Here is a 56,371-nt window from a genome sequence, read left to right on the forward strand (position 1 = left end):
CAATCTGATCAACCACCGCCAATTTAAAAGACAGTGAGTAATCACGCTGTGTGCGCTTTACACCTTGCTCCATCTGACTCTCCGGAAATTCGGGATGGGAGGTGTAAACCTTATTCAGGACGGGACAAGTTGCAAAAAAAAGCCCCGCCAGGGTCGGCAGGGCTATTTTTCAGCAGGTCAGGCCTGGATGGGTTCGGCCCACATGTCGTACTCGTCGGCGTCAGTGACGCGGCAGCGTACGGTGTCGCCTGGCTTGAAGCCGTGGTTGCCGTCGATGAATACGTTACCGTCGATTTCCGGGGCGTCGAAGTAGCTGCGGCCTACCGAGCCTTCTTCCTCGACTTCATCGATCAGAACGTCGATTTCGCGGCCGATGCGCAGTTGCAGACGGGCAGTACTGATTGCCTGCTGATGGGCCATGAAACGATCCCAGCGCTCTTGCTTGACCTCGTCAGGGACGATGTCCAGGCCCAGGTCGTTTGCTGGGGCGCCTTCAACTGGCGAGTACTGGAAGCAGCCTACGCGGTCGAGTTGGGCTTCGGTCAACCAGTCGAGCAGGTACTGGAAGTCTTCCTCGGTTTCACCTGGGAAGCCGACGATGAAGGTTGAGCGGATGATCAGTTGCGGGCACTGTTCGCGCCAGCTTTTGATGCGTGCCAAGGTACGGTCTTCAAACGCTGGGCGCTTCATCGACTTGAGCACTTTCGGACTGGCGTGCTGGAACGGGATGTCCAGGTACGGCAGGATCTTGCCAGCCGCCATCAACGGAATGATGTCGTCGACATTCGGGTAGGGGTAAACGTAATGCAGGCGCACCCAGGCGCCCAGGCTGCTCAGCGCCTCGCACAGTTCAAGCATGCGCGTCTTGACCGGGCGACCGTTCCAGAAGTCGGTCTTGTACTTGACGTCGACACCATAGGCGCTGGTGTCCTGGGAGATTACCAGAATCTCCTTGACCCCGGCTTTGACCAGGCGTTCGGCTTCGCTGAGCACTTCACCAACCGGGCGGCTGACCAGCTTGCCACGCATCGACGGGATGATGCAGAAGCTGCAACTGTGGTTGCAGCCTTCGGAAATTTTCAGGTAGGCGTAGTGGCGTGGTGTCAGTTTGACGCCTTGTGGCGGAACCAGGTCGATCAACGGGTTGTGATCCTGACGCGGGGGTACCACTTCGTGCACGGCGTTGACGACCTGCTCGTACTGTTGCGGGCCAGTCACGGCCAGCACGCTTGGATGCACATCACGGATGCTGCCTTCCTCGACACCCATGCAACCGGTAACGATGACCTTGCCGTTTTCCTTGATAGCTTCGCCGATCACTTCGAGGGATTCGGCTTTGGCGCTGTCGATGAAGCCGCAGGTGTTGACCACCACTACATCGGCGTCCTGGTAGGTCGGCACGACTTCATAGCCTTCCATGCGCAGTTGGGTCAGGATGCGCTCGGAATCGACCAGGGCCTTGGGGCAACCCAGAGATACGAAGCCGACCTTAGGCGTGGTTGGCGTAGGAGTGGTGGACATGACTAACCTCGGTGTAATGGGGACAGTCGTGCCACAAGCGCGCTGTCCTGTATGGGCGCTGGCAGCGCCTCTGATCAAAAAGTGCGCAATTCTAGCGGGCGCAATGTCACTTGACCAGCAGAAAAGCGACGAACGCTAAGCTATGCTTCGCGCCAGCGTGCCTGTGTTTGCATAGGGCCTGGCCAGCGATGGCGGCAGGGTGGCAATCATTTTAGCGTTCTACCGGCTCATAAGCCTTGGTTGCGGGAGTGACGGATGGTTCAGGCAAGCGATCAGGCTGATTCCGGGCATTCGGCGGCGAAGCCGCTGAGCTTGTTGGTGGCGGCAGTAGGTGTGGTTTACGGCGACATTGGCACCAGCCCCCTCTATACCCTCAAGGAAGTGTTTTCCGGCGACTATGGGGTGCCGGTCAACCATGACGGCGTGTTGGGTATTCTGGCGCTGATCCTTTGGTCGCTGATCTGGGTGGTTTCGCTCAAGTATGTGGTGTTCATCCTGCGTGCCGACAACCAGGGCGAGGGCGGCATCATGGCCCTGACCGCGCTGGCTCGCAGGGCCTCGGCGCCTTATCCCAAGTTGCGTACGCTGATGGTCGGCTGCGGCCTTATTGGTGCCGCGCTGTTTTATGGCGACAGCATGATTACCCCGGCCATTTCGGTGTTGTCGGCAGTGGAAGGCATGCAACTGGCCTTTGAAGGTATCGACCATTGGGTGGTGCCAGTGGCGCTGGTGGTGCTGGTCGCGCTGTTTCTGATTCAGAAGCATGGCACGGCACGAATCGGCATTTTGTTCGGGCCGGTGATGGTCGTGTGGTTTGTCGTCCTGGCAGCGTTGGGCGTGCATGGTATTTCCCAAAGCCCCGAAGTGCTCAAGGCATTCAATCCGATCTGGGCGGTACGGTTCTTCATTGTGCATCCCGGCATGGGCGTTGCCATCCTGGGCGCCGTAGTGCTGGCCTTGACCGGGGCCGAGGCGCTGTACGCCGACATGGGTCATTTCGGCCGTAAACCCATAGCTCGGGCGTGGTTCATCCTGGTGTTGCCAGCGCTGGTGCTCAACTACTTTGGCCAGGGGGCGATGTTGTTGCAGAACCCTGAGGCTGCGCGTAACCCCTTTTATCTGCTGGCGCCGGGCTGGGCGTTGATACCTTTGGTCGGTCTGTCTACCCTAGCGACGGTCATCGCTTCCCAGGTGGTGATATCAGGGGCCTTCTCCCTGACGCGCCAGGCCATTCAACTGGGCTACGCGCCGCGCATGCAGATTCAGCACACCTCCAGTGACGAGCAGGGGCAGATCTACATCGGCACCGTGAACTGGGCGTTGATGGTGGGGGTAATCCTTTTGGTGATCGGGTTCGAATCATCGGATGCGCTGGCATCGGCCTACGGCGTGGCGGTCACCGGAACCATGTTGATGACCACGTTATTGGTATCCACCGTCATGCTGTTGTTGTGGAAGTGGCCCCCCGTGCTGGCGGTTCCGGTGCTTCTCGGGTTTTTGTTTGTCGATGGCCTGTTCTTCGCCGCCAACGTGCCCAAGGTTGTGCAAGGCGGTGCTTTTCCGGTACTGGCGGGGATTGCTCTATTCGTCCTGATGACCACCTGGAAGCGCGGCAAGCAGATCCTTGTCGAGCGTCTGGATGAAGGTAGCCTGCCGCTGCCACTCTTTATCAGCAGCATTCGCGTGCAGCCACCGCACCGGGTTGAAGGTACCGCAGTGTTCCTGACGGCCCGGCCGGATGCCGTGCCTCATGCGTTGCTGCACAACATGTTGCACAACCAGGTGCTGCACAACCAAGTGGTGCTGTTGACCGTCGTCAGTGAGGACACGCCGAGGGTGGCTGCGCAGCATCAGTTTGAGGTTGAAGCCTACGGGGAAGGTTTTTACCGAGTCCTGCTGCACTTTGGCTTCATGGACGAGCCGGATGTCCCCGCTGCGCTCAAGCTGTGCCACCTTGAAGGCCTCGATTTCAGCCCGATGCGCACTACCTACTTCCTCAGCCGCGAGACGGTAATTCCCTCTCGGCTGGTAGGCATGAGCCGATGGCGTGCCATGCTCTTTGCGTTTTTGTTGAAGAACGCCAACGGCAACCTGCGCTTCTTTAACCTGCCGTTGAACCGAGTGATCGAGTTGGGCACCCAGGTCGAAATCTAGGGGGAGGGCAGTAGCTGCAAGTTACAAGCTACGAGTAAAAGGGCGATGTCGCTTTGTCTCGCAGCTTGTAGCCGACAACGTGCAACTGCGCGTCCAGATGCGGGTCAATTCTGTTCAGCGACGCTGGTTTTGCCCTGGCGGTCCTCGATGTCTCCGATCAAGCGCTTGGCCAGCGCTGGGTAGTTCTCGTCAAAATGATGCCCGCCTGGGAGTTTCAGGCGTTCGCCAACGGCGGTGTGCTCGGTGCAGCCACTTTCATCGGCTTCTTCTTCACCGTAGATACACACCACCTTGGCCGCCGGCAGCTTGGCCATTTCCGGGCCGGTGGGTGCTTCCTTGCCGGCGTTGCCCAGCCAACCCTCGACTTCAATCTCGAAACTGCCACTGCGGGCGAAGGCCAGAAGGATTACCGCATCGATTCGTTTCTGGTCTTCAGCAGGAAGGCGATTGTAGATAGCAGGCAGCACATCGGCTCCGAAGGAATAGCCCGTCAGCACAAAGCGCTTGGTGCCCCATTTCTGTCGGTAGTGCTGCATAAGTTCCGACAGGTCGATGGCGCTTTGCTCGGGAGTCTTGTGCTGCCAGTAGTAGCGCAGGGTGTCGATGCCGACCACTGGATAGCCAAGCTTGGCCATCTCGCCAGCTACATCGCGATCCAGGTCGCGCCAACCACCGTCACCCGACAGGAAGAGGGTGACCGTGTCGGTAGTCTGGCCGGCCGGTACTTCAACCACCGGGATGCTCATGGCATTGCCTTCCTCGCCCACCAGGGCTTGGGTCAGTTGCGCCTTGAGCACTTGCGGCAAGTGGATGTCGTAATCGCTGATGCTGGTTTCGGCGTTGGGCTGATCGCGAACAAAGGCTGCGCTGGCGTCGTCCGGGTTGTCGTTCCAGGCCACGCTCCAATGGCCGTGGGCGGCCGACTTGGGCAGGGGGATGGCGCAGCCGGGGCGTTCGATGCTGAAATCCACCGAGATGGCCTGAGCCTTGTCATCGGTCTGCGTCGCGAGCCAGTCCCATGCTTGGCTGGCGCCTGGGCCGATACCTGCGACCAGGGTCGCAGGGCCTTGCAGTTGTTGCAGTGCTTGCTTGACGGCAACCTGTTGCACGGTGCAGTCGCCGGGCGGCAGGATGACCTGGACCAGTTGCGCTTCCCCGCTCTGGCTCAAGTTCAACAACTGTTTGTCGGTCAAGGATTGGTCCTGGGCAACAGCGACAACCACCCGGGCCTTGGGGTGAGTGCCAGGTGTTGCACGGGTCAGGCTGCTGCCATCGCCCAGCGTCAGGTGCTCCAGGCGTGGTTCAGGGGCAGGGCGGGTCCACAGCCAAAAGCCCAGGACGGCGGCGATCAAGCCCAGCAAAAGCGTTGCCGCAATATGCAGCCAATAGCGTCGAATCATCAGCGTTTCACCAAACCAGTCAGGCCGCCGGCAATCAAGGCGGCAGTGTCAGCCAGCGCTACCAGCGGATCGAGTCCGGCAGGCACGGCCATATAACGGGGTTCCCAATCAGGCTGGAATTTGTCCTTGAATCGGCGCAGCCCCTGGAAGTTGTACAACTGCTCGCCTCGTTGAAACACCATCGAGCCCAGGCGTTGGGTCAAAGGTGCGCCACGGCGAGGTTGCAAGCCGGAAAGTGGCACCATGCCCAGGCTGAAGCGGCTGTAACCCTGATGCTTATAGTGTTGGATCAGGCCGATCATCATGAATTCCATGGTCAGCTTCGGTGCCTGCGGATGAGCGCGCATCAGGTCAATGCTGGCGAGTTCGCGGCTGTGGGTTTCCAGTAAGTTGGCAAACGCTACCGGGCGGCCTTCGAAGCGGATCAGGGCAATGCGAAAATGCCGCAGGTACTCGGGTCTGAAACGACCCAGGGAGAAGCCTTTTTCGCGTACGTTCTTGCCGGTAAGCCAGGCATCGGAAATCACTTTCAGCTCTTCGAGTGGAGCTTCCCCAGGCTCGTGGATTTCCAGGGTCAGGCCATCGCGCCCGCCACGACTCCAGGTGTAGCGCAGGTCCTTCATCTCTTTGCCCTTGGCGTCCAGATCAAAGCGATTCAGATCGACGCGAGCCTCCTCCCCCAGCTTGATGGCAGTCAGGCCAATGTCCATATAGAAAGGCAGGTTCTCGGCGCGCACCTGGTAGAAGACTGGGCGGGCATGGTGCACATCACACAGGTCGCGAAACTGCCAGATCATCTCGGCACGCTTGTGCGCCGGTCCGATGGGGTCATACAGGGCTACCAGGCTACGACCACGCTGAGCATACATAAGGAACGCATCATCATCGGGATGGAACAGCAGTGCTTTGTCGCCGGTCAGCGCCAATCCCCCATCCGGCTGGTCCGACGCCTGCAATATACGGTTGGCTCGTTGCAGCTCTTCCTCATTAGGCAGATGAATCACCGGGCGTGCGGTGCGAAGCAGCCAGGTCAGCGCGAACGCCACTAACAGTACCGTGCTACCCAGCGCCGAGCGCAGGGCTCGAGGGGCGTCGGCGTCCAGGGTGAACTGCCACCACAATTGGTGGCTGTAGGGTACGTCCTGGTAGGCGAATAGCAATAACCAGATCGATGCAGCCAGCACGCAGGTGCTGGCTGCCAGGTAAACCGCAGAAAAAGGCAGCTCCAACAAGCGGCTGGGCCGGTAGAAGGCGCGGCGAAACAGCGCCAGCAGACAGGCGGTGAAGGTCAGGATACTGGCCTCTTCCCAGTCAAAACCTTTTAGCAACGAGAGCAGGGCGCCGACCAGCAACAGGATGGTGGTCAGCATCCAGGCCGCGGAGAGGCGGCGGCGCAAGCCTTGAGCCAACAGCAGGCACAGCACGCCAATCAGGCTGGCGCCAAAATGCGAAGCGTCGATCAGGCGATGGGGAATGAGAAAGCCCAGATGCTGGAGGCGTTCGTCTATTTCCGGCGTCGCACCGGAAAACAGCAGCACTACACCGGAAAGAAAGACCAGTACAGCGAGCACTGGGGCGGCAAGTCCGGATGCCACCTTGATTGCCTGGCTGGCGACTTTGTATCGACGCGCCTCACTGAACAGCAGCACTGCGCAGGCAAGCAGCAACGGTAATACCACATAGATCAGGCGATATAGCAGCAGTGCAGCAGCCAGAGGCGCGGCACCCAGTTGATCGGCGAACGCTGCCAGCAGAATTGCCTCGAATACGCCGACACCACCTGGTACATGACTCAGCACCCCGGCGGCCAGGGCCAGTAGGTACACCAACAGGAAAGCGCCGAAGGGCGGCGCCTCGGGCAGTAGCAAGTACAGCACGGTCGCTGCTGCGGCGACATCCAGTGCAGTAATCAGCATTTGTAAAAGTGTCAGGCGGGCACCCGGCAAGCGCAGGGTGCGACGACGCACCCTGACCAGCAAAGTGTCAGCATGAGGCTGTTCTGCCAGGCGTCGACGGTACAGCCCGTAGACCAACAGCATGGCCAGGCCCAGTACTGCCAATGCAATACCGGCTAGCAGTGTTGATGGGAGGCGCAGGGCGCAAGCGGCCGCAGGCAGATTGCTCAGTGTTGCCAGGGCAGCCAGCGGTGGCAACGCACATCCCAGCGACAAGCTGGCGAACAGGGTCATGCGCGCGACTTCGGTCGCGCTGACACCCTGGCGTACATAAAGTCGATAGCGCACTGATCCACCGGAAAGCAGCGACAGTCCTATGGCATTGCCAATGGCAAAGGCACTGAAGCCCCCCATGATCAGCGTCCGTGGCGGTAACTTCACACCGGCATAGCGACTGGCAGACCATTCGTAACCCAGCAGGATGATGAAGCCGACAGCAGTCGCCAGCAGGGCTCCGGCAAGCGAGGAGGGAGGAACGCTCAGTAACGAATCATGCAGTGCATAGATATCCAGCTCGCTCAGCAGGTGGCGACAGGCGATCAAGGCAATGGTGAACAGTAGTAGCGTCAACGCCAGGCCGATGGCTTGGCGATAACGGCTAAAGCGGTCAAGCCAACGCAACTGGCGTTTGGCGTTGGGCAGGGTTGCGGTAACAGGCGCTTGTGTCTCGGATGTCTGGCTGCGCATCAAATACCTCGTGGGTGGTGCACGCCAGGACGAAAGTATTCAGCCAAGGTACCAATCCCTATGGAAAGTAGTGACGGCTATGATCGGGCCGCTGCCTTCCTTGAGGATAGTTAAACAAAATTTATATTGCCGCGTGGGCTACAGTGAGGATGTGCAAATCGCAGATGCAAAAAAGGCCACTTTTTTCAAAGTGGCCTTTTCTGTTGTTTGGTTGCGGGAGCCGGATTTGAACCGACGACCTTCGGGTTATGAGCCCGACGAGCTACCAGACTGCTCCATCCCGCGTCTGATGTGGCGAATTCTACAGCCTTTGAGAAAGCTGTCAACGCTTAATTATTGATTTTCAATAAATTTATGCGCGAGCACTTTATTTTAGGCAAAGAAAAAGGCCACTCCGAAGAGTGGCCTTTTCTTAATCTGGTTGCGGGAGCCGGATTTGAACCGACGACCTTCGGGTTATGAGCCCGACGAGCTACCAGGCTGCTCCATCCCGCGCCTGTGAGATGAATTCTACAGTTATGCGCCGGAGTGTCAAGCACTCATTTTGAGAAAACCTTTTTTCTTCAAGTGCTTAGCGGATGAATGAGGGGTGGCAGGGCAGTGGGTGCGGGGCTTTAGGTCAAGTATGTGTATATTCATCCAGTACAGATGGTCGTGGCTACATTGGAGTGAGATACTGCCTACACCTTTATATCCCCGTGGTTTCGGTTGCTGATGCCCCAGCGCAAGATCATCCATATAGATTGCGATTGCTTCTATGCCGCTATTGAAATGCGTGACGACCCACGTCTGTCTGGGCGACCTCTGGCTGTGGGGGGCTCTGCCGAGCGTCGTGGTGTAATCGCTACCTGCAACTATGAGGCGCGAGCGTATGGCGTGCGGTCGGCGATGTCTTCTCGTCATGCGCTCAACCTGTGTCCCGACCTTTTGATCGTAAAGCCGCGAATGGATGCCTATAAAGAAGCCTCCAGGGAAATTCATACCATCTTTCGTGATTACACCGATCAGATCGAGCCGCTGTCGCTGGATGAAGCCTACCTGGATGTTTCGGACAGCTCCTGGTTTGCCGGCAGTGCGACGCGCATTGCCGCTGATATTCGTCGCCGGGTTGCCCAACAGTTGCATATCACGGTGTCAGCCGGCGTTGCGCCCAACAAGTTTCTGGCCAAGATAGCCAGTGACTGGCGCAAACCCAATGGCTTGTTTGTGATTACCCCAGATCAAGTCGAAGCGTTCGTGGCGGTACTGCCCGTCAGCAAATTGCACGGTGTAGGCAAAGTGACCGCCGATAAGCTTGGTCGCCTGGGTATCAGTACCTGCCTGGAACTGCGCGACTGGAGCCGCCTGGCCCTGGCTCGCGAATTTGGAAGTTTTGGTGAACGGTTGTGGGGGCTGGCGCGCGGCATTGATGATCGTGCAGTACATAATGACAGTCGCCGCCAGTCAGTCAGTGTTGAAAACACCTATGACGTCGACTTGCCTGATCTGGCCAGTTGTTTAAGCAAATTGCCGGATCTGATGGAAACCCTCGCCGGGCGTATTCAGCGTATCGACGATAGCTATCGGCCGGGCAAGCCCTTCGTCAAAGTGAAGTTTCACGATTTTACCCAAACGACCTTGGAGCAGGCTGGCGCAGGGCGAGACTTGAGTAGTTATCAGCAGTTGCTCAGTCAAGCCTTTGCCCGTGGTGGCAAGCCGGTGAGGCTGCTGGGAATCGGCGTGCGCTTGCAGGATTTGCGCGCTGGACACGAGCAGTTGGAGCTTTTCAGTCGCGACTAAGAAAAAACGCCAGCAAGCTGGCGTTTTTTCAAGGCTCACGCAATCAATGTACGCCAGGGTCGGCAACCAGGCGGCCGGCATCCTTGGTCAAAGACTGGAGAAACTCCTGCTGCAACTCGGGATCGTTGCGGGTCAGCTCGATCAGGCTTTGTTCCAGCTCGCTGGCTTCTTCCTCCAGGCCCAACTCGGACAGGCGCTTGACCCGGTGTACCCACTGGCTGACTTCATCGTCCTCAAGGTCGTCGAAAATCAGGTCGTGGGCTTCCACCAGCTTGCTGCGCAACGTGCCGCTGATCAGCAGGCTGGCATCACCACGTACATCGTTGTCTTCATCGGCGACTTGCAGATGCAGGGTGCCGATGTGGGTCAGGTTCTGCTCCGAGAACGGGCTATCGAGCAAATTCAGCAGCAGCACGCCGTTACGGTCGGTGGTCAGTGTGTGGGTGACCTTGCCAGCCTTGACCTCAACCGGACGATCGCTCCACGGCAGGTTCGCATACTCTTTGCGCTTGTCTTTCTGTACCTCGGTGATCCCGGCAAGGTTCTGCTGGGCGCGGCCATTGGACTGGGCGTTCATGAACGGGTTGAGACCATCGATGCCGTAGCTGAACCAGTCGCGCGTGACGCTGTCGGGCAGATTGCCCAGCGCAAAGATGTTAACCACGTTGGCGCCGACTCCGGCAACCACAGCGACCGCGCCGAGGGGAATCTCGTAGACTTCCCGCCAGGGTTGGTAAGGCGTGTAGCGATCATAACGACGGGTCACTTCAAATTCGGTTACTTCGAAGTTTTTCTGTTCGTGAATACGCACACGCCGCTGGGGCAGCTCGAGTACCTTGGGGTCCCCGACATCTATCTGCAGGCTGTGTTCGAGCAGCTTGCGCTCGATGCGTTCCTCGTGCTCGCTGCGCTGGGACATCTGGTTGGCGCAGCCGCTGAGCAACAGGGCGCCGCACAGTGCGGCGCCCCCCAGGGAATAGGTACTTCGCTTGAACATGATTACTCTTGCGTTGACTTAGCGGCGGATGCGGGCTTGCAGGAACGACAGCACCTCAGCCACTGGCAGTGGTTGCGCGTCACGTTCGGTGCGGTGCTTGTATTCCAGGTTGCCTTCGGCCAGGCCGCGGTCGCTGACGACGATGCGGTGTGGAATGCCGATCAGTTCCATGTCTGCGAACTTGATGCCTGGGCTGGTTTTCTTGTCACGGTCGTCCAGTAGCACTTCGAAACCAGCCGCGGTCAGCTCGGCATAGAGCTTGTCGGTGGCTTCGCGAACCTGCTCGGTTTCGTAGCGCAGCGGTACCAGGGCAATCTGGAATGGGGCCAGGGCATCGCTCCAGATAATGCCGTTATCATCGTAGTTCTGCTCGATGGCCGCAGCTACCACGCGCGATACACCAATACCGTAGCAACCCATGCTCAGGGTTACGGGTTTGCCGTTATCGCCCAGTACCTGGCACTTGAGCGCCTCGCTGTACTTGGTGCCCAGTTGGAAGATGTGCCCAACTTCGATGCCGCGCTTGATCACCAGGGTGCCTTGGCCATCAGGGCTTGGGTCACCGGCAACAACGTTGCGCAGGTCGGCTACCTGTGGAACGGGCAGGTCGCGCTCCCAGTTGACGCCGAAATAGTGCTTGTCGTCGATGTTGGCGCCGATGCCGAAATCGCTCATCAAGGCGACCGAACGGTCGATGATGCAAGGCAGGGGCAGGTTCAGCGGACCGAGGGAGCCTGCGCCCGCGCCGATGGCGTCACGCAGTTCTTCGTCGCTGGCCATGACCAGAGGGCTGGCAATTTCTGGCAGGTTGGCGGCCTTGATCTCGTTCAGCTCGTGGTCACCACGAACGACCAGGGCAATCAACTTGCCTTCTTCAGCAGCATGAACGATCAGGGTCTTGACGGTCTTCTCGATCGCCAGATTGTAGTTCTCTACCAGTTGCGCAATGGTCTTGGCGTCGGGGGTGTCGACCAGGCGCAGCTCTTCGGTAGGCGCGGGGCGCACGGTTTCCCGTGGGATGGCCTCGGCCTTCTCGATGTTGGCGGCGTAATCGGAACTGTCGCTGAAGATCACATCGTCTTCACCGGACTCGGCCAATACATGGAATTCGTGAGAGTAGCTGCCGCCGATCGAACCGGTGTCGGCTTGCACTGGACGGAAGTCCAGGCCGAGGCGGGTAAAGATGTTGCTGTACGCCAGGTGCATGCGGTCGTAGGTTTCCTGTAGGGAAGCCTGGTCGGCATGGAAGGAGTAAGCGTCCTTCATGATGAATTCGCGGCCGCGCATCAGACCGAAGCGTGGACGGATTTCGTCACGGAATTTGGTTTGGATCTGGTACATGTTCAACGGCAGCTGTTTATAGCTGTTGAGCTCGTTGCGGGCGAGGTCGGTGATGACCTCTTCGTGGGTTGGTCCCACGCAGAACTCGCGGCCGTGACGGTCTTTCAGGCGCAGCAGTTCGGGGCCGTACTGCTCCCAGCGACCGGACTCCTGCCACAGCTCAGCCGGCTGAATGCTTGGCATCAGCACTTCCAGGGCGCCGGCGGCGTTCATTTCCTCGCGGACCACGGTCTCAACCTTGCGCATTACCCGAAGGCCCATCGGCAGCCAGGTATAAAGGCCGGATGCGAGCTTGCGGATCATGCCGGCACGCAGCATGAGCTGGTGGCTGATGACGACCGCGTCGGACGGGGTTTCTTTCTGGGTAGCGAGCAAATATTGACTGGTGCGCATGGTAGGCCGTTGTCGGTTGCTTAAGACTTAAAATGACCCCGCATTGTACGGGGGCGATTCGGTGGCGTACAGGATGCCGGAGCACGAAGGCGTTGTCAGCCCGGTTGAGGACAAGAAAAAGCCCGGCAGTGCCGGGCTTCTTCGTACTGGGAATACTGAAAGCCCGGGGCTTACAGGATGCTCAGCGGGTACTCGACGATCAGACGCAGTTCGTCGATCGATGGCGAACCGTAGTAAACACCATCGCCGGAACGGTAGGTCGCTTGACGGACGCGGAAGCTCAGGTCCTTGGCAGCGCCTTCTTGCAGTACATATTTGGCTTCGATGTCACGTTCCCATTCTTTGCCATTGGTGGTGCCTTCGACGTTCGCGTCGGAACCACGGACATAGCGGGTCATGAAGCTCAGGCCTGGCACGCCGTAGCTGGCCATGTTCAGGTCGTAGCGAGCCTGCCAGGATTTCTCGTCTTCAGCGTTGAAGTCGGAACGGGCAATGGAGTTGGCCAGGAAGATACTGCCGCCGCCGTCGACGCCGTAGGCGTAGTCGCCGTCACCAGAAACGCGCTGGTGAGCGAGAGTGAAGGTGTGGGCACCGATGTTGTAGGCAGCCGAGAGGCTGAATGCACGGTTGTCCAGTTTGTCACCGTCGAAGGCACGAGCTCGGTCGCCGTCGCTCTTGGTGTCATAGATGTTGAAGTCGAATACCAGGCCCTGGTCGTCGTTGATAGGCAGTGCCCAGTTGACGTTGGCGTAGTATTTGCGCCAGTAGTCTTCAACTTTCGAGTAGTAGAGGCTGGTGCTCAGGGTATCGGTGAAAGAGTAGGTACCACCAAAGACATCTGCCTTGGTCAGACCAGGGTTCTTGACGCGATCATCGTTCAGGCCACCGATACTGTCGTGGTAGGACTGCGATTGGGCGTTCAGCGCTGTGAAGTGACCGGCGTTGAGCTCAAGGCCTTTGATTTCATTGCTCGTTACCAGGAAGCCTTCAACGGTTTCTGGCAGCAGGCGGCTGTCATCGGTCGCCAGGACAGGCATGGCAGTAAATTGCGTGCCGTATTTCAGTACGGTGTCAGAAACGCGCAGTTTGATTGCGCCGCCGCCTTCCGAGAACGAGTCTTCGGAGCGACCGTCAGAGCCGGTAGGGAACTGACCGGTACCGGCGCGACCTTTGCCGCTGTCCAGTTTCAGGCCGAGCATGCCGATGGCGTCCACGCCGAAGCCTACGGTGCCTTGAGTGAAGCCCGATTCGTAGGTGCCAAGAAAGCCCAGGCCGGTTTCTTCAACACGGCTTTGGTCGCCACTTGGAACGTTGCGGAAGTCGCGGCTGAAATACAGCATCCGAGTTTTGACGCTCAGTTGGCTGTCTTCGATAAAGCCCTTGGATTCACTCTGGGAAGACGCAATTGCCATCTGCGAGGTGCCTGCTGCAACAGCCAGGGCGATCATGCTCCACTTCATCACGCGCATCGTGATTTGCTCCTTTGGTTTTTAGGAAGAGTACTGCCGTCGCCGATTGGTTTTTTTATGCGGCGCGGCTCTTTCTTTTTGTGTCGGCGGAAATGTATATCACGCTGACTGTAGTTGGCGATATGGGGAGAAAGAACCTTTCGGTAACTTTACGGTCATGTCGCTAACGGTTAAGTCCCTGTCGCAAATCACGCCCCGATTTTCGCGGGTCGTGCAACTCCAGTGCTGTTCCGGGCGGCTTAAGGATAGGTAAAAACAATCTAGCCTCCACATCCCCGAAACTCCCTGGTTCACCCATGCAACTGTTGTTATTTGTCGCGCTTCACCGGCATCCAGTGCAGGTGTCGTGCCGACCATGGCGAAAGGGAATGCAACAAGCGTGCTCAAAATTCCGAACAGTTCACAAATTTTTCACAACGGCTCCGGTCAGGGGGCAAAAACCCCGTAAATGCGGGGGCTAAGATCGGTTGGTTTGCAGCGCTGTGTCGTTCTGGAATAAGCGCAAAAGCTGTCTGTTAAGTCAAAGCGTTACCGCTAACGCACTGCGCTGAGTAGTTTGCGGATACTTTGGGTGCTGGCCTCTGCACGGGAGCCTCATTTTGGTGCGAAAAGTAGCGTTTACCAGGGTGTCAGGTTGTTACCTGATCCGTCGCAGGGAGCCAACTGGCAAAAAACGGTCAAAGCGGTGCGCTTCATGCGGGTCCTGCGGTTGTGTGGCGGTGCTCCAGCATCCAAACGGGGGTATCCTGCAGCAGTAGGTCTGCTTCGCAGGGTTTGGCTGTGAGTGGGCAAAGTATTAAACAGTTGTAGGAGATTCTCCCTTGTTTGAATTGGACCCACGCTTGCAGCAAGACACCTATGTGCTCGGGGACTTCCCCCTTTCACGCCTGCTGTTGAGTAAGGATGCCAACTACCCGTGGTTTATTCTGGTGCCGCGTCGTGCCGATATCAGTGAGTTGTTTCAACTTGATGACAGCGAACAACTGCAATTGTGGAAAGAAACCACTGTGCTGGCTGAACTACTTAAAGACTGTTTTGCTGCCGACAAAATGAATGTTGCCACGCTTGGCAATGTCGTCAGTCAACTTCATATGCACGTTATAGTGCGTCGCCGCAATGATCCGGCCTGGCCTGCTCCAGTCTGGGGTAGCCAACCGGCGAGCGTTTATACCACTGAGCAAGTTGCAGGCATTCGTCAGCGACTGGCGACTGTTCTCGATGACAATTTCACATTCGCCGAGGTTTAAGGCATGACACTTGAAGCGCGGGTAACAGAGCTGGAGAGCCGTTTGGCCTTTCAGGACGACACGGTGCAGGCCTTGAATGATGTGCTGGTCGAACAGCAGCGGATTGTCGAGCGTTTGCAGTTGCAGATGGCAGCGCTGCTCAAACGTTACGAAGAGATGGTCGGCCAATACCAGAGCAGCGAGGATGAGGCGCCACCTCCACATTATTGATCGGCGCGTAGCCCAGGCATAAAAAAACCGCGCAAGCTTTGGCTCCGCGGTTTTTTTGCAGCTCGATCAGCGCCGTGGGGCGGCGATTACATCTTCTGCCTGCAGGCCTTTGTCGCGATTCATGACCGAGAACTCTACACGTTGGCCCTCGACCAATACGCGGTGACCTTCGCCACGAATAGCGCGAAAGTGCACAAAGATGTCATCGCCAGAATCACGCGAGATGAAACCGAAGCCTTTAGAGGTGTTGAACCACTTGACCGTCCCGGTATCACGGTTGGTCATGTCGTATTGAGCAGCCTGGCTACGCGCGCTGCCGGTTTTGAGGAAGCCGGCAATCAAATGCGCCACTACCGCCAGCAGGGCGCAGCTCAGGGCTGGCAGGTTACCCAGCTCCGGGCGGGCCAGCAGGGTAAGCGTTTGTAACACCACTGCCAGCACCAGCAAGACGCTAGCCAGGCGTTGCAGGTAGAGGCGGGCACCTTTGTAGTAATGGGGTACTACGGGAGCGAGGAGCAGGTTAAGCAAGCCGAAAAGTGCCAGGTAAACGGCTTCCGGTTGTTGCAGCAGCGGTTGTGCATCGGTTCTGAGGCTGGGTATGAAGGACAGCAGCAAAGCTGCAGCGCCCGTCAAAAGGTGGACGATTTTGAACATGTTGGTTGGCTCACATTTATAAAGCACATCACAGGAAGAGCTGACATCACGGCGCGCATTGGGTTGAGAAGCGCAAAAACGTGAGAAAAGGTCAGCCTATGCGCCCCCGCATTAACAATCGTCAGAGACGGCACGCCGCCTATTTAACAGCAAAGCCGGGGGCTTCTCAAATCATCGGCCCGCCGTGTGTCGCTTGCCTTGGATCAAGGTCTCGCTGCCTGCCGCCACTGGTCGCAAGTCTGTGGCTGCAGGCGGTGACGAGTCTTGATACAGTGGGGCGTACCTGCTTGATCATCAAACATCATGGAAAGGGGAATCGCATGGCTATTGATATCGGTATTAGCGAAGAAGATCGCAAGTCTATCGTCGATGGATTGTCGCGACTCTTGTCGGATACTTATGTACTTTACCTGAAGACTCATAACTTTCACTGGAACGTGACCGGTCCGGCTTTTCGGACATTGCACTTGATGTTCGAAGAGCAATATAACGAACTGGCGTTGGCGGTTGATTCCATTGCAGAACGAATTCGCGCTTTGGGTTTCCCGGCGCCGGGTGCTTATTCCATTTATGCACGCCTGTCTTCGATCAAGGAAGAGGAAGGCGTGCCGGCAGCCGATGAAATGATCAAACAACTGGTGGAAGGGCAGGAGGCCGTGACACGTACAGCTCGGGGCATTTTCCCGCTGCTGGACAAGGTCAGTGACGAGCCCACTGCAGACCTTTTGACCCAGCGCATGCAGGTGCACGAGAAAACGGCCTGGATGCTGCGCTCGTTGCTTGAAGGCAAGTAGTCTCACGCACGTTAAACATAGTGTACTTAACGCCCGAACCGCTCGACGTTCGGGCGTTTTATTTGGCGGGGAAGTAGTTCTGTTATTACATGATTCTTCGCAGGTTATCGAGTAATCCTACAGTCAGAGTTAGTCGGTCTGCTGGATTCAATGCACCGGCGCAGTGCTTATTAGGGTTCGTCCTCGGGTAATAGCGATTGCCCGGGTTTGTTTCCCCGATAGTTTAAAGTGCGTGGTGCTTGTATGTCTTCATGGATGAATCGCGTAGGGCGCGTGGCGGGCGATACCGGTGCAGAGAGCGTCGATCCGTTCGAAGTGGACTTTAATATGGGGCTGGCACAGCCGTTGGCACGCTCGGTAAGGCTGAACGGATTTGCCACCTGTCTGCGTCTGGAGGAAATCTACTGGCGAGTGCTTGAACGCATTGCCCAGGCAAACCGTTGCTCAGTCAACACCGTGCTGTCCTATGTGGATCGCGAGGTGCATTTGCGACATGGCGGGGTAAAAAATTTCAGTGGCCTGATTCGGGTGGTGTGCGTGGTCTATCTGCTGGGGACCCAGGTGACACGCTAGTCGGTTGCCGGGCTGCACAGCACTCCTTAACCATATATAATCCCGCTCTTTACTGCCTGAACCAGCCCGCGCTGTGGTTAACGAGACACACTTATGCCCCTGTACGACTATCAATGTGCTTCCTGCAATCACCAGATGGAAGTCCTCCAGAAGATCAGCGCAGAGCCGCTGAGCGATTGCCCGGCATGTAAAAAGCCGGAGCTGAAGAAGCTGATCTGCGCACCGGGGTTCCGTCTGGGCGGTACAGGCTGGTACGAAACCGACTTCAAGACCGGTGCAAAAAAGAATCTTGCTGGCGGCGACAAAGCTGACTGAGTTGAATGCACCGGCCGGGTCTTGCACTATTAGCCCTTTGTGGCGCCAAGACCTCCACTGAACACACGAATGACGAGAAGCGAAACCACCATCATGATGCGCAGCCATTATTGCGGCCAACTGAACGAGAGCCTGGAAGGTCAGGAAATTACCCTTTGCGGATGGGTCCATCGTCGCCGCGACCACGGCGGGGTAATTTTCCTCGATATCCGTGACCGCGAAGGCATGGCCCAGGTCGTATTCGACCCGGATCGCGCAGACAGCTTTGCTGCCGCCGATCGCGTGCGCAGTGAGTACGTGGTGCAGATCACCGGTAAGGTGCGCCCGCGTCCAGCGGGCGCTGTGAATGCCAATATGGCTTCCGGTGCCATCGAAGTCCTGGGTTACGAGTTGACCGTGCTGAACGAAGCGGAAACCCCGCCGTTCCCGCTCAACGAGTACTCCGACGTCGGCGAAGAGACTCGCCTGCGCTATCGCTTCATCGACCTGCGTCGCCCGGAAATGGCCGAGAAGCTGCGTCTGCGCTCGCGGATCACCACCAGCATCCGTCGCTTCCTCGATGAAAACGGCTTCCTCGATGTGGAAACACCAATCCTCACCCGTGCCACGCCTGAAGGCGCGCGTGACTACCTGGTGCCGAGCCGTACCCACGCTGGCAGCTTCTTTGCACTGCCGCAATCGCCGCAGCTGTTCAAGCAACTGCTGATGGTCGCGGGCTTTGACCGCTACTACCAGATCGCCAAGTGCTTCCGCGACGAAGACCTGCGTGCAGACCGTCAGCCAGAATTCACCCAGATCGACATCGAGACCAGCTTCCTCGATGAATCCGAGATCATGGGCCTGACTGAGAGCATGATCCGCAAGCTGTTCAAGGAAGTCCTGGACCTGGAGTTCGGCGAATTCCCGCACATGACCTTCGAAGAGGCCATGCGCCGCTACGGCTCCGACAAACCAGACCTGCGTAACCCGCTGGAACTGGTTGACGTTGCCGATCAGCTCAAGGACGTAGAGTTCAAGGTCTTCAGTGGCCCGGCCAACGATCCAAAGTGCCGTGTTGCCGCCCTGCGCGTTCCTGGCGCTGCCAGCATGCCGCGCAGCCGCATCGACGAGTACACCAAGTTCGTCGGCATCTATGGTGCCAAGGGCCTGGCGTACATCAAGGTCAACGAGCGCGCCAAAGGCGTTGAAGGCCTGCAGTCGCCAATCGTCAAGAACATCCCTGAGGCCAACCTCAATGTGATCCTTGATCGCGTAGGCGCGGTCGACGGCGACATCGTGTTCTTCGGCGCCGACAAAGCCAAGATTGTCAGCGAAGCATTGGGTGCACTGCGGATCAAGGTCGGCAACGACTTCAACCTGCACACCTGCGAGTGGGCACCGATGTGGGTTGTCGACTTCCCAATGTTCGAAGAAAACGACGACGGTAGCTTCACTGCCCTGCACCACCCGTTCACTGCACCCAAGTGCACGCCGGAAGAGCTGGCCGCCAACCCTGCCACCGCGCTGTCGCGCGCCTACGACATGGTCCTCAACGGTACCGAGTTGGGTGGCGGTTCGATCCGTATTCACCGCAAGGAAATGCAACAGGCGGTCTTCCGTCTGCTGGGTATCGAGGCGGCAGAACAGGAAGAGAAGTTCGGCTTCCTGCTCGACGCTCTGAAGTTCGGTGCACCGCCACACGGTGGCCTGGCCTTTGGTCTGGACCGTCTGGTCATGCTGATGACTGGCGCCCAGTCGATTCGTGAAGTGATCGCCTTCCCGAAAACCCAGAGCGCCGCTTGTGTCATGACTCAGGCGCCTGGCCTGGTCGATGCGAAGGCCCTGCGCGAGTTGCACATCCGTCTGCGCGAACAGCCCAAGGCTGAGTAAGTAGACCCCGGGCGCATCCAAATGGATGCGCCTTTGCGTTAAGCAGTACGGAATTTATTGTTCCTGGCCGATTATTTGTCGGGCAGGGGCGTGGCATTGTTTCAAAGGATTCGGAGTCGTTATGGCTGGTCATTCCAAATGGGCAAACATCAAGCACCGCAAAGAGCGTCAGGACGCCAAGCGGGGCAAGATCTTCACCAAGTGGATTCGTGAGCTGACCGTTGCTGCCAAGCAGGGCGGCGGTGATCCGGGCACCAACCCGCGTCTGCGTCTGGCGCTGGACAAGGCATTGGGCGCCAACATGAGCCGCGACATCATCGACCGGGCCATTGCCCGCGGTGCTGGTGCGACCGAGGCCGATAACGTTGAAGAGCTCAGCTACGAAGGCTATGGCCCTGGTGGCGTGGCGATCATGGTCGAGGCCATGACCGATAACCGCAACCGTACTGCAGCTGCGGTACGCCATGCCTTCAGCAAATGTGGCGGTAACCTGGGTACCGACGGTTCCGTGGCCTATTTGTTCGAGCGCAAGGGGCAGATCAGTTTTGCCGCTGGGGTCGACGAAGATGCGCTGATGGAAGCGGCAATGGAAGCCGATGCTGACGACGTGGTCAGCAACGAAGATGGCTCTTTTGATGTCTTCACCTCGTTTGCCAGCTTCTATGCCGTGCGCAATGCCCTGGAAGAAGCAGGATTCAAGGCGGCGGACGCCGAAATCGTCATGCAGCCGACCACCAGTGCCGAACTGGACCTGGAGGGTGCGCAAAAGGTGCTCAAGCTGATCGATATGCTGGAAGACCTGGACGACGTGCAGAACGTCTACTCCAATGCCGAGATCCCCGATGAGGTCATGGAGCAACTGGGCTAACCCGTCTCCAGCCGATTTTATCCAAGCCGGATCTGCTTACAGGTGTACTGTACCTGCAAGCAGGTCCGGCTTCTGTCTTTACAACGACGATAAACGCGTCATCGAGTATGCAGGTGTTATGACTCTGATTCTTGGCATCGACCCGGGCTCGCGCATTACAGGCTACGGTGTGGTGCGCCAGGGGCCTCGGGGCTGCGAATATGTGGCATCCGGGTGCATTCGTACCGGTAGTGGCGAGTTGCCCGAGCGCTTGCAGATAGTCTTTCGCGGGGTGCGCGAGATCATCAGTCTGTACGGGCCGGTAACCATGGGTATCGAGCGCGTGTTCATGGCCCGCAACGCCGACTCGGCGCTAAAGTTGGGGCAGGCCCGCGGCGCCGCTATCGTGGCGGCCATCGAGGAAGGGCTGGAGATTGCCGAGTACAGTGCGACCCAGGTCAAGCAAGCGGTTGCCGGTACCGGTGGCGCTAACAAGGAGCAGGTGCAGATGATGGTAATGCACTTACTCAAGTTGACCAAAAAACCGCAGATCGATGCTTCCGATGCCCTGGCCATCGCCCTGTGCCATGCCCATACTCGCTCCAGCCTGTTACCCCATGGGCTTTCCACCGCACGAAGCCGTAGCGGACGTCTGCGCCTCTGATAGCATCATGCGCTGAAACAAATTTTGACCGGGCAATGCCATCGGCCATTGCATTTGCTGTTAGGGTTGATCGGTTGTTTGCCGGCGCCCATGAGGAAGGATTGCAACGTGATTGGACGTTTGCGCGGCACATTGGCTGAAAAACAGCCGCCGCACCTGATTGTTGATGTCAATGGCCTTGGCTATGAGCTCGAAGTGCCAATGACAACCTTGTATCGCTTGCCCAAGATTGGCGAAGCGGTAACGTTGCACACCCACCTGGTGGTGCGTGAGGATGCTCACCTGCTCTATGGCTTTCATGAGAAGCGCGAGCGCGAACTGTTCCGTGAGCTGATCCGCCTCAACGGTGTAGGCCCCAAGCTGGCACTGGCGTTGATGTCGGGCCTTGAGGTCGACGAACTGGTGCGTTGTGTTCAAGCGCAGGATGCCTCGGCGCTGGTCAAGGTGCCGGGTGTCGGCAAGAAGACTGCCGAACGCCTGCTGGTCGAACTTAAAGACCGTTTCAAAGCCTGGGAAACCTCTCCTGCCATGTTCGCCCTGGTGCCGAATGGACCAGCGCCGGTGACCAGTGTATCCAGCGCCGAGGCCGATGCCGTCAGCGCACTGATTTCCCTGGGCTACAAACCCCAGGAAGCCAGCAAGGCGGTGGCTGCTGTCGATGCCAAGGGCTTGAGCAGCGAAGAACTGATCCGCCGCAGCCTGAAGGGAATGATTTAAGTGATTGAAGCTGATCGACTGATAGCCGCCACCGGGCGTGACCGTGAAGAGGTCCAGGATCGGGCGATTCGCCCGCTGCGTCTGGCCGAATACATCGGTCAGCCGGTGGTGCGCGAGCAGATGGCCCTGTTCATTCAGGCGGCGCGAGGACGCAGCGAGTCGCTGGATCACACGCTGATCTTCGGCCCGCCGGGGCTGGGCAAGACCACCCTGGCCAATATCATCGCGCAAGAAATGGGCGTATCGATCAAGAGCACCTCTGGGCCGATCCTGGAGCGACCGGGCGACTTGGCAGCGCTGCTGACCAACCTTGAGCCTCACGATGTGTTGTTCATCGACGAGATTCATCGTCTGTCGCCGATTGTCGAAGAAGTGCTGTATCCGGCCATGGAAGACTTCCAGCTGGACATCATGATTGGTGAAGGACCGGCAGCCCGTTCCATCAAGCTCGACCTGCCGCCTTTTACCCTGGTCGGCGCCACCACGCGCGCCGGTATGCTGACCAACCCGTTGCGTGACCGTTTCGGTATCGTCCAGCGCCTGGAGTTCTACAACACTGAAGACCTGGCCACTATCGTCAGTCGCTCCGGCGGCATTCTCGGTTTGCCGATCGAAGATGAAGGCGCTTTCGAGATCGCTCGTCGGGCACGAGGCACGCCACGAATTGCCAACCGCCTGCTGCGTCGGGTTCGAGACTATGCCGAGGTGCGGGGCAAGGGGCATATCACCAAGCCGATAGCCGACATGGCGCTGAACCTGCTTGATGTCGACGAACGTGGCTTCGATCACCAGGACCGTCGCCTGTTGCTGACCATGATTGAAAAATTCGACGGGGGGCCCGTTGGGGTCGACAGCCTCGCTGCAGCTATCAGCGAAGAGCGCCACACCATCGAGGACGTTCTGGAGCCCTACCTGATTCAGCAGGGCTACATCATGCGTACCCCGCGGGGTAGGGTGGTAACCCGGCATGCTTATCTGCATTTTGGCCTGAACATCCCGAACAGGCTGGGTGAGTCGGTCTCTACTGAAGGTTTTTCCGCCCAGCCCGATGAATGACAGATTTATCTGGTCTTTTCGTGGTCCTATCGGCTGTCATGGAAGGACCACGCTGGCAATACGACATAATCAATGAAAAACAGTTGCTGGGGCGGATTGGCAAGCTGAGGAGTAAGCACTAGAGTATGCGCGCGCAAAATGGGCTTGAGTCGTTCGCACTCCGTTGTCGGGTCTATTACGAAGACACTGATGCGGGCGGCGTGGTGTATTACGTCAATTACCTGAAATTCATGGAGCGTGCCCGCACCGAGCGGTTGCGCGCCCTGGGCTTTGCCCAGTCGGCATTGGCGCAGGACAACCTGCTGTTCGTTGTCCACTCCAGCGAAGCGCGCTATCACGCGCCTGCGCGGTTGGATGACGAGTTGCGGGTTACCGCGCAAGTGCTTGAGTTGAACCGTGCCAGCCTGCGATTCGTGCAGCAGGTATGGCGCGAAAAAGATGCAACGCTGCTCTGCGAAGGGCAGTTCCTGGTGGCCTGTGTGCGCGCCGATACTTTCAAACCCCGGGCCATCCCCCCAGCGCTGCGAACGGCATTTGCCGAGGCGGGCGATCCGGGTACTCATTCAAATGCAGGAGATTAAGCGTGGAAGCTAACGTCGTCGACCATACCTCCATGTGGAGCCTGGTCAGCAATGCCAGCATCGTGGTGCAGCTGGTTATGCTGGTTCTGGTTGCCGCATCGGTAACGTCATGGATCATGATTTTTCAGCGCAGCACCATGCTGCGTGCCGGTCGTCGAGCGCTGGAAAGCTTCGAAGAACGTTTCTGGTCGGGCATCGACCTGTCAAAGCTGTACCGTCAGGCGGGCAGCAACCCGGATCCGGACTCGGGTGTCGAGCAGGTATTTCGTGCCGGCTTCAAGGAATTCTCCCGTCTGCGCCAGCAGCCAGGTGTTGACCCGGATGCGGTGATGGAAGGTGTCGGTCGTGCTATGCGCGTCGCCATTTCCCGCGAGGAAGAGAAGCTTGAGCAGAGCCTGCCGTTCCTGGCCACTGTCGGCTCCACCAGCCCGTACATCGGTCTGTTCGGTACCGTATGGGGCATCATGAACTCCTTCCGCGGGCTGGCCAGCGCCCAGCAGGCGACCCTGGCCACTGTGGCTCCGGGTATTGCCGAAGCACTGATCGCAACCGCAATCGGTCTGTTCGCCGCAATTCCAGCGGTTATCGCCTACAACCGTTTCGCGGCCCGCAGCGAAGTCTTGATCGGCCGTTACTACACGTTCGCCGACGAGTTCCAGGCCATCCTGCACCGTAAAGTGCACACCAGCGAAGAGTGATCAGGTAAAAGCCCATGGCCCGAGTTCGCCACAAACGCAAGCCGGTCGCCGAGATGAACGTGGTGCCTTACATCGACGTGATGTTGGTACTACTGGTCATTTTCATGGTGACCGCACCGATGCTCAACCAGGGCGTGAAGGTTGATCTGCCCAAGGTTTCCAGTGAAGCCTTGCCGCAGGACAACAACGTCCAGGTCCTGACTATTTCGATCAAGGCTGACAAGACCTACTACTGGAACCTTGGCAGTGAAGTCGACACCGACAAGCAAATGGACAAGGCCATGACCTTGCCGCAGATGACCGACGCGGTGACCAAGATCATCTCTGCCGGCCGTGACCAGGGCAAACAGACCCAGGTCTTCATTCGTGGCGACAAGACTGTCGACTACGGCGCGGTCATGGGTGCCATGGGCGGGTTGCAAAAGGCAGGTGTCGGTAACGTTGGCCTGATTACCGAGGCGCCCTGATGCAACAGCGAGAGCCATCCGCCTCGGAAAGCTATTTCTGGCCCAGTGTCTGGGCCATTGCGCTGCACGTTCTGGTGTTCGGCATGCTGTTCGTCAGTTTTGCCATGACGCCGGAGCTGCCGCCGGCCAAGCCTATTGTTCAGGCAACCCTGTACCAGCTGAAATCGAAAAGTCAGGCCACCACCCAGACCAATCAGAAGATTGCGGGTGAAGCGAAGAAAACCGCTTCGCGCCAGACCGAAGTCGAGCAGATGGAACAGAAGAAGGTCGAGCAGCAAGCAGTAAAAGCTGCGGAACAAAAGAAAGAAGAAGCTGCTCAAAAGGCGGAAGAAGCACGCGCCGAAGCCGAAGCAAAAAAGGCCGAGCAAGCCAAGCAGGCAGACGAAGCGAAGAAAACCGCCGAGGCCAAGAAAGCCGAAGAGGCCAAGAAGGCCACCGAGAAGCAACAGGCTGACATCGCCAAGAAGAAGGCCGAAGAGGAAGCCAAGAAAAAGGCTGACGAAGAGGCCAAGAAGCAGGCAGCTGAAGAGGCCAAGAAAAAAGCAGCCGAGGACGCCAAAAAGAAGGCAGCCGAGGATGCCAAGAAAAAAGCAGTAGCCGAGGAAGCGAAGAAAAAGGCTGCTGAAGACGCCAAGAAGAAAGCTGCAGCTGATGCGGCCAAGAAGAAGGCGCAGGATGCGGCCCGCAAGGCAGCGGAAGATAAGAAAGCCCAGGCCCTGGCCGAGCTTCTGTCCGACACTACCGAGCGGCAACAAGCATTGGCTGACGAGCAGGGTGACCAGGTGGCCGGCGATTTCGACGACCTGATCCGTGCACGTGCGGCCGAGGGCTGGGCGCGTCCACCTTCTGCGCGCAAGAACATGACGGTGGTTCTGCAGATCGGCATGCTGCCCGATGGCACCATTACTTCGGTGAGCGTAGCCCGCTCCAGTGGCGATGGTCCGTTTGACAGTTCGGCAGTTGCCGCGGTCAAGAACATTGGTCGGTTAACTGAAATGCAGGGCTTGAAACCGAGCGAATTCAATCCCTATCGTTCATTCAAGATGACATTCACACCTGAGGATCTAGCCTTGTGATTAAACTTCTTCGAGGACTGCTGGTTGTTCTCTGCTGCGTAGCAGGAATGGCCGTGGCAGAAGAAAAGAACATCCTGGTCACCAGCGGCAGTGATCGCGCCACCCCTATTGCGGTCGTACCTTTCGGTCTGCAGGGCGGTAGCGTGCTGCCTGAAGACATGGCCGACATTATCGGTAATGACCTGCGCAACTCTGGTTATTACTCGCCGATTCCGCGCCAGAACATGATCAGCCAGCCTAGCCAGGCCAGCGAAGTCATTTTCCGCGACTGGAAAGCCCTGGGTGCCCAGTACGTCATGGTTGGCAGCATTGTTCCGGCTGGCGGTCGCCTGCAGGTGCAGTACGCACTGTTCAACGTCGCCACCGAGCAGCAAGTGCTGACCGGCAGCGTCTCGGGCAGCGTCGATCAATTGCGCGACATGTCGCACTACATTGCCGACCAGTCGTTCGAGAAACTCACCGGTATCAAGGGTGCGTTCTCTACCCGCATGTTGTACGTAACGGCCGAGCGTTTCTCCACCAACAATACGCGTTACACCCTGCAGCGTTCGGATTACGACGGTGCACGTGCTGTTACCCTGCTGCAATCGCGTGAGCCGATTCTGTCGCCGCGTTTTGCGCCTGATGGCAAGCGTATTGCCTATGTCTCGTTCGAGCAGAAGCGTCCGCGCATCTTCGTTCAGCACATCGATACTGGCCGTCGTGAGCAGATCACCAACTTCGAAGGCCTGAACGGTGCACCGGCGTGGTCGCCTGACGGTTCGCGCCTGGCGTTCGTGCTGTCCAAGGACGGTAACCCTGACATTTATGTAATGAACATGGGTTCGCGCCAACTGTCTCGTGTTACTGCAGGTCCTGGTATCAATACCGAACCGTTCTGGGGTAAAGATGGTTCGACCATCTACTTTACTTCCGACCGTGGTGGTAAACCGCAGATCTATAAAACCAATGTTTCGGGCGGTGGCGCCGAGCGGGTAACTTTTGTAGGAAACTACAACGCCAACCCTAAACTTTCTGCGGATGAAAAGACCTTGGTGATGATTCATCGCCAACAAGGTTTCACCAACTTCAAGGTGGCTGCACAAGATTTGCAGCGCGGTAGTGTAAAGATTCTCTCTGAAACAAGTCTTGATGAGTCTCCTACTGTTGCGCCCAACGGCACCATGCTAATCTACGCCACCCGCCAGCAGGGCCGGGGAGTCTTGATGCTCGTCTCTCTCAACGGACGCGTGAGGCTCCCGCTTCCTACCGCTCAAGGCGAAGTCAGAGAACCGTCCTGGTCCCCTTACCTGAACTGACGCGGCGCTTTACGTTGTACTTAACACATTGGGGTTCATTAGGAGTTTCACGATGGAAATGCTGAAGTTTGGTAAGTTTGCTGCGCTGGCTCTGGCCATGGCCGTAGCTGTAGGTTGCTCTTCCAAAGGCGGCGACGACGCTGGTCAAGGCGCTGTTGATCCTAACGCTGGCTACGGTGCCAACACTGGCGCAGTTGACGGCAGCCTGAGCGAAGAAGCTGCTCTGCGCGCAATCACCACCTTCTACTTCGAATACGACAGCTCGGACCTGAAGCCAGAAGCCATGCGCGCTCTGGACGTTCATGCCAAGGACCTGAAAGGCAACGGCGCTCGCGTCGTGCTGGAAGGTAACACCGACGAGCGTGGTACTCGCGAATACAACATGGCTCTGGGCGAGCGTCGTGCGAAAGCCGTTCAACGCTACCTGGTTCTGCAAGGCGTCTCTCCTGCTCAGCTGGAACTGGTTTCCTACGGCGAAGAGCGTCCAGTTGCTACCGGCAACGACGAGCAGTCCTGGGCTCAAAACCGTCGCGTCGAACTGCGTAAGTAATTCGATATGCGAACGTGCCGTCGTGCTCTAACCGTCCTGGCGCTCAGCCTGCCACTCGTGGCGTTGGCTGAGGTTCCTGTTGTTGATGACAACGCTGGCTATAGCGGCGCAAGCAGCTATCCGCCATCGGGTTATGGTACGAACGGCGCCTACGCCGGGGGAGGGGTTACCGCCCCTGCCTCGGCGCAGGGTCAGCTGTTCATGCAACTGCAGCAAATGCAGGATCAGCTGTCGCGTCAACAAGGCATCATCGAAGAGTTGCAAAACGATGTTGCGCGCATGAAACAGGAAAGCCTGGAGCGATACCAGGACCTGGATCGGCGTATTGGAACCGGCGCACCTGCCGAGGCTCCACAGAATTCTTCCGCGGGTGGCGAAGCCGCCGGCGCCGCTGCCGGGGCTGCCGCTGCGCAGCAACCAGCAGCCAGCAGCGAACCTGGTGATCCGGCCAAAGAAAAGCTCTACTACGATGCTGCTTTCGACCTGATCAAAGCCAAGGATTTCGACAAGGCCAGCCAGGCGTTCAACGCCTTCCTGCGCAAGTACCCAAATAGTCAGTACGCCGGCAATGCCCAGTACTGGTTGGGTGAAGTGAACCTGGCCAAGGGTGACCTGCAAGCTGCAGGGCAAGCCTTTGCCAAGGTCAGCCAGCTGTATCCCAAGCACAACAAGGTGCCGGACTCACTGTACAAGCTGGCCGATGTAGAACGCCGCCTGGGTCACACCGACCGGGTCAAGGGCATTTTGCAACAGGTCATCACCCAGTACCCGGGTACTTCTGCTGCACAGCTGGCCCAGCGCGACCTGCAAAAGCTCTAAACCAGCTGTTTCAAAAGAAACCCGCGCTTGCCGCGGGTTTTTTCGTTAGAATCTCTGCCCTTTTATTGAACTACGCTGCTGGAAACTACGCGATGTCGGGTTTTCAGCAGTGCCTGACGGAGGCGGACAGCCTGTTTAGCTGTTACGCCCGTGGCGACTATGCAAGACACATTACGCATTACCGAAGTCTTTTACTCTTTGCAGGGTGAAACGCGCACCGCTGGCTTGCCCACGGTTTTTGTCCGTCTTACCGGCTGCCCGCTGCGCTGCCAGTATTGCGACAGTGAATACGCCTTCAGCGGTGGCACACTACGCACCCTCGACTCCATCCTTGAGCAGGTAGCAGGCTTCAAGCCGCGCTATGTCTGTGTCACTGGTGGTGAACCGCTGGCTCAGCCCAATGCCATTCCTTTGCTCAAGCAGCTTTGCGACGCCGGTTATGACGTGTCGCTTGAAACCAGTGGTGCATTGGATATCTCCAAGGTTGATGCGCGCGTCAGTCGAGTCGTCGATCTCAAGACGCCAGGCTCCGAGGAGGCGCACCGCAACCGGTACGAGAACATCGAGCTGCTGGGCGCAAATGATCAGGTCAAGTTCGTAATCTGTTCGCGTGAAGACTACGACTGGGCGGTGTCAAAGCTCATTCAGTACGGTCTGGAAAAACGTGCAGGTGAAGTGCTGTTTTCGCCGAGCCATCATCAGGTAAGCGCTACAGACCTCGCTGATTGGATTGTGGCCGACAATTTGCCGGTTCGTTTTCAGATGCAGTTGCACAAGCTACTGTGGAATGACGAGCCCGGACGCTGACAGGAGTGAATGCAATGACTGAGAAACGTGCGGTAATCCTGCTTTCCGGTGGCCTTGATTCGGCAACCGTGGTGGCCATGGCCAAGGCCGATGGCTACAAGTGCTACACCATGAGCTTCGACTATGGCCAGCGTCACCGTGCCGAGCTGAACGCTGCTGCGCGCGTGGCCCGTGACCTCGGGGTGGTCGAGCATAAAGTGATTGGCTTGAACCTGAACGGGATTGGCGGCTCAGCCTTGACCGACAGCAGCATCGATGTGCCCGAGGCGCCTTCTGAGGGCATTCCGATAACCTATGTACCGGCACGCAATACAGTGTTCCTGTCGCTGGCGCTAGGCTGGGCAGAGGTGCTGGAGGCGCGGGATATCTTCATTGGCGTCAATGCCGTGGACTACTCGGGTTATCCGGATTGCCGCCCAGAATTCGTCGAGGCATTCGAGCGCATGGCCAACCTGGCCACCAAAGCCGGTGTAGAAGGGCAGGGCTTCCGTATTCAGGCGCCGCTGCAGAACTTGAGCAAGGCGCAAATTGTTCAGGCTGGTCTTGCCCAGGGCGTTGATTACAGCCTTACCGTTTCCTGCTATCAGGCCGACGACGAAGGCCGTGCGTGCGGTAAATGTGACAGCTGCCGCCTGCGCGCCGATGGCTTTAAAGCAGCGGGTGTAGCCGACCCAACACGATATTTTTAAATTATTTTGCGATGGGGTGTTGATTTCCTGTTAGAAATCAGTATTATACGCGCCATCCAACGGGTCGTTAGCTCAGTTGGTAGAGCAGTTGGCTTTTAACCAATTGGTCGTAGGTTCGAATCCTACACGACCCACCATACGCTGTAAGTCAAAGCCCGCGTCCTGAAAAGGTCGCGGGCTTTTTCGTTTTTATCGTTTTTTTGAATTGTCTGGAGCGCCGCATGTCTCAGCGTGGGGTTCATGACAAAACACTCGAGTTCCCGCATCATGGTTCTCCACTTGAATCTACTGAAAATCAGGAACAGGCCCGCTCTGCGGGTCACGCATGAGGCATGAAGTAGCTATGACTGAAGGTCGTATCACCGCAGGTTCCGAGGCCGCGAGCAGCCAGCCACTGGTATCGATCATTGCCCCTTGCTATAACGCCGAAAAATACCTCGAGGCGGCCTTACAGAGCATCTTCGCCCAGGACTATGGCAACTTCGAAGTGATCATTGTCGACGATGGCTCGACCGACAATAGCCTTGCCATGTTGCGCGCCTTGCAGCAAACCTACGATTTTCAGCTCTACACTCAGCCCAACCAGGGGGTCAGTGCCACATTGAACAATGGCCTGGCCCACGCCAACGGCGTTTATGTTTCGACGCCGGACCTGGATGACATCATGCTGCCTCATTCGATCAGCACCAGAGCCCGCTATCTCGATGAGCATCCCAAGGTCGGCTGCGTTGGGGCGTTGATTGCCTACATGGACAGTGATGGCGTCGAGATAAAAACCCAGCACCGCACCCAAGTGAAGAAGTTCAGTTTCGACGAGATCGTCAGGGACGCTGTGGTCATGGGGGCGCCCGGTGCGCTGTACCGGATGGAGGCGATGAAGGCTGCGGGCTTCTACGATCCGGCTATCAAGGTTCAGGATTTCCAGATGACCTTGCGTATTGCCAGCAAGGGCTACGAGATTCATGAGTTGCCGGTAGTGGTTACGCGCTATCGTCGGCATCCCAATAATCTGTCCAGGCGTTTCAAGGTATTGCTTGATGCCGACCTGCAGGCCATGGCGCCTTTTCAAGATCACCCGGGCTATGAGAAGGGCCGCTCGGTACTGATTCACAAGGCCTTGAAATACGCCGTGGTGTCAGACAAAAAGTACGCATGGGGCCTGCTGCGCTCCATTCCGTTGCGTCATTTCAATCGTACGACGTTCAAACGGCTTAAGCGTCTCGTACTGCACCGTTGATGTTCATCCGCTTACAAAAACGATAACAACTGCACGCAAGGATCAACCTGTGAAGCTTTTCGAGATGCTGAAGGATCGCCGAGAGTACAAGCGGCTGCGCGCGATGGACAGGCTTGAGCGCAAGGCCGAGAAGATTCGCCTGAGATACCCTCGATACACCATCGGTACCGGAACCTACGGAATTCCCGAGGTGATTGAGTTCGGCGATGACACTGTACTCAAGGTAGGTTCCTACACCTCAATCGCAGAAGGTGTGCAAATTCTCCTTGGCGGTGAACACCGCACCGACTGGCTGACGACTTACCCTTTCCCAGCGATGGTTGATGAAGTTCGGGACATCAAGGATTACGCCCCGAGTAAAGGTGATGTGGTCATCGGCAGTGACTGCTGGATCTGTACCAATGCCGTCATTCTCTCCGGTGTAACCATCGGTCACGGCGCCATTGTGGCAGCCGGTGCTGTCGTTACACGTGACGTGCCCCCTTTCGCCGTGGTGGGTGGTAACCCCTGCAAGCAGATCAGGTGGCGCTTCGAGGAGGACGTTCGTGCCCTGCTGCTTGAGGCTGCGTGGTGGGACTGGCCGATGGAGGAGGTCAAGGCGGTGGCGAGAATGCTGTGCAGCGCCGACCAGGAGACATTCCTCGCCTATATCAGGACGCGCAAGGCCCAGTAATCATTTATGATCGCCCGCTTGGCCAGTAGCCCCTGCGGGAAAAGGATGTTGTGTGTTTTTCAGGTCTGTTCTGATCGCCCTCATGTTGGCGGTATCTGCTTGTAGCTCTCACTCCCCTGGTACCGGGGTTTCTGCCAACAAGGTTGTAGCCGGTACCTACAAGGTCAAGCGTGGCGACACGCTGTACTCGATTGCTACGCGCCACGGATGGAGCTTCAAAGAGCTGGCGCGCTACAACGGGATCAGCCCGCCTTATGCGGTGAATGTCGGTCAGACTATTCGGTTCGGCGGATCGAAAGCTACGTCACGAAACAGAACCACTACCGCCAGCAAGCGCAAACCGGTTGCCCCGGCCACTAAGGTGACGCTGCGCGGTTGGGCCTGGCCGGTACAGGGTGCGGTGATCGGTCGCTACTCTGCGGCGGATAAACTCAGCAAGGGGATTCGTATTGCCGCTACCCAGGGCCAGCCGGTGTTCGCCAGCCTCGGCGGCAAGGTGGCGTTCGCAACCAATATCCGCGGCTACGGCAACCTGATCATCCTCCAGCATGGCCCCTCCCATGCCAGTGTCTATGGCCACAACAGCAAACTGCTGGTCAAGGAAGGGCAAACTGTCAGCAAGGGCCAGAAAATTGCCGAGGCAGGCGACCTGGATGCCGATCGCGTGCAGCTGTACTTCGAGATTCGCCAGAACGGAAAACCGCTCGACCCGCTGAGTGTTCTGCCGGCAGCCAGTTGAATTACTGGTACTTGATCACGATGCCCTTGAGCTTGCGCCCTTCGACAGAGTGTATGTCACGGTCCCACAGGGGGCCGCTGACATAGGCCGACATTGGCTGGATACGGTCGTAGACCACAACGACGGCATCACCACCGATCTTGGCGGCTTCGCTGCGTAGTTTCTGTTCTACGTCGCTGATAGGCGGCGCCGGCTCCACACTGGCATCGACCAGAATTTCGCCCAGGCGCGTATGCGCACGCAAGGGCTCGCGGCGCAGTACTTCGACATGGGCGGCATCGGTGGGGGCGGCGTGTTCAACGCCGACATATTCGGTCGTGCGGGCATCGATGCTGCTGCAGCCAGCCAGTGCCAGCAGCAGCGCACCTGACAAGCAGAGTTTACTGATTGTCTTCATGGCGTCTCCCCTTCGGTAGCCGTTGCCCAACGCAACGTGACTCAACTGACAGTAGCTGCAATTGGGTCACTGGCAAGGGGCCGAAGGAGGGGGCTCAGCCGAGTACTTCTCGCAGGCGATACCACATCATTCCCAGGGCCAGCAGCGGTGAGCGCAGGGCCTTGCCGCCGGGGAAGGTCATGTGTGGAACTGCGCTGAACACATCCACGCCGTAACTGTGACCGGCGTGAATTGCCTCGGCCAGCAGGCGAGCCGTCCAGTGCGTAACGTTCAGGCCGTGGCCGGAATAACCTTGGGCATAAAAAACGTTAGGGTGCTGCGACAGGCGCCCCACCTGCGGAAAGCGGTTGGCAGTAATGCCAATCTTGCCACCCCATTGGAACTCGACTCGGGTGTCAGCCAACTGCGGGAACACTTTGAGCATCTTCGGACGCATGTAAGCGGCGATGTCCAGCGGATCACGACCGGAGTAGTGACAAGCACCGCCGAACAGCAGGCGCCGATCTGCCGTGAGGCGGTAGTAATCCAGGCCGACTTTCTGGTCGCACAACGCCAGGTTCTGCGGGATCAGTGCTTCGGCCTGCGCAGCGGACAACTGCTCGGTGGCGATGATGTAGCTGCCAGCAGGAAGTACCTTGCCGCTCAGGCGTGGCTCCAGTTCTTCCAGGTGGGCATTGCAGGCCAATACCAGGCTGCCGGCCCGCACGCTACCCTGGGCGCAGCGCACGTGGACGGTGGCGCCGTGGTTGATCTCGATAACCGGGCTGTGCTCGAAAATCTGCACGCCTAACGACGCTGCTACTTGCGCTTCGCCCAGTACCAGGTTGAGTGGGTGCAGGTGGCCTGAACCACGATCGATCAAACCGCCCGCATACAGCTTGGAATTGACCACTTCACCCATTCGCTCGGGCCCTATCAACTGGGTCTCGTGGCGGTAGTCCAAGGTTGCCAGGTGCTCCTGCTCGGCGCGAAACGCGGCGAACTGGGCCGGGGTATTGGCCAGTTCGCAAAAGCCCCAGCGCAGGTCGCAGTCGATGCCATGTTCCTTGATGCGATTGGCGACAACCTCAACCGATTCAATCCCGGCACGCTGCAGATACTTCACGCCGTCCTGGCCAACGTAGCGGGCAAACCCTTCGACGTCGTGACCGATGCCGCGAATCAGTTGACCGCCGTTGCGGCCGCTGGCGCCCCAGCCGATCCGGCGCGCTTCCAGCAAGATCACCGACAGGCCGCGCTGTGCCAGTTCGATAGCGGTATTGACACCGGTAAAGCCCCCACCGATCACACAGACATCGGCGCTTAGGTCTGAGCTCAGTTGTGGGTGTTCAGGCATCGGACCCACCGATGCCCGGTAATACGAGCTGGCATGTTGCGCAGCAGGATTGATCATGGCGTGCTGGTTCATTTGTTCGACTTCACTTTGCTCCACGAGCGGGTCATCAGGCGCATGATTTGTGGGGTCGGGGTGTTGGAGACGTAGAGTTTGTCCAGCACCTCTTGCGGCGGATACACCTCTGGATTGTTCACCAGCTCGGCATCCATGTACTGCTTGGCGGCCGGGTTGGCGTTGGCGTAACCGACTGTGGCGCTGACCTGGGCGATCACTTTCGGCTCAAGCAGATAGTTGACGAAGGCATAGGCCTCTTTGGGGTTGCTGGCGTCGGAAGGAATGGCCAGCAGGTCAAACCACAGATTGGCGCCTTCCTTGGGAATGGCGTAGGCAATGTTCACGCCGTTGTTGGCTTCCTTGGCGCGGTTGGCTGCCTGGAACACGTCACCGGAGTAACCGAAGGCCATGCAGATATCACCGTTGGCCAGGTCCGACACGTACTTGGATGAGTGGAAGTAGGTGATGTACGGACGCAAGGTCAGCAGCTTCGCTTCGGCCTTCTTGTAATCTTCAGGATTATTGCTGCGTGGGTCCATGCCCATGTAGTTGAGCATGGCCGGGAACAGTTCATCGGCCGAGTCCATGAACGACACGCCGCACTTGCTGAGTTTTTTCAAATTCTCTGGTTCGAACATCACGGCCCAGGAGTCGATGTGATCGACGCCGAGCACTTGCTTGACCTTGTCGACGTTGTAGCCGATGCCATTGGTGCCCCACAGGTAAGGAACTGAATGCTGGTTGCCGGCATCGTTGCTCTGCAGTGCCTTGAGCAGCACAGGGTCGAGGTTCTTCCAGTTGGGCAGTTGCTCGCGGTCGAGCTTCAGGAACGCGCCAGCTTGGACCTGGCGCGCCAGAAAGTGGTTGGAAGGCACGACCACGTCGTAGCCAGTGCGGCCGGCCAACAACTTTCCTTCCAAGGTTTCGTTTGAGTCGAATACGTCATAGATGACCTTGATGCCAGTGCTGCCCTGAAAGTCTGCCAGGGTGGTGGTACCGATATAGTCGGTCCAGTTGTAGACGCTGACGCTTGGCTGGGCTTGGACTGTAGCGCTGACCAGCAGCGCCAGGGTTGCACTTGCAACTGTTTTCAATGAACGCATATCGACCTCTTCGAATTGTTTTTATCGATGCTTGTTACGCAGCAGGGTTTAAACGCTGAGCAGCAAGAACTCTCGCTCCCACGAGCTGATCACACGCTTGAAGTTTTCGTGTTCGGCACGTTTGACTGCCACGTAGCCGCGCACGAACTTGCTGCCCAGGTGTTGCTCAATGCTCGGGCAGTCTTCCATGTTGGCCAAGGCGTCTTCGATGGTAATCGGCAAGCGCAGATTGCGCCGCTCATAGGCGCGACCCTGCACCGGGGCGCTTGGATTGATTTTCTCGACCATGCCCAGGTAGCCGCACAGCAGGCTCGCGGCGATGGCCAGGTACGGGTTGGCGTCGGCACCCGGCAGGCGGTTCTCCACGCGCATTGCATCCGGGCTGGAGGTGGGTACACGCAGGCCTACGGTGCGGTTTTCCTCACCCCACTCGACGTTCACTGGCGCCGAGGTATCGGGCAGGAAGCGGCGGAACGAGTTGACGTTGGGGGCAAACATCGGCAACACCTTGGGGATGTACTTCTGCAGGCCGCCAATGTGTTGCAGGAACAGCTCGCTCATCTGGCCGTCTTCATTGACGAAGATCGGCTTGCCGGTGGCGATGTCTACCACGCTCTGGTGCAGGTGCATGGCGCTGCCTGGCTCGTCGCCAACCGGTTTGGCCATGAACGTAGCGGTCACGTTGTGCTTGAGTGCAGCCTCACGCATGGTGCGTTTGAACACGGTGATCTGGTCAGCCAGATCCAGGGCGTCGCCATGGCGGAAGTTGATTTCCATCTGTGCCGGGCCGTCTTCGTGAATCAGCGTATCGAGGTCCAGGCCCTGGGCTTCGCACCAGTCGTAGACATCTTCGAACAACGGATCGAATTCGTTGGCAGCATCGATTGAGAACGACTGCCGACCGCTTTCGGCGCGGCCCGAGCGACCCAGTGGAGCCTGCAACGGCAAGTCTGGGTCTTCGCAACGCTGGGTCAGGTAGAATTCCATCTCCGGCGCGACGATTGGTTGCCAGCCCTTGTCGGCATACAGCTTGAGTACTTTCTTCAGGACGTTGCGCGGCGACAGCTCAATCGGGTTGCCCTGCTTATCGAAGGTATCGTGGATCACGATGGCAGTCGGCTCGATGGCCCATGGCACCACGTATACGGCGGCCGAGTCTGGGCGGCAAACCATGTCGATATCGGCAGGGTCAAGCAGGTCGTAGTAGATGTCGTCGTCGACAAAATCCCCGGTTACCGTTTGCAACAGCACACTTTCCGGCAGGCGCATGCCTCGCTCATGCAGGAACTTGTTGGTGGGTGCAATTTTGCCGCGGGCGATACCGGTCAGGTCACTGACCACGCACTCGACTTCGGTAATCTTGTGTTCTTTCAGCCAAGCAGACAGCTGATCGAAAGGGGCATTCATAAAGACCTCGTTATTGGTTTTATTCCGCGCCAGGACCTGCGATCAAGGCTGGCATGCCGTCTGGACGACTTCCCCTGCAGCGCGTTGAGGGCTATCTTGGTCGAGGTGTGCAGATCCATCTATCCACTTTTTCCAGAATTAAATGCACCAAAAGAGTGCATGACGAGCCGTTTATGACAGCGCCAAATCCGTTTCAGGTTCAGGCTTTCAGTACCGCTACAGTGATCGAGCAAGAGCGCGCCTCGCCCAATTGGAGCGTGCAGTACCAGCAGATGTCGCCGGGGCATTTTGAGGGGCGTATACGCTGCCTGGAGCTTGAAGGCGTAGAGATCTACGAAGAGTCCATGAACACGCGGGTAGAGCAGAGTTTTCACGCTCCCAGCGGGGCCTTGACCTTCTGTTTTGACCGCACGGACAACAGCCTTTACTTGCTCAACGGTGAAAGCCGCAACATCTGGATTACGCCAGAGAACTACCAGGAAGTGGCGGTGGTGTTCGGCCCCGAGTTTGTCCAGCGCCACGGTGTGGATATCGCCAGGCTCGAAGGGCTGTTCATGGCGCCGCTCAACTCGAGGCAGACCGCATTGTTCGGCGGTTGGTTAAGCAGCACCTTGACCCGCCTGGGGCAGGAAATTGATCCGCCCAGCCGCGAAGCCCTGACCGAGCAGTTGCTCCAGGATTGCCTGTACATACTCGACAGCGCCAGTGTTTGCCTGGACCGCAGCGCATTGGGGCGGCGCACCGAAGAACGCACGATCATGCGCCGTATCAGCCAATGGGCTGCCGACTGCCCGGAAGAGACGCTCAACCTGCTGGAGTTGGCGCAGGTTGCCGAGGTGCCATTGCGTCAGTTGCAGCAGGCCTTCAAGACCTACACCGGGATGACGCCGGCAAACTGGTTGCGTTTGCGTCGCCTGAACAGCGCGCGCCGTGAGTTGTTGAGCGCTCGACCCGGTGCCAGCACCGTCGCGGAAGTCGCCATGCATTGGTCATTCTGGCACTTGGGGCGCTTCTCTAATAGCTATCAGCAATTGTTCAAAGAGCTGCCTAGTGAAACGCTGAAACGAACGCAGCAGCGCAACTGAGCCGACAACTGCATGGCATCTGACCCTGTCGGCCATAGGCCCTGCAGTGGTATGTTCTGTCCGATAAATGAAGTCGATAGATTGGAAAGACCATGCCAAGAGCCTCACACCAAGACCTGCGTCGCGCGTTTCGTAAACTCCTTGCTTCTCCCGCCTGTTACCACACGGCTTCCGTGTTTGACCCGATGTCGGCGCGTATCGCCGCTGATCTGGGGTTCGAGGTGGGCATTCTCGGTGGTTCGGTCGCATCCCTGCAGGTGCTTGCTGCACCTGATTTTGCCCTGATCACCCTTAGCGAATTTGCCGAACAGGCGACGCGCATTGGCCGTGTGGCCCAATTGCCGGTGATTGCCGACGCCGACCATGGCTATGGCAACGCCTTGAACGTAATGCGCACGGTCACTGAACTTGAGCGTGCCGGAATCGCGGCGCTGACCATCGAGGACACGCTGCTGCCCGCTCAATTCGGGCGCAAGTCCACCGACCTGATCAGCATTGCCGAAGGTGTCGGCAAGATCCGTGCGGCGCTGGAGGCGCGTGTCGATCCCGAGCTTGCGATCATTGCGCGCACCAACGCTGCGTTGATTCCGGTTGAGGAAGTCATTGCCCGCACCGTGGCGTATCAGAATGCCGGTGCCGATGGCCTGTGCATGGTCGGCATTCGTGATTTTGACCACCTTGAACAGATCGCCAAGCACCTGAGCGTGCCGTTGATGCTGGTGACCTACGGCAATCCGCAATTGCACGATGATGCGCGCCTGGCGCAGTTGGGAGTGCGCATTGCCGTGGACGGTCATGGCGCTTATTTTGCGGCGATCAAGGCGACCTATGATTGCCTGCGCGAACAGCGCCGCATCACCAGCAGTGCCTCGGACCTGAGTGCCACCGAACTTACCCATACTTACACGGTGCCTGGCGACTATATCGTCTGGGCTCGTGAGTTCATGGACGTCAACGAATAGGCCCATGGCCTTGCTGCAACAACTCTCAAAAATGGACAAGCGGAACAATTCATGAAGAAGACAGTAGGTGTACTTTCCGGGCTCGTAGTCGCCGTGGCAGCAGTTTGCACGGCGGGTGCCTGGTACACCGGTAAGCAACTCCCGGCGGTGCTCGAGCAGGCTATGGTGCAGGCCAATATCCAGCTCAAACAGTCCGCTGGCAATATGACCGTGGAGCTGGCATCGCTGGATTCGCACCTGTTCTCGAGCACCGCGCACTACCGGGTGAAGGTCAAGGACATGGTGGTTGGCGATCAGCTCAAGAGCTTTGAGTTCGGCATCGTCGATCGCATCGAGCACGGCCCCTTGCCCTGGACCCGGGTCAAGGCGTTGAAGCTCATGCCAGTGATGGCGGCGAGTAACTATGCACTGGAAAAAGATGCTGTCACCGCTGAGTGGTTTGCCGCCAGTGGCGATGTGGCGCCGGTATACGGGCAGAACAGCCTGGGTTACGACGGTTCTACCGATGGCACCCTGGTCATGCCGCCCATGGAGTTGAAAGAGGCAGGTGTCACGCGCATCAAGTTCTCCGGATTGCAGGTGCAGGCAACGGGTACCAAGGATGCCGAACAGGCCAGGTTCACCGGCGATTCGGCTAGTTTGGTCCTGAACCTGGAGGACGCAGACGACGTGCCCATGAAGGTGGAACTCAAGGACTTGCGTCTGTTTGGCAACCTGACCAAGACACCCCATGGTTTCTATGTTGGCACTATGAACATGGGCATGGGAGAGGTCAGCGCGTTGCTGGGTGAGCAGCAGAAAGTGCTGTTGATGAAGCGTCTTGAGCAAAACAACGAATACCAGGCTGACGGCGACAAGCTGTCCGGCACCATGGCCTACAAGGTTGGCGATATCAACTTTGATGGCAAGCCGGTAGGTTCCGGGGCAATGCACTGGAGCATCAAAAATCTTGATGTGCCAGCCATGCAGGCACTGGCTGCCTGGTACCAGACCCGATTGCCCGAGTTCCAAGCAGCTGCTGCACAGGGTGATGCGCTGCCATCACTGCCAATGACCGAAGCAGAAAAAGCCCAGGTCAGCGCCCACGTTCAGCAAATGCTGGCCGCCAAGCCGCAAATTGCCCTGGACGATTTTTCGTTCAAGACGGCCAACGGTGAAAGCCATTTCAGCTTGAGTGTTCAGTTGGGCAAGCCGGCTTCGCTGGAATTGCCGACGGCTGAGCTGTATCAGCAAATGATTACCCAGGTGCAGAGCAAACTGCAGGTGTCCAAACCCATGATCGGTGACCTGGCCACATTGCAGGCACGCCTGGAAGGCCAAAGCGATGCGCAGATGCTCTCCCAGCAGGCAGCGCAGGCTGGCGAAATGGTTGGCATGATGGCGCTGCAGAGCCGCATGGCTACGGTGCAGGGTAACGATATCCTTGCCAATCTGCACTACGCCGAAGGCATGGTTGACTTCAACGGCCAGAAAATGACCGTCGAGCAGTTCGCCAGCCTGATCATGGCCCACCTCGGCGCGATGCAGCCGACGGAAGGCTAAAGGCAAGCCTTGGGGCGGCCTGGTCGTCGCCCCTAGGCCTGTTTCACTAAAAAAACCTTTTGAATTCATCCGATTAACTGTAGCCTTCGGCATCCCATAAAAACCCGAGGCCGCAGAAGGTCTTTGGTTCCGCCTGCCATGTCATTGTGTACGTTGCTTGCGGAGCCTGTAGCCGATTTGCCAGGGCTCGGTGATACACTCGGCTTACGCGCACAAGCGCCTGCAGGTCCAGCGATCATGACCCAGATTTCCGAACGCCTTTTGGTGCAAGCCCACCTCGATGCCAAGCAGCCCAAGCCGCTGACGCCCGAGCAAGAGGCCGACTACCGCGCCGCCATCGCCGCCGAACTCAAGGCGCAGAATGCGGTGCTGGTTGCCCATTACTACTGTGATCCTGTGATTCAGGCACTGGCCGAGGAAACCGGCGGCTGCGTGTCTGACTCTCTGGAAATGGCTCGCTTCGGCAACAAGCACGAAGCCAGTACCGTGATTGTCGCCGGCGTGCGCTTCATGGGCGAGACGGCAAAAATCCTCAATCCCGAAAAGCGTGTGCTGATGCCCACCCTGGAAGCGACGTGCTCGCTAGACCTGGGCTGCCCGGTAGAGGAATTCTCGGCTTTTTGCGACAAGCACCCGGAGCGAACCGTGGTGGTCTATGCCAACACTTCGGCGGCGGTCAAGGCCCGGGCCGATTGGGTGGTGACCTCAAGCTGTGCGCTGGAAATCGTCGAGAGCCTGATGGACAACGGCGAAACCATTATCTGGGGCCCGGACCAACACCTGGGGCGCTACATCCAGAAGCAGACCGGCGCCGATATGCTGCTTTGGGACGGTGCCTGTATCGTTCACGAAGAGTTCAAGTCACGCCAGCTGGAAGACATGAAGGCGCTGTATCCGGATGCCGCGATCCTGGTGCACCCTGAATCGCCGGAGTCGGTGATCGATCTGGCGGATGCGGTTGGCTCTACCAGCCAGTTGATCGCCGCAGCGCAAACCATGCCGAACAAAACCTTCATTGTCGCCACCGACCGCGGCATCTTCTACAAGATGCAGCAGCTGTGCCCGGACAAGGTGTTCATTGAAGCGCCTACGGCCGGCAACGGTGCTGCTTGCCGCAGTTGTGCCCATTGCCCGTGGATGGCCATGAATACGCTGGAACGCACGCTGCAGTGCCTGCGCGAAGGCAGCAACGAGATCTTCGTGGAGCCTGCACTGATTCCCCAGGCGATCAAGCCGCTCAAGCGCATGCTCGATTTCACCCAGGCTGCGCGGATGAAACTGTCCGGCAACGCCTGAGGGCTTCTTCGCTCACTGTCTGTTGTCGAAACCGGTGTAGCCGTCGATGGGACTGCCCTGCAGTCCCTCGCGGATAGATCCGCTCGCTCACAGACGGTTGTTCTCAGCGCATCATGTCCTTGACCATTCGCTGCTGCTCCAGCAGCTCGCGTTGACGCGCATCGATTTTCGAGGCCAACACAAAGTTGCTGCCGGCACGTTGCTTGGCATAGTCGAGTTGCTGCAGCGCCTGGTCGAAATCGCCCACCAGGGCGAAATATTCGGCGCGCGCCTGATGCAGGCCGATGGTGTTGCCGGAAAGCCCGCGCACTTCGGCAACGTCGTACCAGACATCCGGGTCATCCGGGCGACTCTTGAGCAGGGCGTCCAGGGCCTTTTCTGCTTCAGGCGCGCGGTTCTGTTTGAGCAGCAGGTCAATTCGCGCCTGCTGCAGCGGGTAGTTCCCTGGATACAGTGCGCGCATGCGCTCGATCCGTTGCTGGGCATCGGCCAGGCGATTGTTGGTAACGTCGAGGTCGATTTGGGCCAGGTTGTAGGTGACGTCGTTGGGCGCTTTGGCCAGCAGGGGCTTGAGGGCATCTCGCGCTTCGTTGAGACGGCCACCTTTGATCAACGCCAGCGCCAGGCCGTAGCGGGCCGAGTCCAGGTTCGGGTTTTCATCCAGCTGCGCCCGGAAGCGTTTGGCTGCAAGCCCCGGGGTGCCCTCGTAGATCAGCGCAACGCGAGCCCGAATCAACTGGTAGCGCTGGCTGTCCTCAGTACCACCCTTGGGCGCTTGTTCGGCGCGGTTGCGGGTGTCGGCGATACGCGACTCGGTTACCGGGTGTGTGAGGAGGAATTCCGGTGGCTTGGCGTCATAGCGGTACTGGCGCATCAGGCGTTCGAACATGCTCGGCATGTTGCGTGGGTCGTATCCGGCTTTCTCCAGGTTGAGAATGCCGATGCGGTCGGCCTCTTGTTCGTTCTGGCGCGAGAAGCGCCGTTGTTCCTGGATAGCGGCTGCCTGGGTGCCGGCAATCGCGGCGATACCGGCATCACCGGCACCGGCTGCGGCAGCCACGATGCCTGCCAGCAACGCCGCCATCATCGGCAGTTGCATCCGCTGCTGGGCTTCGACGCCTCGAGCAAAGTGGCGCTGCGACAAGTGCGCCAGTTCGTGGGCCAGTACCGAGGCATATTCGCCTTCGGTCTGCGCATTGAGGAACAAGCCGCCGTTGACCCCAACAATCCCACCCGGGGCGGCAAAGGCGTTGAGCTCGCGGCTGTCGATCAGGACAAATTCCAGGCGGCGGTCCTGCAACTGACTGGTTTCAGCCAGGCGATAGACGCTGGTTTCGACATAGTCCTTGAGTTGCGGGTCATTGAGCTGGTTGATGTTGCCCCGTAGCAGACTGAGCCAGGCACGACCTAACTGGTGTTCCTGTTGCGGAGAGACAATGGCAGAACTGGCGTCGCCAAGTGACGGCAGGTCGTCGGCATGACTGGGGAGCGCCATCAAACAGGCCAGCGTCAGCAGGGTAGGGCGCAGTAAATTCATGCACAAAGCTCTGGTCGACAAAGAACCTTACTGTAGCTGGCTCACACGTTGGCGACCAGTGGCGGTATTCTACGAAGCTTGTTCGAATGTGCCTGCCTGGAGTCCCTGATGAGCGATACCCTGACGTTTGACGCTGAACTCGACGCCTGTGGCCTGAACTGCCCGCTGCCGTTGCTCAAGGCGAAGATGGAGCTCAATCGCCTGGCCAGCGGTGCGGTGCTCAAGGTGCTGGCCACCGATGCCGGGTCGCAGCGCGATTTTCGCACTTTTGCCAAATTGGCCGGTCATACGCTGCTGCTCGAAACAGCAGAAGAAGGTGTGTACACCTATTGGCTGCGCAAAGCCTGAGTTTTTTACCTAAGGATCGTTAATGTTCAAGGTGCTTCGCGACTGGATGCAGCGCTACTTCTCCGATGAAGAGGCCGTGGTGCTGGTGGTCTTGTTGGTTCTGGCTTTTACCGCTGTCCTGACGCTGGGCGGCATGCTGGCGCCAGTGCTCGCCGGCATGGTCCTGGCGTTCCTCATGCAAGGTCTGGTCAATGCCCTGGAGCGTCTGCATGTGCCGACACGTTATGCCGTAGGCATGGTCTTTACCCTGTTCATGGGCGCCTTGGCGGTGTTTCTGCTGGTGTTGGTGCCGTTGCTCTGGCATCAGTTGATCACCCTGTTCAACGAGCTGCCGGGCATGCTTGGCAAGTGGCAGTCGTTGCTCCTACTGCTGCCTGAGCGTTATCCGCACCTGGTGTCTGACGAACAAGTGCTGCAGGCCATCGAGGTGATGCGTGGCGAAATTGGCAAGTTTGGCCAGTGGGCACTGACCTTCTCGCTGTCCAGCTTGCCGCTGCTGGTCAACATCATGATTTACCTGGTGCTGGTGCCGATCCTGGTGTTCTTCTTCCTCAAGGATCGCGAACTGATTGCCCGTTGGGTCAGTGGCTACCTGCCGCGTGAGCGGACGTTGCTGAATCGGGTGTCCGAGGAAATGAACCGGCAGATCGCCAACTACATTCGCGGCAAGGGTATCGAGATCCTGATCTGCGGCGTGGCGACCTACATCGCCTTCATCGCCCTGGGACTCAACTACGCGGCGCTGCTGGCGTTGTTGGTGGGGTTCTCGGTCGTGGTGCCTTATGTTGGCGCCGTCGTGGTGACTGTGCCGGTTACCCTGATTGCGCTGTTCCAGTGGGGCTGGGGCGATCAGTTCATCTACCTGATGGCGGTGTACGCGATCATCCAGGCATTGGATGGCAACGTGCTGGTGCCACTGCTGTTCTCCGAAGCGGTCAGCCTGCACCCGGTGGCGATCATTTGCGCGGTGTTGTTGTTTGGCGGGTTGTGGGGCTTCTGGGGGATATTCTTTGCAATCCCGCTGGCAACCTTGTTCAAGGCTGTGCTGGATGCCTGGCCAAAGCATGAGCCGGCGGTCGCGCCGTTGTTGTGAAAGCATCGCGGGGCCAGTCGAGTCAGCGCTGCGTGACTCGACTGGCCCCGCGATTGGCGACTCAGGCCTGGTTCAGTGCCTGCGCTTGAGCCAACACTGCATCCACATGCCCAGGCACCTTCACCCCGCGCCACGCCTTGCGCAGCACGCCATTCTTGTCGATCAGGAAAGTGCTGCGATCAACGCCCATGTATTCCTTGCCGTAAAGCTTCTTCAGCTTGATCACATCGAACAGTTGGCACAGGGCCTCGTCCTTGTCGCTGATCAGCTCGAACGGGAAGGCCTGCTTGGCCTTGAAGTTCTCATGAGACTTGATGCCGTCGCGGGAAACACCGAACACCACGGTGTTGGCTGCTTCGAAGGCTGCATGCTGATCACGGAAGCCTTGGCCCTCCGTTGTGCATCCCGGCGTGCTGTCCTTGGGGTAGAAGTACAGCACCACTTGCTTGCCTTTGAGATCAGCCAGGCTGACGGTCTGGCCGCTGGTGGCCAGCGCCTGGAAATCGGCGACGGGTTGGTCGAGTTCAACGGCCATGGAAAGCTTCCTTACAGTGGGTTCTGTGGGCGCCAAGGTTCGATCAGCGCATCCAGGTTCAGGGCGTCGGAGAAATCCAGGAACTGGTCACGCAGCCAACTGATTTGAGTACCGGCCGGCAGGGTCACGGTAAAGGTGGCATTGAGCATGGTGCCGCCGGTCTGTGGCGCCTGGTAGGTATCGCACGTGAGGTTTTCCAGTTCGACGTGGTGGTCGATAAAGAACTGGCACAGCTCGTTGATGATGTCCGGACGATAGGCTGCACTGACATAGGCCACATAGGGCAGCGCCAGCGGGCGCACTTCAAGCTCGGCACTGCGCACCACATTTACCGTGAAGGTGTGTTTCTTGGCCAGGCCAGGCAGGGCTGCTTCGAAGCGAGCCAGGGCATCCCAACTGCCGGAGACCTGCAAGACCAGGGCGCTGCATTCGCCGTGACGGGTCAGGCGCGAGGTGACGACCGAGCAGCGATTGTCGTTACTGGCCCGGCACAGGATGTTGGTCAGTTCCATGGGATTGGCACCCAGGGCACTGATGACAAGGAATTGTTCGCGAACGGTGGGGGTGGACATGCAGCATTCCTAAAGCGATGAGCGGTCGGTACCTGACGACTCAGAACGGCGGGAAGGCGTGGTCCCGGGGCTCAGGATCGAGGCTTTGGGCACTGCCTGCGCAGGTTGTCGGCAGCCCGGCGGGCCACTGTGTACCGATCAAAGAGAGAAGGGTAGCGAAAATGGTCGCCGAGGGGAATGCTCCAGCCTCCAGCTTTGCTTGTGCAAGGCCGATGGCGCCAGTACCATTACCGCTCTCTTTTTCCGGCAGGAGCAGTTTCATGATTGCGGGCAGTATGGTGGCATTGGTCACACCCATGGATGCACAAGGGCGTCTTGATTGGGACAGCCTCGGCAAACTCGTGGACTTCCATCTGGAGAAGGGCACTCATGCCATTGTCGCCGTCGGTACCACCGGCGAGTCCGCAACCCTGGATGTCGAAGAACATATCCAGGTCATCGAGTTCGTGGTCAAGCGTGTCGCTGGACGCATTCCGGTCATTGCCGGTACCGGTGCCAACTCTACCAGCGAAGCCGTGCACCTGACCCGCAACGCCAAGAAGGCTGGCGCCGATGCCTGTTTGCTGGTCGTGCCGTACTACAACAAGCCGACCCAGGAAGGCCTGTACCTGCACTTCAAGCATATTGCCGAAGCTGTCGACATCCCGCAGATCCTCTACAACGTTCCCGGCCGCACCTCCTGCGACATGCAGGCCGAGACTGTGATCCGTCTGTCCAGCGTGCCAAACATCATCGGTATCAAGGAAGCCACCGGCGACCTGAAACGTGCCAAAGCCATCATCGACGGCGTGAGCAAGGATTTTATCGTGTTGTCCGGCGATGATCCGACCGCTGTCGAACTGATCCTGCTTGGTGGCAAAGGCAACATCTCTGTTACTGCCAACGTCGCCCCGCGCGAAATGGCCGATTTGTGCGAGGCCGCCCTTGAGGGCAATGCCGAGAAGGCTCGCGCAATCAACGAAAAACTTATGCCACTGCATAAAGACCTGTTCTGCGAGGCCAACCCGATTCCGGTGAAGTGGGCACTTGTTGAAATGGGCCTGATGCAGAAGGGCATCCGCCTGCCGCTGACCTGGCTGAGCGAATCCTGTCACGAAACGGTACGCAAGGCGATGCGCCAGTGCGGCCTGCAGTTTTAATTGAGGACGTACACCGCATGAAGCGATTGGCTGGTCTTTCCGCCCTTGCCTTGATCATTTCCAGCACCAGTGGTTGTGGCTGGCTCTGGGGCGAAGAGGGTTACTTCCGTGACCGTGGCAGCGATTATCTGGAGGCCACTCAGAAGGCGCCGATGCAACTGCCACCAGACGTCAGCAACGCCAAGCGTCTTGATCCGCTGCTGCCGATCCCGCGTAACGTTGCCGATGACAACGTCAAGGGCGAGTTTGAGGTTCCGCGTCCGCAACCCCTGAGCGCCGGTGCCGACATCAGCGATTTCAGCCTGCAGAAGAGCGGTACTTCCCGTTGGGTCCTGGCCCAGCGTGCGCCTGCTGAAGTCTGGCCGGTAGCCCGGCAGTTCTTTGAAGACAACGGCTTCCGTATCGACGAAGAGCGTCCTCAGACCGGTGAATTCAACACCACCTGGCAACGTTTCGACGAGCTTTCCGGTTCCATGGCCGGTCGTCTGGCGAGCGCTTCGAGCAGCCGCGACAACGAAGTGCGCACCCGTGTGCGTATCGAGCCGGGCGTGCAGCGCAACACCAGTGAAGTCTACATCGTGACCGTCGAGCGTCCGGCAGGCAGCACAGCCCAGCCTGATTTCCCGAGCAACTCGCAGAACACCGGTGTCGACGCCATGCTGGTCGATGAAATGCTCGCCAGCATGACCCGTAGCGCCGAGAAGGGCGGTTCGGTGTCGTTGCTTGCCGCACGTGATTTCGATACGCCAAGCCGCGTCAGCCTCAGCGAAGATGGCAGTGGCAACCCGGTACTGAACCTGGGCGCCGACCTCGATCGCGCATGGTCCAGTGTTGGCCGCGCCTTGGAACAAGGCGAATGGCGTGTTGAAGACATCAACCGCAGCCTGGGCTTGTACTACATCAACCTGGCCGAAAAAGCCGACGCCAAAGACCAGGAGCCTGGCTTCTTCAGCAAGCTGTTCGGTAGCGCGCCGAGCAAGGAAGAGCGCGAAGCTCGTGCCGAACGTTATCAGGTCCGCCTGAGCAAGGTTGGCGATAGCGTCCAGGTCACCGTCGAGAAGAACATCAACACCGTGGCCCCGGCAGATGTCGCCCGCCGCGTGCTGAGTGTGATTCAGGATAACCTGGGTTAAGTGCGCTTCGCGGTTCTAGGAAGTGGAAGCCAGGGAAATGGCACGCTGATCGCCAGTGACAAAACGCTTGTCCTGGTCGATTGCGGCTTTTCCCTGCGTGAAACCGAGCGGCGCCTGGCGCTGCTCGGCGTTTCTGCCCATCAATTGAGTGCGGTGCTGGTTACCCACGAACATGCCGACCATGTGCATGGCGTCGGTTTGCTGTCGCGGCGCTACAATGTACCGGTCTACCTCAGTCGCGGCACGTTGCGCGGTATGCGCAAGCCGGTCGAGGCCGCTGGGTTCCTGGCAGCAAACGAAACATTGCAGATAGGTGGCTTGAGTATCCGTGCGGTGGGCGTGACCCATGATGCACTGGAGCCCCTCCAGTATGTTTTTGACGACGGTGGACGGCGTTTCGGCGTACTCACCGACCTGGGTTCCTACGACACAACCTTGTTGCAGAGTTACCAGGGCCTGGATGCATTGTTGATCGAGGCCAATCACTGCCGAGACATGCTTGGACGCGGGCCTTACCCGATGTTTCTCAAACAACGAGTGGGCGGCGACTACGGACATTTGAACAACCACCAGGCCGCGCGCCTGGTGTCGGAGCTGGACTGGCAGAACCTGCAGCATCTGGTGCTGGCCCATCTCAGTAGCAAGAACAACCAGCCACAGCTGGCCCGGCAATGTTTCGTCGACACCCTTGGGTGCGACCCGGACTGGCTGCAAGTGGCCAACCAGGATTGCGGGCTCGACTGGCGCGAAATCGCCTAGCCCATCTTATTAGTTAGCAAGCGGAGCCCATCATGGAAAAACGTGAAGAACTCTACCGCGGCAAAGCCAAGTCGGTTTACAAGACCGATGACGCTGACCGCTTGATCCTGCTGTTTCGCAACGACACCTCGGCGTTCGATGGCAAGCGTATCGAACAGCTTGATCGCAAGGGCACGGTGAACAACAAGTTCAACGCCTTCATCATGCAAAAGCTGGAAGAAGCCGGTATTCCTACCCAGTTCGACAAGCTGCTGGGCGACAACGAGTGCCTGGTCAAGAAGCTCGACATGATCCCGGTTGAATGCGTCGTGCGTAACTACGCAGCCGGCAGCCTGGTCAAGCGCCTGGGTGTCGAGGAAGGCATCAAGCTGGAGCCTTCGACCTTCGAACTGTTCCTCAAGAACGACGAGAAGGGTGATCCGTTCATCAACGAATCCCACGTTGTTGCCTTCGGTTGGGGCACCGCCGAGCAACTGGTGAAAATGAAAGCCTTGTCGCTCAAGGTCAACGAAGTGCTGAACAAGCTCTTTGACGACGCCGGGCTGCTGCTGGTCGACTTCAAGCTGGAGTTCGGCGTATTCCACGGCGAAATCGTCCTGGGCGACGAGTTCAGCCCTGACGGCTGCCGCCTGTGGGACAAAGAAACCCGCAAGAAGATGGACAAGGACCGCTTCCGCCAGGGTCTGGGCGACGTGATCGAAGCCTACGAAGAAGTTGCCAAGCGCCTGGGCGTGCCGCTGTAAGCGGCAAGTTCACGCAAGCGCCTGATACCACGCGGATTTTTTTCGTAAACGGGCTTTGCCTTTGAGCGAACTGCTGGTATCATGCGCGCCACTGGAGAGATGCCGGAGTGGCCGAACGGGACGGATTCGAAATCCGTTGTACTGGCGACAGTACCTAGGGTTCAAATCCCTATCTCTCCGCCATACATCGAAAAGCCCCTGAAACCCAAGGTTTCAGGGGCTTTTTGTTTTCCGCATTTCAAGTAACTTTCCCAGAATTGCCGCCTATACAGCGCTGGGCATATTTTTGCTCCCCAGTCTTCAGTGACGCGGTATCAACCGTCTTGTCCCATTGCTTTACTCGCCTTGCAAGACAGCGGTCGATCCACACGCTATCGATTTTCCTCGCCAATTAAGCCAGGCCTTGTCCCAGCCGGTTTCATGCGTGGTACCGGGTATCACGATCGTTTGCAGGCATGCAGCTGGCCCCAGTTGACGCCGGTAAAACGTTTCGATCATCGTCGGCACTACCCGATCCTCTGCACCTACCAAGTGCCGCTGAGGGATCTGGGCCAGGCGCTGGCGATACTCCAAAGGGTCGAGTGAGCCGCGCAATGGCGCAAGCTGGTGTATCCGAACCCATTCTGCTGGGCTCAAGTTGCCGGCCAGTGTCTGAACCTGAGTGACGTCATCACGCCGAGAAGCCAATAGCAGTGCCAATGCGGCGCCACCGGAATAGCCAACAAGTTCGAATTCCCGATTGTGAAAGCGCACTTTCAGTAAATCCAATGCCTGATCGAGGCTTGCGACGACTTGTTCAGAGAATCGCCGGTTGGTCCACATTTCGGTCGTACAACGAGGCACGCTGACGAACTGGCAGGGGCGAGCGAGATAAATCGAGGGTGTTGGATCATTCAGCGCCAACCGCGTCACCAGCAGTTGACGGGGGCTGGGGTCGAGGCTGGGCTGCGTTGGTGTTGCCCAGGCGTGGCCATCACCTTCCAGATAGATGCGCAGTCGGGTAGGGGCATCGTGCTTGAGCGTCGCCACCATCGCCAGGGGAAAAGGATGGGTTGCCAATATTTCCGGATGCTGGCCATGGGCGGATGCCAGCGCTTGAAGTGCTTGCTGAGGTGACTGGCAACCGCTTAGCACGGCACTGAACAACAGTGCCGTGCCTTGCAGGCAAATCCCAACCCAGCGCCGCGGGCTGAGCTTTGCAGCGGTCATCAGAAGTCGTAACGCACTTTGGCGGTGACAGTGTTGGCATCAAAGTCCGACTTGCCCACATAGTCGTAGTTCAAGCCAACCGTGACGGCGCCCACGTGATAGTCAGCGCCTACACCCGCTTCATAGCTGTTGCGTACGGCACTGGCACCGCTGGTGACGAAGGGGGTGTTGCCCGAGATGAAGGTCGAGGTGCTGCTGACTTCGTCGCCGATAAAGTCGTGATAGGCCATGACTTGGGCTTGCGGTTCAAAGGTGCCATTGCCCAGCGGGAAACTTCCGGCAACACGCAGGCCTGCACCCAGTTCCGCCACTTCAAAGCGCTGATCTTCGACTTTCAGTGCAGCAGAGCTGCCTTTTTCACGATAGCCGTCGATGTTCACCAGGCTGTATCGAGCGGCAATGCGTGGTTCAACCAGTACCGATGGCGAGACATGATAGGTGTAGCCACCCACCAGGTTCACACCAAACAGGTTGCTGTCGTAATCACCTTTGGCGGTCGTGCTGGCGATGCTGCGTTTGCTTTCGTTGTCGTTGATGCCGTATGTCAGGCTGCCATCGACAAAGTAGTTGCCTTGCTCGAATCCACCGTACAAGGTGAAGGCATGGCCGTCGACTTTGGTTTTGTCGCCGCTCTTGCCGTTCACATCGGTGTTCAAGTAGCTATACGCAACACCCAGGGTCACCTGATCATTCAGTTTGCCGTCGGCACCCACCGCGATACCGCGGCTGTAGGCGTTGTAGCCTGCGACGTTGTCGCGCAGGTCTTGGCTGGCATCGCTGTACAAGGTTTGCACCCAGACACCCGCCTCCTTGAAGCCTTCACCCGAAGACATGCCGCGCGCGCCGGAGGTACGGGCGCTGGTAACGTTGCTGATGAGCGTCTGGCCAGTGGTTGCAGCCTGAGTCGCACCGCCGTTGACCTCAGGGGTCAGTTGTTCAGCCAGGGTACGCAGTGCTTGCGCGTCCTGCGATGCGTTGACGTAGGCCTGGAACACCTCATCCTGCGGGTTCAGCGTGGCCAACTGAGTGGCAACACTGCTGAATGCCGAAGCGGCGCGCTGGGCGTTGCCCGAACCGCCGATGTCCTTGATCACCTCACCCACTTGCGAGGACGATTTGCCGGTGACGGTGGCAATCACCTGATTACCTTCGACGGTATAGGTATCGACATTCAACAGCGAAGAACGGCTGCTGACCAGCTTGCCTGTCTCGGTCTGATTGTCCAGCAAATCAGCCTTGACCAGTGTGTAGGTGCTGCCGTTGGCGGTGAAATCTTTACCCTGGGCGGCCAGCGTAATGTGTGAGCCTTTTTCGAAGGTCGCCTTGCCGTCGACGCTCAGGACCGCCTTGTTGGCATTCGTCGCGTTGCTCAGGTTCAGATCCAGCGACGAACCATTGCCCACCACCAGATCACCCTTGAGCGAAGTGTGCGCATTAGCCAACTGCAGATGCCCAGCGCTGCCCTCGGTGCCGACAATCACCGGACCATTGTCGAACATGCGGATGTTGTAGCCATCGACATCGGCGTTGCTGCCTTTGAACACTGCATCGCCGGTGACATAAATGCGATCCAGATCGATCAGGTTGCCGGTAATAGAGCCGGCCTGCCAATCCAGTACCACTGCGCCCGATGCGTCGGAGGCGTCAATGGCTTCATCTTCAGAGGTGATGGTACCTCGGTTGACCAGCGTCAGCGCGCCGCCTTGGCCGTCGCCATCGATGTCAAAGCCACCAATCTCAATGGCAGCATCGGTAGCCTGAATCAGACCATTGTTGACCAATTGAGCAGATGAAGTGGAGAAGCTGACGCCATCGAGCTCCACGCCAATGGCGTCGGCGCCCGTAGCGATAATGCGGCCATTGTTCTCAATGCCACCAATGTCCACACGGTCGCTGTAAGTCGTGCCCGCCCATGAGTACTCGTTGGAAGTCACGTCCAGCGCAGTGGCATCCTCGCCACTGACTTGAATCAGGCCGTTGTTGATGAGCTTGCCGTCAATCTCGCCGCCTTCAAGCAGGATGCCTGTGGCGTTCTTGCCGTCTGCCAAAATCTTGCCAGTGTTGGCGTTGATCAAGTCGCCGTGCAGTTCCGACTCGCCCGAGAATTCCAGGGCACGGATACCGTCACCTTCAAACTCGTCGCCCTTGACGCTCAAGGTGCCTTCGTTGATCAGGTTGCCGTGGATAATGGCCGGGTCAACCAGCATCGCCGACACACCACCGCCACTCACCTCAATGCTGCCCTTGTTGACCAGATTGCCGAAGATTTCGGTTGCCGGACCGAATGACGAAGGGTCTTCGTCCTCACCCGCCATCGACAGATCCAGGCCATCAGCGTTATTGCCATTGGCATTTACGCTGGCATTGATCACCAGATCCTTGTTAAACGTCACACTGTTGAACTCAATAGCGTCCACATCGCTGTTGGAGGTCGTGAACGAGCCTTTGACTTCAACCTGCTCCGCATAGCTGCTTCGTTCGATCTGCAGGCCGGAGTTGGTCAGCGTCAGCGTCTGTGCATAGGCAGGTTGCGCTGCGGCGGCGATGGCAAGAGCAATGAGTGTTTTATGGAGTTTGACGACAGCCACTTTTTATTCCTTTGACAACCAATGTGAAATAGCTTCCTTGCATGGCTTCGCTTTGCCTTGATGGCCAATTGCCACGCTGGAGGTCGCGGAGTATAAATCCTGTGGCATATCAGCGATATACATTTTTGACGCCATGGGAATGACTCGAGTGGCTTGACCTCGGGCTTGAGGCGCTCGCTCGATGCCCCATGTGAAAAGCCCCCGCCAATCATCAATTGGCGAGGGCTTTTGGTGTGCGGGTTTTAAGCGTTGCAGGGCAGACAGGCAGGGAAACGGTGGCGATTAATGTTAACCCTCCTCAGACCATCCACATATGGACACTGAGCAGTCCCCCTCCCATCAGCATGATGAAAAGACTGAAGGCCAGGGCGAAGGGTTTCAGGCCCAGCGCCTTGAGCTTTTCCAGCCGGGTTTCGTAACCCAGTGCCGCCATCGCCATGGTCAGTGCGATTTGCCCCGCCAGAACCAGCCCGCTGTGCAGTGCGGCAGGTAGCGTTACGTAGCTGTTGAAGACCACCATTGCCAGGAAACCGAACGCGAACCAGGGAATGGTGATTTTCTGTTTTTCGCTACCGGCCGCGCGGGGCTGGCGGGCGAACCACCATTGGCCGACGATCAGCAGAAATGGCACCAGCAACATCACTCTGACCAACTTCACAATGACCGCGTTGGCCAAGGCGTCAGGCCCGACGGCAACACCTGCCGCGACCACTTGCGCCACTTCATGGATGGTCGCGCCGATGTACACCCCAAACACATTTTCGCCAAGGCCGGCCAAGGGGTAGAGCAGCGGATAAACGACCATCGCCAAGGTGCCAAACAGCACCACGGTTGCTACCGCCATGGCGGTAGCTGCGGGCCGTGCACGAATCGCCGCTTCTGTGGCGAGCACGGCAGCGGCGCCGCAGATCGCGCTGCCGGCACAGGTCAGCAGGGTGACGTCGCGGTCTAGTTTGAGCAGCCGCGTACCAATGAAGTAGCCAGCGACCATGACAACGGTGATCACCCCGGCGTCCAGAGCAATGATTGCCGGCCCCAGCTTGAAAATTTGCTGAAGCGTTACCGACAGTCCGAATAGCACGATCCCGCCGCGCAGCAGCCACCGCGTACACACCTGTAGGCCCCGTTGTGTTGAGGTCAAGCCGCCGATCAACGGCAGGTTACCGACAACGATACCCAGCAGCAGTGCGAACACCAGTGGACTGAAGCCGCTCTGTTGAAGCAGTGGAATACGGCTGAGCCCATATCCACCCAAGGTCAAAAGTGCGCTCAGTAAAAGGCCCCGAAACATGAAGTTGTCTCCTCTGTGACGACCTCAAAAATAGCTCTGTTTCGCTCAGATGAAAAAATGGTTATAACGATATAACCATTCGGAGAAACTGAAATGAACATCGGGGTTAGCTTCCGGCAACTGCAGGTCTACGTCACCGTGGCCAAGCTCGGCACCATCGGCGCAGCCGCTCAGCGTCTGAACCTGTCACAGTCAGCTACCAGTCAGTCGCTGTCCGAGCTGGAGCGCCACTTGAATGTGCCGTTGTTCGAAAGAACCGGCCGCCGGCTGGTGCTCACCGAGGTTGGCTTGCGGCAATTAAGCCATGCCGAAGCGTTGCTGGACGGCTTGCAACGTTTCGTCGAGGGGGCCCAGGAGCCTGATGGAATTATCCAGGGCAACCTGCTGATTTCTGCCAGCTCGACCATTGGTACCTACCGGGTACCCTTTCTGATCGACCGTTTTTCCGATCTTTACCCAGGTGTTTCGCTGCAGGCTCGCCTGCGAAATACCGAAGAGGTGCTTGCTGAGGTCTCGCGCCTGGAGGCGGATATCGGTTTGATCGAAGGACCGTGCACCGACGAGCGGCTGATGACGGAGTATTGGTGCGATGACGAGTTGGTGATTGTCTGTGGTGCAGAGCATCCACTGGCTCGCGTCGGCAGGATCGATGATGCAGGCATCGCCACCCAGCCGTGGATAATCCGTGAAGCGGGATCCGGCACGCGGTCAGTGCTGGAGTCTGCTATTTCCGGGCATGCGCAAAAGTTGAACATTCGCATGGAGCTCGGCCAGAGCGAAGCCATCAGAGAAGCGGTCAGGGCGGGATATGGCTTGGCGTGCTTGTCAAAGCTCAGTGTTATCGAAGACCTGCGCCGCGGTTCGCTGGTGGAATTGAAGAGCAGCCTGAATCTCAAGCGGGCGTTCCATATCGTCTGGCATCCACAACGTTACCAAAGCCCTGCGTGGCAAGCGCTCAAGGTGTTTTTGCGCGAGCGCGCAGCGGAATACATGATGGCGGAAAGCGTTGCCGGCAGTTAGTTCTGTACGGATTCGATTGTACGTTTATATATCGATCTGCTTGCAGTTTCACAAGTTCGCGGGGTACTCAACTATCGCGGGTAATGATGTGGCGAAATTCTTTCAATGCAGGTCATGATTTTTTTTAATTTCACTGCCCCGATCCTGTTTGGCAGCCTTGCCATGAAAGTTGAAGCTGACCCATCTATTACGAAAAGTAAAAGTGCACGTGGCGATATAACCTGAAGGCCAACGCTGCTACGGTGATGGCGGGTTTGTTATACCCAGGTGCGCGCTTTCCAAGGATATGTTGATGACCTTACGCGAACTCCGCTATCTCGTTGCATTGGCGGAGCACCGTCATTTCGGTCGTGCTGCCGATGCCTGCCATGTTACTCAATCCACGCTGTCCACCCAATTGCGCAAGCTGGAAAACTACCTCGGCCAAGTGTTGGTGGACCGTCACGCCAAGCAATTCTCCCTTACTCCCAGTGGCGAGCAGATCGTCGAGCGCGCGCGGCACATGCTTGCCGAAGCCGACACCATTCTCGCCCTGACCCGTGCGCGTCGCGATCCGCTTGAAGGGATTCTTACCCTAGGCATCATCCCGACCTTGGCGCCGTATTACTTGCCGCACCTTTTGCAGGCAGTAGAAGCCGCTCATCCCAAGTTGCAGTTGGTGATACAGGAAAGCTTTACCGCTGATTTGTGCGAACGGCTGAACGAGCAGTCCATCGACTGCGCATTGCTGGCGCTCCCGCGGCCGCTGTATCAGACCATGTTGCGCTCTGTGGAGTGTCTGCGATGCGAGGCGGCGGTGCAGGGCGGGCCGCGCCTGCTCGATCCTGAAGCCTATGATGAGCGAGTGCTCTTCGATGAGCCTTTTTGGGCGGCGCTGCCGTTGGGGCATGAGCTTGGGGTCGGCAGCGATGTGGCGGTCGAGGCACTGAGCGATCTCAAGCTCTTG

Annotated in this window: 54 protein-coding genes and 4 tRNA genes (1 of these 58 cut by a window edge); 38 read left to right on the plus strand and 20 right to left on the minus strand. The window is 58.2% G+C overall.

Going from position 1 to position 56,371, the window contains the following annotated elements; all coding sequences use genetic code 11:
• Positions 1-177 precede the first annotated feature (177 nt).
• Complete coding sequence (rimO, locus tag H8F21_RS19755; RefSeq protein WP_203585169.1) at positions 178-1,521, minus strand: 30S ribosomal protein S12 methylthiotransferase RimO; 1,344 nt, start codon at positions 1,519-1,521, stop codon at positions 178-180.
• A 255-nt stretch (positions 1,522-1,776) separates the two neighbouring features.
• Between rimO and H8F21_RS19760 the strand changes: the two genes are divergently transcribed.
• Positions 1,777-3,675 carry a potassium transporter Kup gene (locus H8F21_RS19760; RefSeq protein ID WP_203585170.1) on the plus strand — a complete coding sequence of 633 codons (1,899 nt, stop codon included), beginning with the start codon at positions 1,777-1,779 and terminating at the stop codon, positions 3,673-3,675.
• Between the two features lie 104 nt (positions 3,676-3,779).
• On the opposite strand, the gene H8F21_RS19765 is transcribed toward H8F21_RS19760, so the two are convergent.
• The 4 genes from H8F21_RS19765 to H8F21_RS19780 form a co-directional block, all read right to left on the minus strand.
• Positions 3,780-5,075, minus strand: coding sequence for a virulence factor family protein (locus tag H8F21_RS19765; RefSeq protein ID WP_203585171.1), 1,296 nt, complete (start codon positions 5,073-5,075; stop codon positions 3,780-3,782).
• A complete protein-coding gene (mprF, locus tag H8F21_RS19770; RefSeq protein WP_203585172.1) occupies positions 5,075-7,717 on the minus strand; it encodes a bifunctional lysylphosphatidylglycerol flippase/synthetase MprF in 2,643 nt (880 codons plus the stop codon). Before mprF ends, H8F21_RS19765 begins: the two co-directional genes overlap by 1 nt.
• A 208-nt stretch (positions 7,718-7,925) precedes the next feature.
• Positions 7,926-8,002: transfer RNA gene (locus H8F21_RS19775), tRNA-Met, on the minus strand.
• A gap of 133 nt (positions 8,003-8,135) precedes the next feature.
• Positions 8,136-8,212, minus strand: a tRNA-Met gene (locus tag H8F21_RS19780).
• A gap of 219 nt (positions 8,213-8,431) precedes the next feature.
• Between H8F21_RS19780 and dinB the strand changes: the two genes are divergently transcribed.
• The gene (gene dinB / locus H8F21_RS19785; protein ID WP_203542007.1) at positions 8,432-9,496 is read left to right on the plus strand and encodes a DNA polymerase IV; all 1,065 of its coding nucleotides are present in this window, start codon (positions 8,432-8,434) and stop codon (positions 9,494-9,496) included.
• 43 nt (positions 9,497-9,539) lie between these two features.
• Here dinB and H8F21_RS19790 read toward each other — a convergent pair whose 3' ends face one another.
• The 3 genes from H8F21_RS19790 to H8F21_RS19800 all read right to left on the minus strand — a co-directional run bounded on the left by H8F21_RS19790 (position 9,540) and on the right by H8F21_RS19800 (position 13,696).
• Positions 9,540-10,493 carry a hypothetical protein gene (locus H8F21_RS19790; RefSeq protein ID WP_203475978.1) on the minus strand — a complete coding sequence of 318 codons (954 nt, stop codon included), beginning with the start codon at positions 10,491-10,493 and terminating at the stop codon, positions 9,540-9,542.
• An 18-nt stretch (positions 10,494-10,511) separates the two neighbouring features.
• Positions 10,512-12,227, minus strand: coding sequence for a proline--tRNA ligase (locus H8F21_RS19795; protein WP_203475977.1), 1,716 nt, complete (start codon positions 12,225-12,227; stop codon positions 10,512-10,514).
• Positions 12,228-12,397: 170 nt separating this feature from the next.
• Positions 12,398-13,696 carry an OprD family porin gene (locus tag H8F21_RS19800; RefSeq protein WP_203475975.1) on the minus strand — a complete coding sequence of 433 codons (1,299 nt, stop codon included), beginning with the start codon at positions 13,694-13,696 and terminating at the stop codon, positions 12,398-12,400.
• A gap of 821 nt (positions 13,697-14,517) precedes the next feature.
• On the opposite strand from H8F21_RS19800, the gene H8F21_RS19805 reads away from it, so the two are divergent.
• Complete coding sequence (locus tag H8F21_RS19805) at positions 14,518-14,943, plus strand: HIT family protein (RefSeq protein ID WP_203475973.1); 426 nt, start codon at positions 14,518-14,520, stop codon at positions 14,941-14,943.
• A 3-nt stretch (positions 14,944-14,946) separates the two neighbouring features.
• A complete protein-coding gene (locus H8F21_RS19810) occupies positions 14,947-15,153 on the plus strand; it encodes a SlyX family protein (RefSeq protein WP_203475972.1) in 207 nt (68 codons plus the stop codon).
• Between the two features lie 66 nt (positions 15,154-15,219).
• Here H8F21_RS19810 and H8F21_RS29855 read toward each other — a convergent pair whose 3' ends face one another.
• Complete coding sequence (locus tag H8F21_RS29855) at positions 15,220-15,807, minus strand: cold-shock protein (RefSeq protein WP_203475970.1); 588 nt, start codon at positions 15,805-15,807, stop codon at positions 15,220-15,222.
• A 320-nt stretch (positions 15,808-16,127) separates the two neighbouring features.
• Here H8F21_RS29855 and H8F21_RS19820 point away from each other — a divergent pair, with 320 nt between their 5' ends.
• The 21 genes from H8F21_RS19820 to H8F21_RS19920 all read left to right on the plus strand — a co-directional run bounded on the left by H8F21_RS19820 (position 16,128) and on the right by H8F21_RS19920 (position 32,276).
• Positions 16,128-16,601, plus strand: coding sequence for a Dps family protein (locus H8F21_RS19820; RefSeq protein ID WP_136479013.1), 474 nt, complete (start codon positions 16,128-16,130; stop codon positions 16,599-16,601).
• Positions 16,602-16,844: 243 nt separating this feature from the next.
• Positions 16,845-17,174, plus strand: coding sequence for a ribbon-helix-helix domain-containing protein (locus H8F21_RS19825; protein ID WP_236043129.1), 330 nt, complete (start codon positions 16,845-16,847; stop codon positions 17,172-17,174).
• A 93-nt stretch (positions 17,175-17,267) separates the two neighbouring features.
• Positions 17,268-17,489, plus strand: a complete 222-nt coding sequence (locus H8F21_RS19830; RefSeq protein ID WP_203585173.1) for an FmdB family zinc ribbon protein — start codon at positions 17,268-17,270, stop codon at positions 17,487-17,489.
• Positions 17,490-17,582: 93 nt separating this feature from the next.
• On the plus strand, positions 17,583-19,358 hold the full coding sequence (gene aspS / locus H8F21_RS19835) for an aspartate--tRNA ligase (RefSeq protein WP_203476437.1): 1,776 nt from the start codon (positions 17,583-17,585) through the stop codon (positions 19,356-19,358).
• 121 nt (positions 19,359-19,479) lie between these two features.
• Positions 19,480-20,226, plus strand: coding sequence for a YebC/PmpR family DNA-binding transcriptional regulator (locus tag H8F21_RS19840; protein ID WP_203585174.1), 747 nt, complete (start codon positions 19,480-19,482; stop codon positions 20,224-20,226).
• A gap of 118 nt (positions 20,227-20,344) precedes the next feature.
• The gene (ruvC, locus tag H8F21_RS19845; RefSeq protein ID WP_203475966.1) at positions 20,345-20,869 is read left to right on the plus strand and encodes a crossover junction endodeoxyribonuclease RuvC; all 525 of its coding nucleotides are present in this window, start codon (positions 20,345-20,347) and stop codon (positions 20,867-20,869) included.
• A gap of 108 nt (positions 20,870-20,977) precedes the next feature.
• The gene (ruvA, locus tag H8F21_RS19850; protein ID WP_203475959.1) at positions 20,978-21,586 is read left to right on the plus strand and encodes a Holliday junction branch migration protein RuvA; all 609 of its coding nucleotides are present in this window, start codon (positions 20,978-20,980) and stop codon (positions 21,584-21,586) included.
• Positions 21,587-22,642 carry a Holliday junction branch migration DNA helicase RuvB gene (gene ruvB / locus H8F21_RS19855; protein WP_203585175.1) on the plus strand — a complete coding sequence of 352 codons (1,056 nt, stop codon included), beginning with the start codon at positions 21,587-21,589 and terminating at the stop codon, positions 22,640-22,642.
• Positions 22,643-22,767: 125 nt separating this feature from the next.
• Entirely contained in the window at positions 22,768-23,223 is a 456-nt protein-coding gene (gene ybgC, locus H8F21_RS19860; RefSeq protein ID WP_203585176.1) for a tol-pal system-associated acyl-CoA thioesterase, read from the plus strand.
• Between the two features lie 2 nt (positions 23,224-23,225).
• Positions 23,226-23,921, plus strand: coding sequence for a protein TolQ (gene tolQ, locus H8F21_RS19865; protein WP_038613859.1), 696 nt, complete (start codon positions 23,226-23,228; stop codon positions 23,919-23,921).
• A 14-nt stretch (positions 23,922-23,935) separates the two neighbouring features.
• Positions 23,936-24,388 carry a protein TolR gene (tolR, locus tag H8F21_RS19870; RefSeq protein WP_203585177.1) on the plus strand — a complete coding sequence of 151 codons (453 nt, stop codon included), beginning with the start codon at positions 23,936-23,938 and terminating at the stop codon, positions 24,386-24,388.
• Complete coding sequence (tolA, locus tag H8F21_RS19875; RefSeq protein WP_203585178.1) at positions 24,388-25,464, plus strand: cell envelope integrity protein TolA; 1,077 nt, start codon at positions 24,388-24,390, stop codon at positions 25,462-25,464. Before tolR ends, tolA begins: the two co-directional genes overlap by 1 nt.
• Positions 25,465-25,511: 47 nt before the next feature.
• Complete coding sequence (gene tolB / locus H8F21_RS19880) at positions 25,512-26,762, plus strand: Tol-Pal system beta propeller repeat protein TolB (protein WP_211201883.1); 1,251 nt, start codon at positions 25,512-25,514, stop codon at positions 26,760-26,762.
• A 52-nt stretch (positions 26,763-26,814) separates the two neighbouring features.
• A complete protein-coding gene (gene pal / locus H8F21_RS19885; RefSeq protein ID WP_028943075.1) occupies positions 26,815-27,312 on the plus strand; it encodes a peptidoglycan-associated lipoprotein Pal in 498 nt (165 codons plus the stop codon).
• 6 nt (positions 27,313-27,318) lie between these two features.
• Positions 27,319-28,131, plus strand: coding sequence for a tol-pal system protein YbgF (gene ybgF, locus H8F21_RS19890; RefSeq protein WP_203475953.1), 813 nt, complete (start codon positions 27,319-27,321; stop codon positions 28,129-28,131).
• A gap of 159 nt (positions 28,132-28,290) precedes the next feature.
• On the plus strand, positions 28,291-28,938 hold the full coding sequence (gene queE, locus H8F21_RS19895; RefSeq protein WP_203542002.1) for a 7-carboxy-7-deazaguanine synthase QueE: 648 nt from the start codon (positions 28,291-28,293) through the stop codon (positions 28,936-28,938).
• Between the two features lie 14 nt (positions 28,939-28,952).
• Positions 28,953-29,627 (plus strand): 7-cyano-7-deazaguanine synthase QueC, encoded by a 675-nt coding sequence (gene queC / locus H8F21_RS19900; RefSeq protein WP_203475949.1) that lies wholly within the window; start codon positions 28,953-28,955, stop codon positions 29,625-29,627.
• A 61-nt stretch (positions 29,628-29,688) separates the two neighbouring features.
• Positions 29,689-29,764: transfer RNA gene (locus H8F21_RS19905), tRNA-Lys, on the plus strand.
• Positions 29,765-29,970: 206 nt separating this feature from the next.
• A complete protein-coding gene (locus tag H8F21_RS19910; protein ID WP_203585179.1) occupies positions 29,971-30,864 on the plus strand; it encodes a glycosyltransferase family 2 protein in 894 nt (297 codons plus the stop codon).
• Between the two features lie 49 nt (positions 30,865-30,913).
• Entirely contained in the window at positions 30,914-31,537 is a 624-nt protein-coding gene (locus H8F21_RS19915; RefSeq protein WP_203475942.1) for a CatB-related O-acetyltransferase, read from the plus strand.
• A 52-nt stretch (positions 31,538-31,589) separates the two neighbouring features.
• Positions 31,590-32,276 (plus strand): peptidoglycan DD-metalloendopeptidase family protein, encoded by a 687-nt coding sequence (locus H8F21_RS19920; protein WP_203541999.1) that lies wholly within the window; start codon positions 31,590-31,592, stop codon positions 32,274-32,276.
• Position 32,277: 1 nt separating this feature from the next.
• Here the strand turns inward: H8F21_RS19920 and H8F21_RS19925 are convergent, their stop codons facing one another.
• From H8F21_RS19925 to H8F21_RS19940, 4 genes are all read right to left on the minus strand, one after another.
• Positions 32,278-32,673: a hypothetical protein gene (locus H8F21_RS19925; protein ID WP_203475936.1), complete on the minus strand. Its 396-nt coding sequence runs from the start codon at positions 32,671-32,673 to the stop codon at positions 32,278-32,280.
• Between the two features lie 94 nt (positions 32,674-32,767).
• Positions 32,768-34,081 carry an NAD(P)/FAD-dependent oxidoreductase gene (locus H8F21_RS19930; protein WP_332545041.1) on the minus strand — a complete coding sequence of 438 codons (1,314 nt, stop codon included), beginning with the start codon at positions 34,079-34,081 and terminating at the stop codon, positions 32,768-32,770.
• Positions 34,078-35,166: a polyamine ABC transporter substrate-binding protein gene (locus H8F21_RS19935; protein ID WP_203475935.1), complete on the minus strand. Its 1,089-nt coding sequence runs from the start codon at positions 35,164-35,166 to the stop codon at positions 34,078-34,080. Before H8F21_RS19935 ends, H8F21_RS19930 begins: the two co-directional genes overlap by 4 nt.
• Positions 35,167-35,214: 48 nt before the next feature.
• Positions 35,215-36,573, minus strand: a complete 1,359-nt coding sequence (locus H8F21_RS19940) for a glutamine synthetase family protein (protein WP_203475934.1) — start codon at positions 36,571-36,573, stop codon at positions 35,215-35,217.
• 173 nt (positions 36,574-36,746) lie between these two features.
• Here H8F21_RS19940 and H8F21_RS19945 point away from each other — a divergent pair, with 173 nt between their 5' ends.
• From H8F21_RS19945 to nadA, 4 genes are all read left to right on the plus strand, one after another.
• Positions 36,747-37,658 (plus strand): helix-turn-helix domain-containing protein, encoded by a 912-nt coding sequence (locus H8F21_RS19945; protein ID WP_203585180.1) that lies wholly within the window; start codon positions 36,747-36,749, stop codon positions 37,656-37,658.
• 92 nt (positions 37,659-37,750) lie between these two features.
• Positions 37,751-38,620 (plus strand): isocitrate lyase/PEP mutase family protein, encoded by an 870-nt coding sequence (locus H8F21_RS19950; protein WP_136477754.1) that lies wholly within the window; start codon positions 37,751-37,753, stop codon positions 38,618-38,620.
• Between the two features lie 51 nt (positions 38,621-38,671).
• On the plus strand, positions 38,672-40,162 hold the full coding sequence (locus H8F21_RS19955) for a YdgA family protein (protein WP_203585181.1): 1,491 nt from the start codon (positions 38,672-38,674) through the stop codon (positions 40,160-40,162).
• A gap of 237 nt (positions 40,163-40,399) precedes the next feature.
• The gene (nadA, locus tag H8F21_RS19960) at positions 40,400-41,458 is read left to right on the plus strand and encodes a quinolinate synthase NadA (RefSeq protein ID WP_203475928.1); all 1,059 of its coding nucleotides are present in this window, start codon (positions 40,400-40,402) and stop codon (positions 41,456-41,458) included.
• A 103-nt stretch (positions 41,459-41,561) separates the two neighbouring features.
• Here nadA and H8F21_RS19965 read toward each other — a convergent pair whose 3' ends face one another.
• Positions 41,562-42,995: a M48 family metalloprotease gene (locus tag H8F21_RS19965; RefSeq protein WP_203541994.1), complete on the minus strand. Its 1,434-nt coding sequence runs from the start codon at positions 42,993-42,995 to the stop codon at positions 41,562-41,564.
• Positions 42,996-43,103: 108 nt separating this feature from the next.
• Between H8F21_RS19965 and H8F21_RS19970 the strand changes: the two genes are divergently transcribed.
• Both H8F21_RS19970 and H8F21_RS19975 read left to right on the plus strand, forming a co-directional pair.
• Entirely contained in the window at positions 43,104-43,343 is a 240-nt protein-coding gene (locus tag H8F21_RS19970) for a sulfurtransferase TusA family protein (protein WP_203475925.1), read from the plus strand.
• 22 nt (positions 43,344-43,365) lie between these two features.
• Positions 43,366-44,436 (plus strand): AI-2E family transporter, encoded by a 1,071-nt coding sequence (locus H8F21_RS19975; protein ID WP_203475923.1) that lies wholly within the window; start codon positions 43,366-43,368, stop codon positions 44,434-44,436.
• Positions 44,437-44,497: 61 nt separating this feature from the next.
• Here H8F21_RS19975 and H8F21_RS19980 read toward each other — a convergent pair whose 3' ends face one another.
• Genes H8F21_RS19980 through H8F21_RS19990 form a run of 3 tightly spaced genes read right to left on the minus strand, consistent with a single transcriptional unit; the run spans position 44,498 to position 45,805 of the window.
• On the minus strand, positions 44,498-44,971 hold the full coding sequence (locus tag H8F21_RS19980) for a peroxiredoxin (protein ID WP_203475915.1): 474 nt from the start codon (positions 44,969-44,971) through the stop codon (positions 44,498-44,500).
• A gap of 11 nt (positions 44,972-44,982) precedes the next feature.
• Entirely contained in the window at positions 44,983-45,543 is a 561-nt protein-coding gene (locus tag H8F21_RS19985; RefSeq protein WP_136477747.1) for a glycine cleavage system transcriptional repressor, read from the minus strand.
• A gap of 40 nt (positions 45,544-45,583) precedes the next feature.
• Entirely contained in the window at positions 45,584-45,805 is a 222-nt protein-coding gene (locus H8F21_RS19990) for a hypothetical protein (RefSeq protein WP_203475913.1), read from the minus strand.
• Here H8F21_RS19990 and dapA point away from each other — a divergent pair.
• The 5 genes from dapA to H8F21_RS20015 all read left to right on the plus strand — a co-directional run bounded on the left by dapA (position 45,804) and on the right by H8F21_RS20015 (position 49,500).
• Positions 45,804-46,682: a 4-hydroxy-tetrahydrodipicolinate synthase gene (dapA, locus tag H8F21_RS19995; RefSeq protein WP_203585182.1), complete on the plus strand. Its 879-nt coding sequence runs from the start codon at positions 45,804-45,806 to the stop codon at positions 46,680-46,682. The two genes, H8F21_RS19990 and dapA, sit on opposite strands and share 2 nt — an antisense overlap.
• Before the next feature lie 17 nt (positions 46,683-46,699).
• Positions 46,700-47,815 (plus strand): outer membrane protein assembly factor BamC, encoded by a 1,116-nt coding sequence (gene bamC, locus H8F21_RS20000; RefSeq protein ID WP_203475910.1) that lies wholly within the window; start codon positions 46,700-46,702, stop codon positions 47,813-47,815.
• Entirely contained in the window at positions 47,816-48,574 is a 759-nt protein-coding gene (locus tag H8F21_RS20005) for an MBL fold metallo-hydrolase (RefSeq protein ID WP_203541992.1), read from the plus strand.
• Between the two features lie 32 nt (positions 48,575-48,606).
• The gene (gene purC, locus H8F21_RS20010) at positions 48,607-49,317 is read left to right on the plus strand and encodes a phosphoribosylaminoimidazolesuccinocarboxamide synthase (RefSeq protein WP_203475906.1); all 711 of its coding nucleotides are present in this window, start codon (positions 48,607-48,609) and stop codon (positions 49,315-49,317) included.
• A gap of 93 nt (positions 49,318-49,410) precedes the next feature.
• Positions 49,411-49,500, plus strand: a tRNA-Ser gene (locus H8F21_RS20015).
• A gap of 153 nt (positions 49,501-49,653) precedes the next feature.
• Here the strand turns inward: H8F21_RS20015 and H8F21_RS20020 are convergent.
• The 3 genes from H8F21_RS20020 to H8F21_RS20030 form a co-directional block, all read right to left on the minus strand.
• On the minus strand, positions 49,654-50,526 hold the full coding sequence (locus H8F21_RS20020) for an alpha/beta hydrolase (RefSeq protein WP_203585183.1): 873 nt from the start codon (positions 50,524-50,526) through the stop codon (positions 49,654-49,656).
• Positions 50,526-53,114: an autotransporter family protein gene (locus H8F21_RS29860; RefSeq protein ID WP_203585184.1), complete on the minus strand. Its 2,589-nt coding sequence runs from the start codon at positions 53,112-53,114 to the stop codon at positions 50,526-50,528. The genes H8F21_RS20020 and H8F21_RS29860 overlap by 1 nt, the downstream gene beginning before the upstream one ends.
• 298 nt (positions 53,115-53,412) lie before the next feature.
• Positions 53,413-54,405 carry a YeiH family protein gene (locus tag H8F21_RS20030; protein WP_203585185.1) on the minus strand — a complete coding sequence of 331 codons (993 nt, stop codon included), beginning with the start codon at positions 54,403-54,405 and terminating at the stop codon, positions 53,413-53,415.
• 93 nt (positions 54,406-54,498) lie between these two features.
• Here H8F21_RS20030 and H8F21_RS20035 point away from each other — a divergent pair, with 93 nt between their 5' ends.
• Both H8F21_RS20035 and H8F21_RS20040 read left to right on the plus strand, forming a co-directional pair.
• Positions 54,499-55,425 carry a LysR substrate-binding domain-containing protein gene (locus tag H8F21_RS20035; RefSeq protein ID WP_203585186.1) on the plus strand — a complete coding sequence of 309 codons (927 nt, stop codon included), beginning with the start codon at positions 54,499-54,501 and terminating at the stop codon, positions 55,423-55,425.
• A 292-nt stretch (positions 55,426-55,717) separates the two neighbouring features.
• Positions 55,718-56,371, plus strand: the 5' portion of a protein-coding gene (locus H8F21_RS20040; RefSeq protein ID WP_203541987.1) for a LysR substrate-binding domain-containing protein. 333 nt of this gene lie beyond the right edge of the window; 654 of the gene's 987 nt are visible here — the first part of the coding sequence; it begins with the start codon at positions 55,718-55,720; its stop codon lies off the right edge, out of view.

This window comes from Pseudomonas arcuscaelestis (genome assembly GCF_016881005.1).
Lineage (GTDB): Bacteria > Pseudomonadota > Gammaproteobacteria > Pseudomonadales > Pseudomonadaceae > Aquipseudomonas > Aquipseudomonas arcuscaelestis.

Excerpts from the sequence above, each read along its gene's own strand:
- rimO (WP_203585169.1), bottom strand. The coding sequence starts at position 1,521 with ATGTCCACCACTCCTACGCCAACCACGCCTAAGGTCGGCTTCGTATCT.
- H8F21_RS19760 (WP_203585170.1), top strand. The coding sequence starts at position 1,777 with ATGGTTCAGGCAAGCGATCAGGCTGATTCCGGGCATTCGGCGGCGAAG.
- H8F21_RS19765 (WP_203585171.1), bottom strand. The coding sequence starts at position 5,075 with ATGATTCGACGCTATTGGCTGCATATTGCGGCAACGCTTTTGCTGGGC.
- mprF (WP_203585172.1), bottom strand. The coding sequence starts at position 7,717 with ATGCGCAGCCAGACATCCGAGACACAAGCGCCTGTTACCGCAACCCTG.
- dinB (WP_203542007.1), top strand. The coding sequence starts at position 8,432 with ATGCCCCAGCGCAAGATCATCCATATAGATTGCGATTGCTTCTATGCC.
- H8F21_RS19790 (WP_203475978.1), bottom strand. The coding sequence starts at position 10,493 with ATGTTCAAGCGAAGTACCTATTCCCTGGGGGGCGCCGCACTGTGCGGC.
- H8F21_RS19795 (WP_203475977.1), bottom strand. The coding sequence starts at position 12,227 with ATGCGCACCAGTCAATATTTGCTCGCTACCCAGAAAGAAACCCCGTCC.
- H8F21_RS19800 (WP_203475975.1), bottom strand. The coding sequence starts at position 13,696 with ATGCGCGTGATGAAGTGGAGCATGATCGCCCTGGCTGTTGCAGCAGGC.
- H8F21_RS19810 (WP_203475972.1), top strand. The coding sequence starts at position 14,947 with ATGACACTTGAAGCGCGGGTAACAGAGCTGGAGAGCCGTTTGGCCTTT.
- H8F21_RS29855 (WP_203475970.1), bottom strand. The coding sequence starts at position 15,807 with ATGTTCAAAATCGTCCACCTTTTGACGGGCGCTGCAGCTTTGCTGCTG.
- H8F21_RS19820 (WP_136479013.1), top strand. The coding sequence starts at position 16,128 with ATGGCTATTGATATCGGTATTAGCGAAGAAGATCGCAAGTCTATCGTC.
- H8F21_RS19825 (WP_236043129.1), top strand. The coding sequence starts at position 16,845 with ATGTCTTCATGGATGAATCGCGTAGGGCGCGTGGCGGGCGATACCGGT.
- H8F21_RS19830 (WP_203585173.1), top strand. The coding sequence starts at position 17,268 with ATGCCCCTGTACGACTATCAATGTGCTTCCTGCAATCACCAGATGGAA.
- aspS (WP_203476437.1), top strand. The coding sequence starts at position 17,583 with ATGATGCGCAGCCATTATTGCGGCCAACTGAACGAGAGCCTGGAAGGT.
- H8F21_RS19840 (WP_203585174.1), top strand. The coding sequence starts at position 19,480 with ATGGCTGGTCATTCCAAATGGGCAAACATCAAGCACCGCAAAGAGCGT.
- ruvC (WP_203475966.1), top strand. The coding sequence starts at position 20,345 with ATGACTCTGATTCTTGGCATCGACCCGGGCTCGCGCATTACAGGCTAC.
- ybgC (WP_203585176.1), top strand. The coding sequence starts at position 22,768 with ATGCGCGCGCAAAATGGGCTTGAGTCGTTCGCACTCCGTTGTCGGGTC.
- tolR (WP_203585177.1), top strand. The coding sequence starts at position 23,936 with ATGGCCCGAGTTCGCCACAAACGCAAGCCGGTCGCCGAGATGAACGTG.
- tolA (WP_203585178.1), top strand. The coding sequence starts at position 24,388 with ATGCAACAGCGAGAGCCATCCGCCTCGGAAAGCTATTTCTGGCCCAGT.
- tolB (WP_211201883.1), top strand. The coding sequence starts at position 25,512 with ATGGCCGTGGCAGAAGAAAAGAACATCCTGGTCACCAGCGGCAGTGAT.
- pal (WP_028943075.1), top strand. The coding sequence starts at position 26,815 with ATGGAAATGCTGAAGTTTGGTAAGTTTGCTGCGCTGGCTCTGGCCATG.
- ybgF (WP_203475953.1), top strand. The coding sequence starts at position 27,319 with ATGCGAACGTGCCGTCGTGCTCTAACCGTCCTGGCGCTCAGCCTGCCA.
- queE (WP_203542002.1), top strand. The coding sequence starts at position 28,291 with ATGCAAGACACATTACGCATTACCGAAGTCTTTTACTCTTTGCAGGGT.
- queC (WP_203475949.1), top strand. The coding sequence starts at position 28,953 with ATGACTGAGAAACGTGCGGTAATCCTGCTTTCCGGTGGCCTTGATTCG.
- H8F21_RS19910 (WP_203585179.1), top strand. The coding sequence starts at position 29,971 with ATGACTGAAGGTCGTATCACCGCAGGTTCCGAGGCCGCGAGCAGCCAG.
- H8F21_RS19925 (WP_203475936.1), bottom strand. The coding sequence starts at position 32,673 with ATGAAGACAATCAGTAAACTCTGCTTGTCAGGTGCGCTGCTGCTGGCA.
- H8F21_RS19930 (WP_332545041.1), bottom strand. The coding sequence starts at position 34,081 with ATGAACCAGCACGCCATGATCAATCCTGCTGCGCAACATGCCAGCTCG.
- H8F21_RS19935 (WP_203475935.1), bottom strand. The coding sequence starts at position 35,166 with ATGCGTTCATTGAAAACAGTTGCAAGTGCAACCCTGGCGCTGCTGGTC.
- H8F21_RS19940 (WP_203475934.1), bottom strand. The coding sequence starts at position 36,573 with ATGAATGCCCCTTTCGATCAGCTGTCTGCTTGGCTGAAAGAACACAAG.
- H8F21_RS19945 (WP_203585180.1), top strand. The coding sequence starts at position 36,747 with ATGACAGCGCCAAATCCGTTTCAGGTTCAGGCTTTCAGTACCGCTACA.
- H8F21_RS19950 (WP_136477754.1), top strand. The coding sequence starts at position 37,751 with ATGCCAAGAGCCTCACACCAAGACCTGCGTCGCGCGTTTCGTAAACTC.
- H8F21_RS19955 (WP_203585181.1), top strand. The coding sequence starts at position 38,672 with ATGAAGAAGACAGTAGGTGTACTTTCCGGGCTCGTAGTCGCCGTGGCA.
- nadA (WP_203475928.1), top strand. The coding sequence starts at position 40,400 with ATGACCCAGATTTCCGAACGCCTTTTGGTGCAAGCCCACCTCGATGCC.
- H8F21_RS19965 (WP_203541994.1), bottom strand. The coding sequence starts at position 42,995 with ATGAATTTACTGCGCCCTACCCTGCTGACGCTGGCCTGTTTGATGGCG.
- H8F21_RS19970 (WP_203475925.1), top strand. The coding sequence starts at position 43,104 with ATGAGCGATACCCTGACGTTTGACGCTGAACTCGACGCCTGTGGCCTG.
- H8F21_RS19975 (WP_203475923.1), top strand. The coding sequence starts at position 43,366 with ATGTTCAAGGTGCTTCGCGACTGGATGCAGCGCTACTTCTCCGATGAA.
- H8F21_RS19980 (WP_203475915.1), bottom strand. The coding sequence starts at position 44,971 with ATGGCCGTTGAACTCGACCAACCCGTCGCCGATTTCCAGGCGCTGGCC.
- H8F21_RS19985 (WP_136477747.1), bottom strand. The coding sequence starts at position 45,543 with ATGTCCACCCCCACCGTTCGCGAACAATTCCTTGTCATCAGTGCCCTG.
- dapA (WP_203585182.1), top strand. The coding sequence starts at position 45,804 with ATGATTGCGGGCAGTATGGTGGCATTGGTCACACCCATGGATGCACAA.
- H8F21_RS19990 (WP_203475913.1), bottom strand. The coding sequence starts at position 45,805 with ATGAAACTGCTCCTGCCGGAAAAAGAGAGCGGTAATGGTACTGGCGCC.
- bamC (WP_203475910.1), top strand. The coding sequence starts at position 46,700 with ATGAAGCGATTGGCTGGTCTTTCCGCCCTTGCCTTGATCATTTCCAGC.
- purC (WP_203475906.1), top strand. The coding sequence starts at position 48,607 with ATGGAAAAACGTGAAGAACTCTACCGCGGCAAAGCCAAGTCGGTTTAC.
- H8F21_RS20020 (WP_203585183.1), bottom strand. The coding sequence starts at position 50,526 with ATGACCGCTGCAAAGCTCAGCCCGCGGCGCTGGGTTGGGATTTGCCTG.
- H8F21_RS20030 (WP_203585185.1), bottom strand. The coding sequence starts at position 54,405 with ATGTTTCGGGGCCTTTTACTGAGCGCACTTTTGACCTTGGGTGGATAT.
- H8F21_RS20035 (WP_203585186.1), top strand. The coding sequence starts at position 54,499 with ATGAACATCGGGGTTAGCTTCCGGCAACTGCAGGTCTACGTCACCGTG.